This window comes from Streptomyces europaeiscabiei, from assembly GCF_001550375.1.
GTDB lineage: Bacteria > Actinomycetota > Actinomycetes > Streptomycetales > Streptomycetaceae > Streptomyces > Streptomyces europaeiscabiei.
This window is the reverse complement of the sequence record NZ_LRTR01000800.1, coordinates 1-40756: the sequence shown is the minus strand read 5'-3', so window position 1 is coordinate 40756 and position 40756 is coordinate 1. Positions and strand designations below refer to the sequence as shown.

Genomic DNA, 40756 nt, shown 5'->3' with positions numbered 1-40756 from the left:
AGCCAGCCCACCACGGCTCCGGCGCCGGCGCCGACGACGCCCGCCGCGATCAGGACGGGCAGCGCGCAGCACGCCACACAGGCCAGCGCGGCAAGGCCCCCGAGCGCCTTCGGCGCGCGTTGGTGGCGGGGGTCAGCAGCAGGGTCCGGCATGGCGGTTCTCCTCGGCGAGGTCGGTGAAGGGGATGGGAATGGGGCAGCCGGCCATCGACGCGCACGCGGTCAGGTCGTCACACCCGGCGTCGACGGCGGTGACCAGGGCGGCGCGGATCGTGGTCAGGTCGGCGATCTTTGCGTCGACCTCGGCGAGCTTGGCCGCGGCGCGCTCCTGGAGTCCCGGCACGGGGCGGCCGCGGCGGTGGCTGCCGGCCTCCAGCAGCTCGGCGACCTCCTCCAGCGTGAACCCGAGCCGCTGGGCGGCCTTGATCACTCGCAATGCGGTGACCGCGTCCTCGCTGTAGAGCCGGTGGCCGCCGGGGCTGCGGTCGGGTTCGGCGAGCAGGCCGCGCCGCTCGTAGTAGCGCGGGGTCTGGAGGTCCACTCCGGCCGCGTCCGCGACCTGCCCGCTGCGCAGAGGGCTGCCGTTCATGGCACATCCCGGCGGGCGACGTCGGTGGCCCGTTCCTGGAGGGCGTCCAGCACGGCCTCGTGCGTGCCGTCGACCTCGACGTACAGATTGATGTGCTCCGGGCCGGGGCGAACGGTGAAGGTGAAGAACGAGCAGCAGCCGCTCTCGCGGGCCACCAGGTCGCGCACCGACTCCTCCACGCCCTCACCGCCGGTGAGCACCAGCTCCAGCCGCAGCCTCTCGGGCCGGGACGCATCGGCCAGCCGCTTGGCGAACAGCGCATCGAATTCCGCGACCCGCAGCGGCTGCTCGGTGGTGGGCAGCGTGCAGGACTGCGGTACCCAGGTTGTCATGGTGAGCACTCCCGTCGTCGTGTCCTCGCGCCCGGTATGGGCAGGTACGTCTCCGACGGTAAACCTGTACCTGGGTACCGGTTGCAAGTCCGGCTCCCGGTTCGTTCAGCAGCAGTCGCAGCCCGGTCGGCAGCCGCAGGCATCGGCCTCGGCGCTGGTCGTCGGCGCCATCGCGGCTGTGGACGGTGCGCAGCAGCCCTTGCCCTGCCAGGCGTCGCGGCCTTCCTTGACTGCGATGGCGGGGATCACGAGGGCGGCGATCGGGTCGGCCCAGGACCAGCCGAGGGTGGCGTTGAGGGCCAGGCCGACCAGGAGGACGGCGGACAGGTACGTGCACAGCAGGGTCTGTTTTCCGTCGACCCGATCGGGGCGGTGTAGCCGAGGCGGACGCGGGTGTCGACGACGATGCCGCCGGTGGTCGCTGCCTTCTGCCGGGCTTTGGCCCGGATCTACGGCTGCCACCGGGCCTTCACCTCGTCGTTGACCACACGTTGCGACAGCTTCCGCGTGCCATCAGCACCGAGCATCAGGCAGTGGTGCTCGGCCTTGCCTGCATCCATACCAGCCCACAGTTGGGGCACGGCCGCCTCCGAAGTCGTCCCTTATCTTCGCAGCAGACGACCTCGCCAGCGTGTCCTTGCCAAGCGGTCTTTGCCGCGCATCCCAATGAGTGGTCGGGTCGTCGCGGGATGCCGGGCGGCCAATCGTTTGAAGCCACCACTGGGCTGGAGACACGCAGCCACACCCAGCACTCCTGGGCCTGGCCTTCCGATCCTACGAGTGACCGGAATCAACCACAGGAACAACGTAAGAGCCTGATTTCGATCCCAAGATCGCCGCTGGAGGGGGATGGCCCTCAGCGGTCTGTCCGGCGGTGCCAGCCATCTGGTGCGCGTGCTGTAGGTACGCCACGCTGGTTCAGCAGCAGGACCAGGGGAGGGCATGATGAGGTTGTCTACTTGCCTCTATGAACGTGCGGTCGGCTCCGTGATGGCCGATGGGGCCGTCTTGCCGGAGGATCGAGCTTGACCGCGGCTGAGCGAAATTCGAACCTGACGCCGCGCGGTGCCATGCGCTGGCCATTGGGCCTGCATATCGCTGTCGTACTGGTGCTGGCCGTAGCCGCAGTGATCACCGTCTTGGGACTACTGTGGCTGATGCTCGGGGCGCCCCAGGTTCAGGTGTCTGGACCGCTAAGGCCCGGTGATACATATGACGCCATCAAGATCGCACTGGCTGTTGTTGCGGGTGTCGGCGGGGTCGTGGCGCTCGTGGTCGCCTATCGGCGCCAGCATCTGAGTGAAGCGACCGATCTCCGCGAGTATGACAAGGCGCTGATCGAACGGTTCGGCGCCGCCGCCGAACAACTCGGGACAGACCAGCCAGCTGTACGCATGGCAGGCGCCTATGCCATGGCACGGCTCGCCGATGAATGGCCGCAGGAACGCCAGATGTGCATCGACGTACTGTGCGGCTACCTGAGAATGCCGCATGCTCCCGATCCGCCGACCGACGATCAGGCGCTGGCGTCGTGGCAGCGCGAGCGAGAGGTGCGCGTAACTGTCCTGAGGCTTATTGCCGCCCACCTGCGCGACGGTGCGCCCGCATCCTGGCAGGGCCACGATCTCGACTTCACGGGCGCCGTCCTTGTTGAAGCTGACTTCCGTGGCGCCCGCTTCACCGGCGGTGACATCCTGTTCGTCAAGGCCCTCTTCGCTGGCGACGGAACGGAACAGATCATCTTCGATGAGGCCAACTTCGCCGAGGACAGCCACGTCTATTTCCGGCTCGCCGAATTCCGCAGCGGCACCGTCCGCTTCAACCGTGCCACCTTCAGCGGCGGCTGGGTCACCTTCGACCATGCCCGCTTCACCGGTGGTCGCGTGACCTTCCGGGACGCTGCCTTCACAGCGGGCGAAGTCTCTTTCGAGGGAGCTGAGTTCTCCGACGGCATCGTCGACTTCACCGGCGCGACCTTTACCGGCAGCGCCGTAAACTTCGGTGAACGCCACCTCTCTTCCATTTATCGCACGGTACCGCCCGCTCACTTCAGCGGTGGCACCGTCGACTTGTCCCAGGTAGCCGACCTCAGGCACCCCCCGAAATTCGGCCTGCAGGTGACGCCCTCTGGGCTGCGGCTTCCCTCGGGCACCAGCATTTCTGACCTGCCTTGAGCTCGTCCTTGCCCGACGGCGGTCCTGAGAACCATCTCTGAAACTGCTTGTACGCAACAGCGTTTGCTGTGGGTTGCCATGGTCTTGTGCGGCAGGATGCTGCGGGCAGAGGCCGGGACTTGTCGCCGGCGGAGGGAGTGCCGGCGTCCCGTGCTGAGGGGTGGTGGGCTCCATGCCCACGAGCACGAAGGTCGGGAGCGTCTCCCGAGCGCGGTACGAGGAAATCATCGCCGAGGACCGGAAGCTCGTCGAGGTCGATACGAAGATCCAGTTAAAAATCGGTGACCATGCTTTGGAGATCGAGCCGATGCGGCCGCACGGCGGCTCGTTACCGGCTGCCGGTGAGGAACTGCTCGGAGTGCGGGAGACTCTGGAGTCGTACGCCGAGGACATAGGCGTCCCCTACAACCAAGGTCCGCCTCAACCGGCAGACGGCCAGCAAGTGTGCTATCTCCACTACGCCCGGAGGTCCCCCTTGATCAACTACCGACGGCCATGTGTCACCAACGTGGCGGCCGAGTACACCTAGCCAAGAGAAAGCCGGGAAACGGCCCAGGGCCGCCGAGCTGCAGCTCGGCGGCCCTGGGTTTATGGAATGGCTCTGTACGGTCAGGCGCACACCGAGCTGGCCCAGTCGTTGTAGGCACCGAGGTTGGAACTGTAGGCGTCGGTGCTGATGGAAATCTGGCCGCCTCTGCCGCCCTCGTCCCTGGCGAGCCACGCCCACGAATCCGACTGCCTGTTGCGCCAGGACGACGTCTTGTCGCTGAAGTCGTACTCGTTGAGGTTGTGCCAGTAGTAGTCGCTGAAGATCAGTCGGCGTCCCCCACCGTTGATGTGCTCGTACAGGCACGTCCAGTTGTCCGCGCACGCCGGCAGCGCCCTGGCGTTCACCCCGGCGCTACGCAGCAGGGGGTCGGCGGCCCGGTTGTAGCCCAGGGCCTTGTCCGCCTCCGCGTGGGTCTTGAAGCAGCGCACCGAGGTCTTGGAGTACACCACGCAGCTCTGTGCGGCGCCCCAGCCGTCGCGCTTGAGGTTGATCTTCTTCTGTCCCAGGGTGGCGACGGCGCCACCCGTCACCGAACCCGCCTTCGCCTCGGCGGCCGACGCCGGACCGGCGGCCAGTACGCCGGTCGCCGCGCAGGCGACTGCTATGAGAACCGAGCTGATTTTCTTCACTGTTCCCCCTCGATCAAAATGCGGAAGCGGTGATTCCCGCCTCCGGGGATCGATCCGACTCCTGGTTGTGCGGAAAGGAGGCATCGGTCCAATGCCTTGCCCCGGAATCGGGCACACGGGGCCCAAGTTCTTCTGTGGACCCCCTGTGGATAGAGAATCTCCATTGCTGAGGGCGAAGGGGTCAAGGAATTGCGCACCGGAAACTCGCTTTGGCTCAATTTCACCGTGCGTCACTTCGGCTTCTCAATGGTCCCGGCACGCTGTTGGGAGCGGCCCAGGAGCTGTGTCCGGTGGCGGGAGACCCGGACGCGGATGTGCGTACGCCCGGCCTCGGTCGGGGCAGTGGTGTCCGGTGGTTCAGGGGTGAGTTGGCGTCAGCGCCGCCGAGTTCCGCACGACGGCATGCGTGCCCAGCAGCAGGTGCTCGTCCGGGTCGTCCGGGGTGCGGTCGAGGGCGGTGCGGACGGCGCGGCGGCCCAGTTCCTCGTAGGGGACGCGGACCGTGGTGAGCCCCGGGTGCAGGTCGCTGTGTTGCGCGGCGTTGAAAATGCCGACGAAGGCGGCGTTCACGATGCCGACGGACTCTGACGGCGAGGCCCCGCCGATGGGTGTTCCGGCGGGGCCGTCGTCGGTGAGGTGTCGTCTTCTTCCGCAAGGTGCCGGTGGATCAGCAACCAACCTCGCAGCTGCGATAGCTCGGCGACCGAGCGGCGCTGGCGGCGATCAGTTTCGTGTGGACGGTGCTGGCGCCCGATGCGCGCTCAGCAGTCGAACACCGACCAGCAGATGTCGTTGCGCAATCGCTGGTCGTCAAGTACAAGCTCGCGAATCGCCTCCGGGAGCTGGTCGCGCTGCCACTGGCACTCGAGCCGTCCTGCGGGCTCACTCTCGTCTTTTGGTGCGGCAGCGCGTGCGGCCTTGATCGCATAGGCGGCCGCACCGAGTTCGTGCGCGGCGACGTGTGCGACGACTGCGGCCTGGCCGGCGGCGTAGGCGGCATGCCGTGCTGCGCCGCGCAGGTCTCGAGCCGCGCCCATTGCATGGCCGCCCGCCGCGCGTGCCTGCATCATCTTGACCTCGCCACGCACCCAGGCGCGGGCATGCTCGATCGCCTGGCGCGGCCGTGGGTCCTCAGGCTGAGCCGACTCGAAGAGGTCAAGGACGTGCTCCGCGCAAGCTGCCGCCCAAAGGGCGAGGAGATGGTGATCCGAATCAGTGAGGGTCCCACCACGGCGGATCGTCACGAAGCGAGGGTCCCTGACCTTCGGGAGGATCATGGTTGACATTCCTTCCTGCTGGTAGGAAGCGAAGCCTGCAAACCCGGTGGTCGATCCGCAAGCCCGGCTACCATCTCCCGGCCAGACGGGGCGAGTTCTCAGTCGCCGACCACCTCACTCACGGACGCGCGGGCGGCGGCCTCGTCGACCAGGTTTTTGCCGGTGGCGAACGCGGCGACGAGGGCCAGCAAGGAAAGGTTGTTGACCGCTCCGGGGTAGCCGCGCGAGGTCGTGTGGATCAGTGTGAGTGCGTCCTCGGTGAACAGCTGGTCCGGACGCCCGGCGATCTTCAGGTGGTGGGCGACGTAGCTGGTGGTTTCGGTGGAGTCATGCCCGGCATCGTGTAGCGCAGGGCAGCGCGCTGTTCCAGGGCGGCCAGGACAGCGAGTTTCATGGTGCGTCCGAGGGTGGGCCGGCCGACAGCAGGCAGGACAGCGGGGAGTCCTGGTCCATGCCCTGGTTGGTGAGCATGCGGATGGATTTCAGCTGTTCGTAGGACATCAGATGAGCCTCGTCGAACAACGAGGACGGGGCTGCGTCCGCGTTCCTCGCGTTCGGCCAGCAGGACCCTGCCGGTCTGGACGGTCAGCCGGGAGCCCAGGTGGGAGGGGATCTGGCCGAAGGTGTTCACGATCGCTTCCTGGATGCGGACCCCGATCATCGGGTTGGGGATGTCGACGACGCTGTATTTCGAGGGGTCGAGGGCGTCCAGGCAGGTGCGGACGGAGACGGTCTTGCCGGCGCCGACATCGCCGCTGACCACGCCGATGGAGCGTTCGGCGATGTACCAGGAGATGCGGGCGACGTCCTGGTTGTGGGAGTCGTGCCGGTGCAGCATGCCCGGCGCGAGGTTGCGGCCGAACGGCACGCGCTCGAACCCATAGTGGGCCCGCAGTTTCTCAATCACGTTGATTCACCGGTCAGTTCGCAGGTGAGGACTGGAGGTGTTCGGTGGCCAGCTCCAGCCCGGCGGTGATCCGGTCGTTGGCGGTGTCGAAACCGAAGTGGGCGGCCAGCGCCTCGTCCACGTCGTCGCCGCAGGCTTCGAAGAAGCTGTGCAGCTCTTTCAGGGCCACCGCCCAGCCGCCTGTGGCCAGGGGCTCTGCCATCGGCTCAGCCCTCGGCGGCGGTGTCGGTCAGTTCGACGGCATCGGCGGGCGGATCGGCCAGCGCCGCGTAGTTGATCTTCCGTCCGAGGTGGTCGGAGTGCGCGTTGTCGACCAGGCCGAGGTAGAGGTAGTCGATGCCAGTGGTCACGCTGGGTTCCTCGGCAGGCACTTCGGGCCCGGGACAACCGCCACGCCGACCTGGTCGCAGCAGGTCGGCGTGGCGGAAGTCCGGGCTTCAAGGACACAGCCGCCCCCGTGCATCTACACCAGGCCTGGCAGGCCGGTGCCCGTCGCTCGCACCGGTCGGGGGCGTTGACGCTCCGCATTTTTTAGTGCTGGTCAGGGCCTACTTATCAACTCCCCGGCCTTGCAGAGTCGGTGCCGGCTGGTGACACGCCCTCGCCATCGGCCCTTCCACTCGCGTACGCGGCGTCGTACGGACCACGCACCGACCACGGGTAAGGGACTTTCCTTTGCAGCGCAAGCACCAGCGGACGAGAAGCAGACCGCGCGGACACGGCGCAACGGCATTCGGCATCGCCGCCGCGCTCGCCCTGGCCGGCCTCACCGCCACGGCTACGGTCACCTCCGCCGCACCGGTCAGACCGGCAGACGTGCCCACCGTGTCCCCGGGCGGCCTGCCCAAGCCGGCCGCGCGCGTGACACTGCTGACCGGTGACACCGTCGGCCTGGACCGCACCGGCCGGGTGGTCGAGGTGCGGCCGGGCCAGGGCCGTAGCGGCATCGGCTACTCGGTACGGCGCTTCGCCGGGCACACCTACGTCGTTCCGCTGGACGCGACGAGGCTGCTGGGCAGCGGCCGGCTGGACCGCCGGCTGTTCGACGTCACTCAGTTGGTCAAGGACGGCTACGACGACGCGCACCGCAAGCAGGTGCCGCTGATCGTCTCCTACAACGGCTCCAGTCGTGTGCAGAAGGGGGCCAAGGAATCCCTCTTCGCCGCCGAGGCGGATGTCACGCACCGGCTGCCGGCCATCCACGGCGACGCGCTGGCCGCCGACAAGCCGGACGCGGGCAAGGTGTGGCGGGCGCTGACCGACTCCGTCGGCGGCCGCGCCGCCGTGACCACCGCCCCCGGTATCGACCGGGTGTGGCTGGACGGCCGGGTCAGGATCAGCGCCCAGGACACCGTCGCTCCCGACCCGCACGGAGGGGTCGCGCAAATCGGGGCCCCGACGGCCTGGAAGGCGGGCTATAGCGGCAAGGGCGTCAAGGTCGCCGTCCTGGACACCGGCATCGACGCCACCCACCCGGACCTGAAGGGCAGGATCCTCAAGGCCAAGAACTTCACCGGCTCCGACTCCGCCGACGACAGGCAGGGCCATGGCACCCACGTGGCCTCCACCATCGTGGGCTCCGGCGTGAAGAGCGGCGGGAAGTACGAGGGCGTGGCTCCCGGAGCGGAGTTGCTCGTCGGCAAGGTCCTGGACGACACGGGTTTCGGCGACGACTCGACCATCATCGCCGGTATGCAGTGGGCTGTGGCGCAGGGCGCCAAGGTCGTCAACATGAGTCTCGGCTCGCCCGACACCGTGGACGTCGACCCTCTGGAGAAGGCCGTGAACGACCTGTCGGCCTCCTCCCACACCTTGTTCGTGATCGCCGCCGGCAACTCCGGCCCGTCGGACTCCACGATCGGCACTCCTGGGTCAGCCGCGGCGGCTCTGACGGTGGCCGCCGTCGACCGCGACGACAAGATCGCCTCCTGGTCCAGCCGCGGTCCCACCGCCGACGGCCGCCTCAAGCCGGACATCGCCGCGCCCGGCGTCGACATCATCGCCGCGAAGGCCGCCCACGGCATCGAGGGCAATGACGAGGCGCCCGGCTACGTGTCGATGTCCGGCACCTCGATGGCCACCCCGCACGCCGCCGGCGCTGCCGCCATCCTGGCCCAGGAGCACCCCGACTGGACGGGCGAGCAGCTCAAGTCCGCCCTCACCGCCTCGGCGAAGACGCTGGGCGGCGTGACCGCGTACGACGTCGGTGTCGGCCGGGCCGACCTGACCCGGGCGATCGACGCCACCGTCGGCAGCGAGCCGTCCTCCGTCGACTTCGGCACCCCGAACCCCTGGCCGCACAACGACGACACCCCCGTCACCAGGACCGTCACCTACCGCAACGACGGCTCCCGGCCGGTCACCCTTGATCTGGACGCCACCGCGACCGGCCCTGACGGCGAGACGGCGCCCACCGGCATGGTCGGCGTCTCCCCCGCCCGGCTGACCGTCCCGGCCGGCGGCACCGCGCGGGCGACGGTCACGGCCGACACCCGGCTCGGCAGCGCCGACGGCGCCTACTCCGGCGCTGTCACCGCGAGCGGTGACGGGCAGAGCGTGCGCACCGCCCTGGTGGTGGACCGCGAGGTCGAGACACACACGCTGACCCTGGTCACCACCCGCCGGGACGGCAAGCGCGACAACGAGCCGGACGTCACCGTGGCGGGGCTGGAAACCGGCAAACAGTTCACGCCCTACGACGACGGCAAGGCGCAGCGCGGCACGGTCACCCTGCGGCTGCCCCGAGGGCGCTACGTGATCAGCGCGACGACCATCAGCCCGGCAGGGCAGTCCGCCCAGTTGGTCGCTCCCCATCTCGTGCTCGACCACGACACCACCGTCGCCCTCGACGGGCGCAAGGCCAAACCCGTGAAGGTGACTGCTCCGGACCCCCGGGCCACCCTGCGCGCCGGCCAGGTCGTCTTCGCCGCCCGCGGAACCAAACCGGCCTACGACCTCGCCATCGGCACCGACCTCGACGCCAAGGACACCTTCCTCGGCCAGATCGGCCCGAACGCCCCCGTGGGCTCCTTCATCGCCCAGGCCGGCGGCATCTGGCAGCGCACCGCGACCTCCCCCGCGTACAACCTGGTGACCACGCGCACCGGCGGTTTCTTCGACGGCCTCACCCGTACCTTCGCCTCCACCCGGGGCATGGCCAGGGTGAACACCTCCGTCGCCACGGCCCTGGCCCGGGCGAACACCGCACAGAACAACGCGTGGACCACGCCGGGCTGGCCGACGCTCGACCAGGCCACGTCCACCCTCGAAGGGCCGCTGCGTTCGGCGCCGACCGCCAAGATCGTGCAGTACCTGTCGACCGACCACGGTGTGCGCTGGATCCTCGGCGCCCGGACGCAGAACGGTACGGACGGAGAGGGCGTGACCGCCTTCGCCACCTCGCGCCGCTTCGCACAGGACCATACGTACCGGGTCACTCTGGACGGCGGTGTCCACGGCCCGATCGTGACACCGACGACGGTCGTGGGCGGTCTGCGGGTCGGCCGGTACTACGCGCTGTGCGTGCCCATGTTCTCGGACGGGCCCGGCAACTTCTCGTACTCCGTGCAGACCAGCGTCCACACGCGGCTCACCTCCGGCAGCAAGGTCGTAGGCGACTTCACCGAGGACACCTGCCCGAACACCTACTCCAACCTGCCGGCCGGGACAGCGCGCTTCAAGTTGTCCATCACCGCCGACCGCAGCAAGGGCTACAAGATCAGTGACCACGTGGCAGGCGTGTGGACCTTCACCTCGGCGAACACGCCCGAGACCCAGGTGGCCGCCTGGCCGCTGTCCGTGGTCCGTTTCCACCCGAAGCTGAGCCTGACCGGCAGCGCGAAGGCGGGCGCCCGGATCACCGTCCCGCTGTCCCTGCAGGGCCCGGCGGCGGCCAAGGGGCACCTGAAGTCGCTGGCCGTGAAGGTGTCGTACGACGGCGGACGCACGTGGAAGCCGGTCACCGTGCACAGCGTGGCGAGCGGCAGGCCTTACCTGGCCCTTACCAACCCGAAGCGGCCCGGCACCGTCTCCTTCAGGGCGGACCTCGCCGACATCGCCGGCAACACCTACACCGGTACGGTCCGCACCGCCTACCGCACCGTCCGGTAACCGGAAAGCACCCCGGCGGTGGTGGCCCGGTCCGGCCGCCACCGCCGCGCACACCACAGCCCGTCAGTCTCTTGCTCACGAACGGAACCACCATGGCCGCACACGGTCGCCGACGTCTGACCCGCCGCGATGTCCTGCTCAGAACCGCCGCCGGCGGGCTTGTCCTCGGCGGGGGTGCCGCCGTCGCCGGGCCTCTCCTGTCCACCGCCGACGCGGCGCCCAGTGCCTTCGGGTATCGCGACGACGGACGGGCCTACGTCATCACCACCGGTGCCGACCTGGTCTTCAAGGTCGACCACCGCAACGGCGACCTGACCTCCCTGGTCCACAAGGACACCGAGTACCAGGGGTACGGCAACCGCAACTCCCATGTCGAGACAGGGCTCGGCGCCTCGTCCGTGAGCATCCGCAAGACCGGCGACACGATCCTGGTCACCATCGTGCACGGCACGATGCACCACTACTACGCCGCCCGCCGGGGCGAGAACAACGTCTACATGTGGACGAACAAGGCGGACGCCTCCATTACCGCCACCCGCTACATCGTCCGCGTCAGGCCCGGCCTGTTCCCCAACAACAACCCCGACACCTGGGACGCCCGCACCGACACCCTCATCGAGGCCCAGGACATCCGCCGCAAGCCCAACGGCACCACCCGCTCCAAGCACTACTCCGGCCAGCGCGTCATCGACTACGACCACGTCGGCTGGAGCGACGGCAAGACCGGTATGTGGATGGTGCGCAGCAACCACGAGAAGGCCTCCGGCGGCCCTTTCTACCGCTCGCTCATGCGCCACCGCTACGAGGACGGCGCCGGGCTGTACGAGATCCTCTACTACGGCGAGAACCAGACCGAGCCGATGCGCTTCGGCCTCCAAGGCCCCTACGTCCTCGCCTTCACCGACGGCGGCGCACCCGCCCGCTCCCTCTCCCACGACGCCATCGACACCTCCTGGGCCGACGCTCTGGGCCTGGTCGGCTGGGTCGGCCGCGCCGACCGCGGGCGGGCCGCCGGCGTGGGCATCAGCGGCCGGAGCGACGGCCACGCCTACACCGTGGGCTTCGCGAACGCCGCCGCCCAGTACTGGGCCAAGACCGACGCGGCCACCGGGCACTTCCTCTCCCCGTACATGCTCCCGGGCACCTACACGCTCACCGTGTACAAGGACGAACTCGCCGTCCACACCACCGCGGTCACCGCCACGGCCGGGAAGACGACGGCCCTGCACACCCTGAAGATCAGCGCCGATCCGAGCCGGAACCCCGCGATCTGGCGCATCGGCGACTGGACCGGCACCCCCGGCGGCTTCAGGAACGCCTCCCTGATGACCGCCATGCACCCCTCCGACGCAAGGGCCAGGCCCTGGACCACCGGCGTCCACACGGTGGGCTCCTCGTCCCCGGCGGACTTCCCCTGCTACCAGTGGGCGGACATCAACAACAAACTGAAGATCCGCTTCAGGCTGACGCAGCAGCAGTTGGCCTCCGGCCACACGCTCAACATCGGCATCACCACCGCCTTCGCGAACGGCCGCCCCCGGATCAGGGTCAACAACTGGCTCTCGGCCGTCCCCCAGCCCGCCAAGGAACCCACGACCCGCTCGCTGACCGTCGGCTCCTACCGCGGCAACAACCACACGTACAGCTACGCCATCCCGGCCAGCGCCTGGACCAAGTCCGCCGACGCCTACCAGGAGCTGACGATCGACATCGTCAGCGGCTCCGGCGGCACCGCCTACCTCAGCCCCGGGGTGTCGTACGACGCCATCGAGCTGATGCCCTGATCCCGAGGCGGTCCCCGCCTCATCGGCTGGGGCCGGGATTGCCTCCCGACAGGTGAAAACGTAGGTTGAGCACCGTTTCTTGTTCGATGGTTGAAAGGTGCCACCAAGTGGGCCGACGAGAAAAACCAGTCGACCCCAGTGCCGGTCCGGTCCAGCGCCTCGCACACGACCTGCGCCTGCTGAGAGAGAAGGCCGGGAAGCCGCCGTACCGGGAGATGGCCGAGCGGGCGGGCTACTCCACGACCGCGCTGTCGCAGGCCGCGGCCGGTGACCAGTTGCCGACACCGGTGGTGGTCCGCGCGTACGTGGAGGCGCTCGACGGCGACCCGGACGAGTGGGAGGCCCGCTGGCGGGAGGCGGACGCCGAGCTCCGCGCTCCCGCGGCCGACGAGCGGGCTCCGTACCGGGGGCTGGCCCGCTTCGAACCGGCCGACAGCGACCTGTTCTTCGGCAGGGACGCACTGGCTCGCGACCTCCTGCACCTGGCGCGCGCGCACCGGTTCGCGGCGGTGTTCGGGCCCTCCGGCACCGGCAAGTCCTCGCTGCTGCGGGCCGGCCTCGTCCCGCAGCTGCGGGAAAGCGAGGGCACCGGCCGACCGGCGGTGATCCGGGTCCTCACCCCTGGCGAGCGGCCCGCCCACACGCACGGGCCGGCGCTCGTTCCCCAGGACGCTGAGCTGGACACCTGGGTGATCGTCGACCAGTTCGAGGAGCTGTTCACCCTCTGCCACGACCGCGAGGAGCGGGACCGCTTCCTGGACCTGCTGCTCGGCGCGCGGGAGCCGGAGAGCCGCCTGCGGGTGGTGGTCGCGGTGCGCGGCGACTTCTACGGCCACTGTGCCGAACACCGGGAGCTGGCGGAGGCCGTCAGTCACGCGAACCTGCTGGTCGGCCCGATGAACGGGGACGAGCTGCGGGAGGTCGTCACAGGCCCGGCCGCCGCGGCGGGGCTCAACGTGGAGCGGGCCCTGACCGCGCGGATCATCGAGGAGGTCGGCGACCGGCCGGGCGCGCTGCCGATGCTCTCGCACGCCCTGCTGGAGACGTGGCGCCGTCGCCGGGGCCGCACGCTGACGCTGGCCGCGTACGAGGAGACGGGTGGCGTCCGCGGGGCGATCGCGGCCACTGCTGAAGAGGTGTACGGCGGCCTGACCGTGCGTCAGGCCCGGAACGCCCGCTGGATCCTGCTGCGGCTGATCGCACCCGGCGGCTGCGCTTTCGAGCAAGGTCCGGCCCTCCCAGCGGGCGCCCCCGACACGCGCCGCCCGGCATCCCGCGCCGAGCTGACCGGAGCGGACGCGCAGGACGTACTGGAACGTCTTGCCGCCGCCCGTCTGATCACCCTTGACGGCGACACCGTCGAGCTGGCCCACGAGGCGCTGATTACGAGCTGGCCCCGGCTGGCGGGCTGGATCGAGGAGAGCCGGGAGCGGCTGCACGCGCAGCGACTGCTCGGCGAGGCCGCTCGCGCCTGGGACGGGCTGGACCGCGATCCCGGCGCCTTGTACCGGGGTACCCGGCTGGCCCGGGCCGAGGAACTGTTCGCCGGCAAGGGGGCGGGGGCCGGGCGGAGGGGCGAGGACGACGACCTGGCCATGCTGGAGCGGGCGTTTCTCACCGCTTCCCTGGAGGCCCGGGACGCCGAGCGGGACGCCGGGGCACGCACCGCCCGTCGAACGCGCGCGCTCACGGTGGGTCTGTCGGTTTTCCTCGTGTGCGCGCTGGCGGCCGGCCTGCTTGCCTGGCAGCGCGACCGGGCGAGCGCGCAGGAGTCCGCGAAGGCCGCCGCTCGCCGCCTGTCCACGATCGCCGACAGCCTGCGTTCCAGCGACCCGCGCACCGCCGCCCTGCTCGGCGTCGCGGCGTGGAAGCTCGCTCCGCTGACCGAGTCGCGCTCCGCGCTGCTGGCGGCGCTGGCCCAGCCGGAACGGGACGCCTTCACCGACCCGCAGACGGGAAGAGATGTCCGGCGCTTCCTCACCGACCGCGGCCGGAGTCTCGTCAGCGTGGTGGACAGCAGGGTGAGTGTGTGGAGCGTCGCCGACCACCGGATCACCGCGACCTACCACCTGCCCAGCGGTATGGAGGTGACGGCCGCCGGTGCCGATTCCCGTTTCCTCGATCTCACCGGGCCGGACGGTGAGGTGCTGTGGGACCTCGCCGCCGGGAAGCCCGCTGCCGAACTGGGCGACGCCATGCTGGTGGGCACCTCGGACGACGGAAGCACGTACGTCACCGGCCCAGCGGGCGAAGGAGGCACCGTGCGCGTGCAGCGGACCGACGGCGCGAGAACCGCTTTCTCGGCCGGGGCCCCGGAGGGTCTGTCCATGACGGCCGTCAGCCCGGACGGTCGGCTGCTGGCGCTGTGCCCGGCCGGGGCCCCGCCGCAGGTGTGGGACACCGTCCGGCACCGGCGGCTGACGGGAGACTGGGACAAGGCCGACCCCGCCGTCTGCGGCACCGGCACGGGCGCGGACAGCGGATCCCGCCTCCTGCGGTTCAGCGCGAACGGCCGGCGCCTGGCCGGCGTCTACGGTACGGCCAGCGCAGTCTGGGACGTGGGCAGCGGGCGCACCGCCGCCGACTTCCAAAGTGGTGGGATCTCCGGGTTCACGCAGCTCGCCCTCTCCCCAGACGGGCGGTTCCTGGCCACGGCCGACGACCAGGAGATCGCCGTGTGGCGACTGGGCAACGGGGGCACCCTGACCTACCAGCGGCCGTTGTCCGGCGCTGAAGTAAGGGGCCTGACCTGGGATCCGGGCAAGCAACGCGCCCTGCGCTACCTGGACGGCGCCACGGTGCACAGCTACGACCTCACCGACCGCCTCCGCGCTCCATGGCAGGCCACCGAGGCCGATGCGACCGCCCTGAGTCCCGACGGCACATCACTGGCCACCGTCGCCCGGTCCGGCGGCGGCTACCGGTTCGAGTTGCGCTCCACCAGCTCGGACAAGGTGCTCGGCCGGGCCACCCTCGGCCCCCTGCCCTCGCCGGACAGCACAACAAGCCCGTTGCTGTCCTTCAGTCCGGACGGCCGGTCGCTCGTCGTCGCCGACACCACCTCGTCGCAGGGCTCCCTGCGGCTGCGGTTCACCCTGTGGGACGTGCCGGCGCACAGGGTGCGCACGTCCTTCGACACCTCCGGCGCCGCCGACCGTCCCCTGGCCGGTCTCGCTGCGGGTCCCGGGGGGCGGACTCTGCTGGCCCTGCGCGAAGGCGGGGCCGAGGTGTGGGACACCGCACGCGGCCGCAGGTCACGGATCCTGCACGGCGTGTCCGAGACGGCCCTGGCTCTCCGGCCGGACGGGCGGCTGCTGGTCGGCTACGACGACGAGTACGCCAACCCGGCGTCCGGCAAGGTCACCGGGCGCGCCTTGGCCGACGGCCGGGAGGTCACCGCGCTCGCCTTCAGTCCCGACAGCAAGCGGCTGGCCGTCGGCGACAAGACCGGGCGCGTCACCCTCTGGGACGGCGACGTCCGGCGTCGCACGGGCGTGCTGGCCGGCACCGCCGACACGGTCTCCCGGGGCGAGCCCGAGCCCGTCACCGCGCTCGCCTTCTCCGCCGACGGCCACACCCTCGCCGTGGGCGGGAGGGCCGGCACGCTGCGGCTGTGGGACACCGACAGCCGGCAGCGGCTCGGCAGCGATCTGCCGACCTCCGGTGACGGGATCGACTCCCTCTCCTTCGCCCGCGACGGAGGCATGGTCTACGCCTCCGCCCCGGACGTGCCACTCCAGGGTCTGCCCATCGCTCCGGACCAGGCCGTCCGCACCGTCTGCGAGCGAGCGGGCGGCGGGCTCACCCGGGCCCAGTGGCATACGTACGTGCCGGACGCCCCGTACCGGGAGGTGTGTCCCGCTCAGCGCTGAGGGAGCCATGATCGGAAGCGGAGGATTGTTCAGAGCGACACCGAGGGTCGCTGAAAAACGGCCCTGACCTGGAACATCGAGAGCGCAACGGCCGTCCGCGCACTTCCTGCGCAGGGCGGCCGACCGGCGTCCGTTCCGCGACGCCCGGCACGTCCTCTCTCCCAGGTGCTCCGCATGCGCTCTCACGCCCTCGTCCCCAAGGCGCTTCTCCTGCTCGGTTCGCTCGCCCTGACCGCGGCCTGCGCCAAGGGGTCCGGAACCCCGTCCCCCTCCCCCGAGCCGGTGCCGGCCGGACCGTCCGCCTCCAGGACGGTCGACCCGTCGAGGATCAAGGGTCTGGAGATCGTCAACGACAGCAGTGAACAAAGTTCCTGCCCGTTCGCCATCAGCTACCCGGATGTGCCCGGAGCGGAGGCGATGACGGCCGCGATGAAGAAGGACGTCGACCGGCTCCTGGCCTCCTTCCGCTCCAGCAGGTGCGGCAGCGGCTCGCCTGCGGGCGGTGAGCTCAATGTCAGCCACCGGTTCCTGGTCGCCTCGGGTGACGTGCTCGGAGTCCGGCTCACCACCCTGGACGGCAGTGGGGCCGGCAACGGGCAGTCGACCAGCACGTACTGGTACGACGGGGAGGACGGCGCCTACCGCCAGGCACTCGCCCTCATCGCCGACGGTTCACGGGAAGTCTTCACCGCCGCCCTGAAGAAGCAGCTCACAGGACGCGAGGGGGTGGACCCTGCCTACCTCGACGACTCCTTCGCCGACACCACCAACCGCGCCGACCTTCTCGACGATCTGTCTTTCACCGCCGACGGCGGTCTCCGAGTTCAGCTCGACTCAGGCACGGTGGGATCCTCTGCAGCCGGGTCCTACGTCGTGGCCCTCGACAAGGCGACGATCACCCCCTGGCTGTCCCCCTTCGGCCGACACGCCCAGAAGCAGACCGAGCACCCCAGCAGCGACCTCGACCTGGGCGCCCCACACACGCCCAGAATGGCCATGCCCACCCACACCGCCTCCGCCGACGACGACACCGACTGCAAGAAGGTCAAGTGCATCGCCCTGACCTTCGACGACGGCCCCGCCGCCCCGGAGACCGCGACCCTGCTGAACCACCTCGCCCGGCACAAGGCGCGTGTCACCTTCTTCACCGTCGGCCAGAACGTGGCTGCCCATCCCGAACTCGTACGCGCCGAGGCGAAGGCCGGTCACGAGGTCGGCAACCACTCCTGGAACCACCCCGATCTCACCAAGCTCTCCCCGGAGCAGGTCGCCTACCAACTGGGCCGCACCACCGCCGCGATCAAGGCCGCCACCGGCAAGGCCCCCACCCTCTTCCGGCCGCCGTACGGCGCGGTCAACGCCAAGGTGAAGGCCGCCACCACACTGTCGCCGGTGCTGTGGGACGTCGACACGGAGGACTGGAAGTACCGGGACAGCGCCAAGGTCGCTCAGACGGTCATCGCCAAGGCGCGGCGCAACAGCGTCGTCCTGATGCACGACATCCACCCGACGTCCGTCGCCGCCGTCCCCGAGATCCTTCGTTCCCTCACCGCCCAAGGCTTCCACTTCGTCACGGTGAGCCATCTGCGCGCCACGCTGTGATCAGAGGGAGCTGACGGCCGACGCTGATGCGGTCCTGAGAGTGGGGATTTCCGCGAGGACGCCTCCAAGCTCCGCACTTCGACACTATGGGGCGATCTCAGCCGTACCGCTCAACGAGCGCGTTGCCGATCGAGGCCAGGTGGTCTCGCACACCCGGAGGGCCAGTCACCTCGAGCCATTCGACCAGCCCGGCAAGCTCGCCGGCGAGCACGTACTCGTTGTGGCCGCGGATCACGACCTCGATGCGGCCGTCGGTCGTGGAACCTCCCACCTCGAGCCGACCTCCGAGCGCCATCCGGAGCAGGCCTATCCCGTGGGGCGCGCATACCGCCTGAATTTCGAGGGGCGTTCGCTTGCGGTCGACCTCGTCGGCGATCTCGTGCCAGCTCTCGGCAAGGTCGAAGTCCTCGGGTCGGTGCACGGGATCGTCGGTCGGGTCGGCGGACGACACGCGGTCGATCCGGAAGGTCCGCCGGCCTGCGTCGGTGTTGGAGACGAGGTACCACGACGGGCCTTTGGCGACGATGCCCAGGGGGTGGACGGTTCTCTCGGTTTCGGTGCCTTTGCGGTCGATGTAGCCGAGCCGTACCTGGACGCCGCGGATCACCGCGTCCTGGAGTTCGTCGAGGAAGCGGGGCGGTCGGTGCTCGATCCGGCTCGACCCCCATCGTTGTGGGTCCGTGACCAGCGACGACGCTGCTGCCTCGGCCTGGACCCGGAAGGGTTCCGGCAGGGCATGGACGAGCTTGCGCAGTGCTGCTTTCACGGCCGGTGTCGCGGCCGAGGCCGGGCCGGCGACCAGGAACAGGGCGCGGGCCTCGCCGGCGGTCAGCCCGGACAGGTCGGTGCGGGCGCCGCCCACGAGGCGCCAGCCGCCGCTTCGGCCCTGCAGGGAGTACACGGGCACCCCGGCCATGGCCAGGGCGTCGAGGTCGCGGCGGGCGGTGCGCTCGGAGACCTCCAGTTCTCGGGCGACCTCTGCTGCTGTCACCTGCTCGCGCCGTTGCAGCAGGAGGAGGGTGGCCACCAGCCGGTCGGTTCGCATGCCGACGACACTTCCACAAAAACCGGTCATGGGGTGACCGGTTTCGGTCGGCAAGATGGCGACATGGCCTCACCGGCGGGTCCCACTGCCCACGGCCGTATCGGCCCCCGGCCCGTCGGGGGTGCGCCGACGCTGTGTTCGGGGACCTTCGTCGCCTGAGCCTGATCACCCCGAAAAGAAAGAGAGGAAATGCAATGTTCGATGCAGCCGATTTTCCCAAGCCCACCCTTATTTCGGTCAACGGTGTGGAGCTTGAAGTATTTGAAGCAGGCCGACAGAATTCCGGAAAACCCATTGTGCTCTGTCATGGCTGGCCGGAGCACGCCTTTTCTTGGCGCCATCAGATGTCCGCCCTCGCCGCAGCGGGCTACCATGTCATCGTCCCGAACCAGCGGGGTTACGGGAACTCATCCCGTCCAACTGAAGTAACGGACTACGACATTGCACACCTGTCGGGTGACCTCGTCGCACTTCTCGATCACTACGGATACGAAGATGCCACCTTTGTCGGTCATGACTGGGGCGCAATGGTCGTCTGGGGACTGACCCTGCTGCATCCGAACCGTGTAAACAAAGTGATCAACCTGAGCTTGCCTTACCAGGAGCGCGGAGAAAAGCCCTGGATCGAGTTCATGGAGGATGTGCTTGGCGGCGACTTCTATTTCGTCCACTTCAATCGGCAGCCAGGCGTCGCGGACGCCGTGTTCGAAGAGAACACCTTCCAGTTTCTTCGCAACATGTACCGGAAGAACGAGCCCCCCAGGGAGCCTCAGCCGGGTATGGCGCTGATCGATCTCGCCAGAGCGGAATCGCCACTCGGTGATCCCGTCATGAGCGACAGCGAACTGGCCGTTTTCGTCTCCGCCTTCGAATCGACAGGGTTCACGGGCAGTGTGAATTGGTACAGAAACCTTGACCGCAACTGGCACTTGCTGGCGGACGTGGACCCGATCATCCAGCAGCCCACACTCATGATCTACGGGGACCGGGATGCGGTCCAGAGGTCTGAAAAGCTGGCAGAGTTCGTGCCCCATGTGGAAGTGGTCAATCTGGATTGCGGTCATTGGATCCAGCAAGAGAAGCCGGAAGAAACGAACCAGGCGATTACGAAATGGCTGGAACAGCAGGATGCCATGTAGTGGCTCATGATCCGGTTCGTGTCGCCTGAAGCTCTTCGAGCCGTCGGGCAGTGTGTGAATCTCTCTTCGGCCGAGCCCCGAGCAGCAGCAGCCGCCACCGTCCGATCAGCCACGGCCACCGGCCGTACGGCAAGCCGGGGGCAGACTCACGAGGGAACAGCGGCGCAGCGAGGCAGCGGCCGGACCTCACTCCCCCGGTGCCCCGCCGGAGCATCTGACAGCGGTACGGAAAACCCGCACGGGTCGGAGGGAAAACCGGCTCTTTACATTGAGGGTGTAGTCGCTGGTTGGATGGTGGCTGGTGCGTCGGTCCCGGGGCAGGTGTCGAGGTCCTCCGAGGAATGGAGGTTCCTACGCCGCCCATCTGGAAGACCTCGACGTTCCTGGCGCTACCTTCGGCTGCCCTGACCTGACCACGTTCTGCCGCCTGGACAAGCTCGGCCTGGTCGTGGTCGGCCAGCGTCTGGAGCCTGATCGCGCGGTCCTGGCGTGCCGGGTCCTGAAGGCCGATGACAATGACGGCACCGAGGGCTGGTGCCCACGCTGCGGGTGTGCAGGAAGACCCCGGGACACCGTCACGCGGGAGCTGGCGCACGAGCCGCTGGGCTGGCGACCGACCACCCTGCTGGTGACGATCCGCCGGTACCGGTGCACCGGGTGTGGGCATGTGTGGCGCCAGGACACCAGCCGCGCGGCCGGGCCGTGGGCCAGGCTGTCGCGTCATGGACTGGCCTGGGCGCTGGAGGCGATCGTGTGCCAGCCCTTGAGCATCGCTTGCGTCGCCCAAGGGCTTGGCGTCGCGTGGAACGCCGCAAACGACGCGGTCCTGCCCGAGGGCCGACGGGTGCTGATCAACGATCCCGGCCGGTCGAAGGGTGTGAAGGGCATCGGGGTCGATGAGCACGTGTGGCGCCACACCAGCCGCGGGGACAAGTACGTCACCGTGATCATCGATCTCACGCCGGTGCGCGCCGGGACAGGTTCAGCGAGGCTGCTGGACATGGTCCCGGGCCGCTCCAAGGCCGCGTTCAAGGCCTGGCTCACCCAGCGCCCCAGGCGTGGCGCGAGGCCCTGGAGGTCGTCGCGAGGGACGGGTTCAGCGGCTTCAAGACCGCCTCCGCTGAGGAGATCCCCGCTGCGGTCGCGGTGGCCCCCGTCCACGTGGTGCGCCTGGCCGGCGACGCCCTCAACGGCTGCCGCCGCCGCGTTCAGCAGAGCACCCGCGGCCGCCGCGGCCGTAAGAACGACCCGCTCTACCGTGCCCGGCGAACCTTGCACACCGGTGCCGACCTGCTCACCGACAAGCAGGCCGCCCGACTCACGGCCCTGTTCGCCATCGATGAACGCGTCGAGGTCGAGGCCACCTGGGCCATCAACCAGCGGATGATCGCCGCTTACCGGCACCCCCGACCCAGCTGCGGACCACGAGCTGATGGTCAAGCAGATCGAGTCGCTCAGCGCCGGCGTCCCCAAGCCGCTGGTCGAGATCGCCAGGCTCGGCCGCACCCTGAGCAAGCGAGCCGCTGACGTACTGGCCTGCTTCGACCGGCCCGGCACCAGCAACGGTCCAACCGCAACGATCAACGGCCGCCTGGAGCACCTGCACGGCTCCGCCCTCGGCTTCCGCAACCTCACCCGCTACATCGCCCGATCCCTACTCGAGACAGGCGGATTCAGACCCCGACTACACCCTTCATTGGTGAAAAGCCGCTCTTCCCGGTGGTCGGCCAAAGGTACGACGGAAACCGGCAACCAGTGATCTTGAGTTGAACTTGCCGCAGGTGAGGTGCTGGGGCGGATCGACGTCGGCTGCCCGACCAGGGACAGCGATGCGCAAACGCAGCCGGAGCCCCGATCTTGAGTCACCGTTCGCAGTGGACTTCTTCGCGTATTCGCCCAGATCGGTCAACGGCGCACCCGATAGCGCAGGTGAAGCACCCGGTTGCCCTGAATCACCACGTCAGGATCCTCCAACAGGTGCTGCGCGCCGACCGACCCGAAGTAGCGCTTGCCGGACCCGAACACGACGGGTACGACGTCCATGCGCACCTCGTCGACCAGGCCCGCGGCAAGCACCTGGCCACCGACGTCGCCGGCGGCGACCTCGACCATGCGGTCACCCGCAAGCTCCTGCGCTTTGGCCACGGCTGCCTCGACGCCGTCGACGAAGTGAAACGGCGCCTCGGTGTCCCAGCCCTCGGGCTGCGGCCGGTGCGTCACGACGACCACGTGGTCGATCCCGCCCGGAGGCTTCCCGTCCCAGCCGTCCGTCAGGTCGAAGACGTGGCGGCCGCAGATTGTCACCCCGATCTGGTCCCAGTACGGCCGGGTGTAGTCGTAGGACGTCTGCGACACCTTCACCTCGCCGCTCTCGTCCAACGGGACGTCACCGCTGGACAACCAGTCGAACAGTGGTCCGGGCTGGTCATTCTCGTCCGCGACGAAGCCGTCCACCGACACCGAGCTGTACATGACCACCTTGCCCACAGGGCTCTCCTCTGCTTCGGGGTGCCCCCAAATTAGCGTGTCGTGAGCTGTCGCTCTTGTAAGAAATCAATCGGCCTGCAGCGGCCGGCTGTCCAGCACGTGGCCGGGATGTTCGCGCAGGAACCGCCGCCGGACTTCGACGTACCGGGTCGGCCTGAGCCCGGTGAACGCCCGGAACCCGTGGCCGAAGCGAGCCTGGTCGAAGTAGCCTGCGCCACCGGCGAGGTCGCCCCAGTCGTTCGGTCCGGCGGGGTTGATCGCGAACACGGTGGCGGCGAAGCGGTAGGTGCGGGCCAGCCGCTTCGGCGTGACGCCGATGAGCTCCTTGAACCGCTGTGCCAGATGAGTGTTGCTGACACCGGCTGGCCCTCTCAGAGGTGGCCGTACGGACGGCTCAGGTCACGATCATGACGTCATCGTGGAGATGTGCGACGTACTCCGGCAGATGCACGGTGACGGGGCCCTCTGCCTGTGAAGAGGAGTCCGGCTCCAGGTCCTGAGTAGGGGTCACCCGTCACCGTGCACGGCTATGAGGTCTTGAGCATTGCTCACCGAGGCTCTGTAGCTGTCGGTCTGGCGGAGCACCGTCACATCGGGGGGCGGCGCCAGCCAGGCCTGGATGAGATACCACTCGGTGACCTCGTCGGGGGCCAGGTCGGCAGCGGTGTCCCGGCCGCGTGGTCGGATGCGGCTCGCCTGAAGCCCTGACCGACATCGGTGCGGGCGGGGTTATCCGGCCACGGGCCACTGATCACGCCAGAGCCGGATCGCCACACGCGTCCCGTACAACCCTCGCCCCTCCGTTCGAGTCGCACGTCCTGAGCAGCAGCTCTCACGACTGACTCGAAAGGCACCGCCCATGTCCCGAGCGACCCGAGCCACCCGCCGCAGGATCAGCAGCGCCCTCCTGGCCGTACCCCTGGCCGCCTCGGTGGTGCTGACCGGCTCCGGCTCGTCGTCGGCCGCACCCGCGTCCGTCCCTGCCGCGGACGACTTCAACGGGGACGGCTACGCCGACCTGGTCGTCGGCGCGCGGAACGCGACCGTGTCCGACAAGACGAAGGCCGGGTACGTGGCCGTGACGTACGGCTCGGCCACGGGGCTGTCGACGGCGGACAAGAAGATCGTCAGCCGTTCGACCGCCGGGATCCCGGGGGCCGCCACCGCGAACCAGTTCTTCGGCGCCTCGTTCGCCAGGGCCGACCTGGACCGCGACGGCTACGGCGACCTCGTGATCGCGGGCGGCAAGGAGGGCTCGGTGATCCTGTGGGGTTCCGCGTCCGGCCTGACCGGCGGTACGGGCATCGCGTACGGGGCCGTGCCCCAGGCCGGTGACTTCGACGGCGACGGCAAGACCGACCTGGCGCTGTTCTCCGCGCAGCGGGTGAGCGGCGACGACCCGTCGGGTACCCCGGCCGCTCTGTGGAAGGGCCCGATCAAGCGCGACGGCAAGCCCACCGCCGTACTGCCGCTCCTGGACAGGTCCCTGTGGTGGGGCTGGTCCGAGGAGGACGACTCCTGCGAGACGGGAGGCGGCTGCGAGGACGGCCCCGCGTCGATCACCGGCCCGGTGGTCTCCGGCGAGGTCGGCGACTTCAACGGCGACGGCCGCGACGACATCCTCCAGATGGCCTACCGCGGCGACGGCAACTGGGAGGACCGTCTGCTCCTGGGCGGCGGCGCGACAGGCTTCACCCGGGGCGACACGTCCGGCCTCCGCAGGGGCGAGGACAGCGGCACCGGCGCCGGGGACGTGAACGGCGACGGCTACGACGACGTGGTGGCCGGCTCCGGCGGCGGGAAGGCCCACATCACGTACGGCTCGGCGGCCGGTCTCACCGCCGAGAACACCCACGAGTTCGACCAGGACCTGCCGGGCTTCCCCGGCGCCGAGGAGGAGGGCGACCACATCGGCTCCGCCGTGTCCGTCGCCGACGTCACGGGCGACGGTCACGCGGACGTCGCGCTCGGCATCGAGGGCGAGGACGTCGGCAGCGTCGCCGACGCCGGCTCGGTCGCCCTGCTGCACGGCAGCGCCGCCGGCCTCACCGGGGTCGGGGCCCAGGTCTTCCACCAGAACAGGGCGGGTGTCCCCGGAGTGGCCGAGAAGAACGACCAGTTCGGCGCCACGACCGCTCTGCTCGACGTCAACGGCGACGGCCACCGCGACCTGGCCGCCGCGTCCACGGCGGAGAACACCTCCAACGGCGCCGTCTGGCTGCTGCGCGGCACCACATCCGGCCTCACCACCAAGTCGGCCCAGGCCTTCGGCCCGAAGGACCTGTCGGCCCCCTACACGAACGCCCTGTTCGGCAGCTTCCTGCGCTGACCGGCCAACACCACACGGACGGACCGCCCGGAGCGAGAACTCCGGGCGGCCCGGCGCCTACCCCGGTACGTGCTTGGGCGCGAACATGCGCAGGACCACCGGGAGCACCACCACCGACGGGCCCGGAGCGCGAGGGCCCTGGCCAGGTCCTCCGCGAGGATGTCGGGGCTCGTGCGCACCCCCGGTACCCCGAAGGACTCCGCCAGCGCCACGTAGTCCGGTCGGCTCAGTTCCGTACCGGTCGCCTCGCAGACGTCCGTCATGGTCCAGGGTCAGTCCTTGGCCGTCGATGCGTGCGCGGTCCTTCGCCAACCGGGCCCAGTCCTTCCCCGGCAACGCGGATGGTCAGCCGAGGGCTCTCGCCCCCTCATGCTCCACGACCTGCGGCACCCCGAGCTGACTGGCATGTCCCGCAAGCACCTCAGCGACCTGACCCACTCCTTGATGACCAGGCTGGAAGAGCGCCGCGAGCAGGTCCGCCACGCAGCCCGCGGCGACGACGCCGCATCGCCCCGGGCACCGATCCTGCCGGCTTATTCCGTGCCCGGTGTGGTCTTGTCGGTGGAACCTGACACCCCTTGTCGCTCAGCCCCCACGACCGACCCGAAGTTCTTCTCCAGGAGGGTGAACGACTTGGGTGCACTGCCCGGCTGCGGCTTGCCTGCCTTGTGGCCGACGACCCGGTAGCCGGCGTTCAGGTAGTAGTCGTTCAAGCGTGTGTTGCCGGCCAGGCAGTCCAGACGCACGAACGCCCGCCCCTCCGCGGCAACGCGGCGCTCCGCAGCACGCAGCAGAAACCGCCCTGTCCCCGGCTGGGCGCTGCTGCGGTCCACCATCAGCCGATGCACATAGCCGGCCACCGGCGGCTGCGGTCCCCAGGCGTCCTCGTCCTCCCACCACAGCTCCCATGCCCCGGCCACGCGGCCATCGGCCTCGGCGAGCCAGACCTCACCACTCACCATGGTCTTGCGGAAATGGTCCTCGTCCAGCTGGCCGGGCTGCCACTGACCGGTGATGCCCTGAGCGAGCATCCAGCGGGCAGCGTCGTCACGCAGACGAACGAGAGTGGCGAGGTCGGTGTCTTCGGCGAGGCGGTAGTGCAGATCTTTCACGTCGCGATCCTCGCACCGCTCGCACGAGCGCTCGATGCTGTCCCTCCAGCCACAGCCGTCTACGGCGTGGCCCACGAAGACGGTGAAACCCAGCAACCGTTTCGCACCCTCGATGGTCAAACGATCGGATGTACACAACCCGCATCCCCTGATCCAACTACTGGAGAATCCGTGCCTCTTCGCACCAGCCGTCGTACGAGCCCCGGCATCGCCCGTCGTACGAGCAGCCGCACGGTCGCGGGCCGCGCGGCCGTCGCCGCCGCGCTGCTGGCCGCTCCGCTCGTCGCCGCCGCCCCGGCCGCCGCGGTCCCGAAGGCACCGATCGCCGACTTCAACGGCGATGGTTTCGCCGACCTCGCGGCCGCCGCGCCCGAGGCCACCGTCTCCGGTGTCCAGTTCGCCGGCTATGTCGCCGTCGTCTACGGCTCCTCGGCCGGCGCCGACACCGCGCACCCCCTGATCGTCTCGCAGGCCCTGCCGTGGGTGCCCGGCGAGCCCTCGCCCTACCGCTTCGGCATGTCCACGGCCGCACGCGACCTCGACGGGGACGGCTACACCGACCTCGTGGTCGGCGCCTACGAGGGCGCCGCCGTGCTGTGGGGCTCCGCGAGCGGCCTGACCTCCGCCACAGCGCTCAGCGGCACCGTCAGCAAACTGGCCGGCGGCGACTTCAACGGCGACGGCAAGGACGACCTCGCCCTCGGCAATGACGGCATCCTCCAGGTCCGCCTGGGTCCGTTCACCCGTGACGGGGCCCCGGCGGGCACCAACGTCTTCCCGGTGAACGAGAAGAAGGAGACCTGGGACGTCATCGCCGGTGACATGAACGGTGACGGCAAGGACGACCTCGTCACCACCCACGGCTTCGAGGAGCGGTCGTACGGGACGCTCTGGTGGCCGGGCACCGCGACCGGCATCGACACCGAGCACTCCAGGTCCACCGGGTCCGCCTCCGTCGGCGGTGTTGTCGCCGACGTGAACATGGACGGCTACGGCGACTATGTCGGACGGCAGGTCGACGCCGTCTCCGAGATGCGGATGTACGACGCGGGCAACGTCCGGGTCGTCTACGGCGGCCCGGACGGACCGAGTGCCCGGATCGCGCGGATCACGCAGAACACTGCGGGTGTGCCCGGCGTCTCCGAGGCCGGATACCGCAACAGTGACGACAGCGACTACGGTGACCAGTTCGGCGCCTCGCTGGCCGCCGGTGACGTGACGGGCGACGGTTACCCGGACATCGCGGTCGGCGTCCCCGGCGAGGACATCGGCTCCATCCGCGACGCCGGTTCGGTCGTCCTGCTGAAGGGCGGTGCCTCCGGGCTCACCGGCACCGGCGCCCAGGCCTTCGACCAGTCCGACTCCGGGGTGCCCGGGGCCTCCGAGGCCGGTGACGAGTTCGGCGGGAACGTCGCTCTGCTCGACGTCAACGCCAACGACCGCGCCGACCTCGCCGTCGCCGCGCCCAAGGAGGACGGCCCGTACAAGAACTCCGGCGCGGTGTGGCTGTTGCGCGGCTCCAAGGCCGGGCTGACCACGACCAACATCACCTCGTTCGGGCCCTCGGTCCTGGGGGCGCCGGAGAAGGGCGCGCTCTTCGGCAGCGAGTTCGCCAAGTAGATCCACCCCGTGCCGTCCTGCCGGGTCACCGTCTCGGTGGCCCGGTCGTGCGGTTCCTCGGGGCGGGCGTCCTGCCGGGGCGCTGTCACCCGTACGGTTTCCGCCACTTCGCAGCCTCCGGTTCCGGCCCAACGCGCCGGAAACCACCTGGGGTCGATGCCCGACCCATCGAGGACCGGCCCCAGGCGGCGGAGGGCCGCAGCGAGTTCGGGCATCCGGCAGGCGATCTGGTGATCGGCTCGACAACAGTCAGGTCGCCACGTCGGTCGATCGGAAGCCATGGTTCCGCACGGTCGTGAAACTCGCCAGCCGCCATACCACCGTGGTCGTTCGCGCTCTGGCCGAGACCTACGAACGCATGGCCCTCCGACTACGCGCCACGCTGAGCTGGGATCGCAGCATGGAACTGGCAGCCCACGAGCGGTTCACCACCGATACCGGCGTCGGAGAGTTCTTCGCAGCCCACGAAGCCGCTGGCAACGTGGCACCACCGAGAACACCAACAAGCTGCTCCGGCAGTACCTGCCCAAAGGCACGAACCTGTCGACGCCCAGCCAAGACGATCTTGATGCCATCGCGACGAAGCTCAACAACCGTCCACGTAAGTGCCTGGGATTCCGCACACCAGTCGAGAGCGTTGCCTTGACCGGTCGAATCCCAGGTGGCCCGCTTGAGGATGTCGACGTCCTCAAGCAGACGGCGGTTCTCCCGCCGCAGTGCGGCCAGTTCCTCGCGTTCGCTGCTGGTCAGGCCGTCCCGCTGGCCCGCATCGACCTCGGCCTGCTTCGCCCGGTCACGCACCGCGGTCTCGGTCGGATCGAAGTCCTTGGCGATCTGACCGACCGAGCGGTCACCGCGTCGGCACAGCTCGACGATCTCCGTCTTGAACTCGGGCGTGAACGAGCGACGAGGGCAAGGCTTCTTCTTCCCCATGCTCTCCATGACGGACATCCTCCCGAGGCTGAACCCCTGATCTCGGATGTCCGCCAAAGCGGATCGAGCCCAACCCCAACTTCTGCCCAACCCCAACTTCCCCTGCCGTCACGGTCTTCGCGCTACGAGGGGAGGTAGAGCCGAGTCGGACGCAGGGGCGGCGAGCATCGGTTCCGGCAGTGCCCACGTCACAGCCCCACGCCTTCGACCCAGCCCGCTCGCCGGCAGACCGAGTGCGCGTAGGCACCCGACCACCGGCCCGACCATGGCAGGTCAGCGCACTGCGACACCTCGCCGGGTGCGCTTGCCGGGGGCTGTGAGCTGAGCTCCCGGCGCACGTCCGGGTAGCAGCGCAGTCGTACGCCGGGCTGCCCCGGATCCCGTGTCGTATGGCCTGCCGTCGAGGTCGCCCGCCGCCCGCCGCCCGCAACGGATCTCACCGAAACCTGCGGTGCCGCCGGTACGGCCGAAATCTGAACCGATACCGGGATCAGGCCGCGACGAGCTCCTGCTCGCGGTCCGGTGTCTTGACCTTGGGCTTCTTGTTCGGCAGTGAGAGCCGGAAGACCTTGTGCCACGCGGAGAACACCTGCTTGGGCAGCGGCCCGGTGACGTATTCCAGCTCGTACTTCTCGAACAACGCGCGCACCTTCACCGCGACCTCGGCGTACCGGTTGCTCGGCAGGTCCGGGAACAGGTGGTGCTCGATCTGGTGCGACAGGTTGCCGGTCATGAAGTGCATGGCCTTGCTGCCGCTGATGTTCGCCGAGCCCATCATCTGGCGCAGGTACCACTGGCCGCGCGTCTCGCCCTTGATCGACCGGCGCTCGAAGACCTGCACGCCCTCGGGGAAGTGCCCGCACATGATCACCGAGTGGGTCCAGATGTTGCGGACCAGGTTCGCGGTGAACGTGGCGCCGAGCGTGGTGAGGAACGACGGGCCCGACAGCAGCGGGTGGATCACGTAGTCCTTGAGCACCTGCTTGCGGATCTTGCGGCCCACGGCCTTGGCCCGCGCGCGGAACTCCGGGTTCTTGCGACGGCGCTTGTGCAGGTTCTTGCCGAGCTCCAGGTCGTACGCTGCGATGCCGTACTCGAAGAAGCAGGCGTTGAGGAAGTTCCACAGCGGCTGGCCGAGGTGGAAGGGGTGCCACTTCTGGTCCTCGTCGACGCGCATGATGCCGTAGCCGAGGTCGTTGTCCTTGCCGATCACGTTCGTGTACGTGTGGTGCAACTCGTTGTGCGAGTGCTTCCACTGCTCGGCCGGCGAGACGTGATCCCAGTCCCAGGTGGTGGAGTGGATCTTCGGGTCGCGCATCCAGTCCCACTGGCCGTGCAGGACGTTGTGGCCGATCTCCATGTTGTCCATGATCTTCGCCACGGACAGACCGGCGGTGCCGATCAGCCACGCAGGCGGGAAGATCGAGAACAGCAGCACGCCCCGGCTGACCAGCTCGAGCTTGCGCTGCGCCGAGATGACCTTGCGGATGTAGGCGGCGTCCTTCTCGCCGCGGTCGGCGATCACCTCGTCGCGGATCGCGTCCAGCTCGCGGCCGAGCTCCTCGATCTGCTCCGCGGTCAGGTGGGCGGTGGGGTCGATGGCGGTCAAGGTGCTCCTACCGTTCGATGTCGCAGGGGCCCGCCGCGGCGGACACGCAGGTCTGGATGAGGACGCCCGGCTCGGCCTCGGTGATCTCGCCGGTGCGCAGGTCGCGGACGGCGCCCGCCTTGAGCGGCGTGACGCAGCCGAAGCAGATGCCCATGCGGCACCCGGACGGCATGAGCACGCCGGCCTCCTCGCCGACGTCCAGCAACGGCGTGGCGCCGCCCGCGTCGACGGTCTTGCCGGTGGTGCTGAACGTGACCTCGCCACCGTCGCCGGCGACGACGATGCTGGGGCGGAAGCGTTCGGTGTGCAGGCGCTCTCGGACGCCGTGCTCGGTCCAGTGCTCTTCGGCGGCGTCGAGCAGGCCCGCGGGCCCGCAGGCCCAGGTCTCGCGCTCGGCCCAGTCGGGCACGAGTTCGTCGAGACGGGCGATGTCGAGCATGCCGTCCGTGTCGGTGTGCAGCTCGGTGAGACGCAGCTTCTTGTCCGCGACCAGGTCGTGCAGATCGTTGCGGAAGATCACGTCGTGCGGCTGTGGCGCGGAGTGGACCATGACGACGTCGTCGAACTCGATGTCGCGCAGCATGCCCATCACCGGCGTGATGCCGCTGCCGGCCGTCAGGTAGAGCACCTTGGCGGGCCTGGCCTCCGGCAGCACGAAGTCACCGGTCGCCTGGTCGAGCTGGATCAGCGTGCCGGGTTTCGCCCTGCGGACCAGGTAGTTGCTGACCTTGCCGTCCGGGATCGCCTTCACGGTGATCGTGACGCGGCCGTCCTGGCGGTTTGTCGGCGAGGTGACCGAGTAGGCCCGCCACAGGCGCACCCCGTCGACATCGACCCCGATCCGCACATATTGACCGGCCGTGTGGCCGCGCCAGCCCCGTCCCGGCCTGATCACGATGGTCGCGGCGTCATCCGTCTCGGGGTGCACGGCCTCGATGCGCCCACGCAGGTCAGCGCCCGCACGCAGCGGGCTGACCAGGTCGAGGTAGTCCGACGGCAGCAGCGGCGTCGTGACCATCTCCAGCAGTTTCCACGCCCTACTGCGGAGGGCTGCACTCGTCATGGCTCCAGCTTGATGCGCCTCAGGGCGTAAAGTCCTGTCCGTAGGACGTGAATCTGGTCGGCTGAATTGTTCGCAAGGAACAAAACATGGGGCATGCAATCCGGAGGGCCACCGAGCTGGCCCTGGATGAGACAACGGTCACCGCACTTCGGGCCGCGCTGAAGAGCACCGCCGACGAGGTCGTCCAGGCGATCATCGACGAGGTCCCTCCCTACGCCAACGCACTCTCGGGCCGCATGGGCGGCACCATCCGCCGAGCCGTCCGCACCGCCCTGGGTCACTACCTGGACCTCGCGAGCGGGAACGCCACGGGCGGCGACGGCGGTGACGCAGCTTACGAGCTGGGCCGCGGCGAGGTACGCGACGGCCGTTCGATGGACGCCCTACTCAGCGCCTACCGCGTCGGCGCCCGCGTGGCGTGGCGATGCCTGGCCGCGGGTGCCGTACCCGCAGGTCTGCCCGCCGCCGAGGTCGCCAAGTTCGCCGAGCTGACCTTCGCCTACATCGACGAGCTCTCCGCCGCGAGCGCCGCGGGCCACGCCGATGAACTGGCCGCCCGGGGCCGGGCTCATGAGCGCCACCTGGAACAACTGGTCCGCGACCTCCTCACCGGCGCGAGCCCGGACGTGCTGCTGACCTCTGTTCAACGGGCAGGGTGGCAGCCTCCGGTGTCGCTGACCGCGGTCCTGCTGCCCGCCGCCCAGGCCCGGCCTGCCTACCGCGCGCTCGACCCGAGCACCCTCGTCCTCGACGATCTGCCGGACGCCTTGGGCGTGCTGCTTGTTCCCGATGCCGACCGATCACATCTCTTGAGGCAGATGACCGACCGCGCCGCCGTGGTCGGCCCGGCCCGGCCATGGACTCGTGCGTCCGCCTCGTACGCACGAGCCGTACGCGCGCGCTCCCTCTCCTCTGATATTCGCGACACCGAGGATCACCTGCCCGAGCTGGTGCTGAGCGCCGACGTGGACGCGTTCGCAGACCTGCGTGCCCGAGCCCTCGCACCGTTGCGGACCTTGCCTGTCGCCACCGCGCGGCGGCTGGAGGAGACGTTGCGGGCGTGGCTGCTGCACCATGGCAGGCGGGACGAGGTGGCGGCGGCGTTGTTCGTCCATCCCCAGACCGTCCGGTACCGGATGTCGCAGCTGCGGGAGCTGTTTCCGGATCTCGGGTCGCCGCACCGGGTTCTTGAACTGACGCTGGCGGTCGGTCTTCGGGGCAGCTGACGCGTTCTTCGACCGTCCACGACCACGTCCGCGAGCGATCCAGGAATCATGCCTCGTCCTCGGTGCGGAGCTGCCTCTTGCCACGGTGACCGGGCGCTTCGCCCAGGACCCGGCGCGGCTGGGCGTGCCGGCGCAGGGCGCTGCGCGGAGGAGAGCGGGGCCGGCGGGGACGGCAGCCTCATCGCTGTCATCGCCCGCTCCAACCGGAGCAAGGCCGACCAGGATCTCGCCCAGCAATTGCCCCCGGCCGCAGACGCGGTGTGCCGGTACGCCTTCGAATGAACCGCGACGCGACTGCGCTGGAACCTCACCGCCGACCAGATAGAACGCGACCGGCTTACCAACCTCGTTCGACGGCTGCGGCGACACCGCCGTCGTCTACACCCCCGCAGTGCAGACGACGGCTCGTGCATTGGTCCGGCCGCCAGGACGACGGTTGACCCGGACTGGCTCAGGACGGCAAGCGCGTCAGCCAGATCGTGTCGGTTCATCCGTGCGTGAGCCTGTCGGCTCATTGCCCGGGCGGCACGAAGGCGTCGTAGCCGCCGGCGTCGTCCAGTGCGGTGAGCGTGCCGTGGAACACGACGTTGCGGCGGTGCAGGATGGTCGCGTCCGTGCAGACGCCGCGGACGTCCTCCGCCATGAGGTGAGTGGAGAGTGGTTTTGAACGAGTGATGATGTGGCCCCATGTGAACGACCGTCGTGGCCCCACTTGTCGATCTCTGCGGCTGTCACTTGAACGACTGAACTGGCCCTACCGGTGCCTCAGTTCGCGGCGTCGAAGGCGGTTGCCTTGGTAGCAGCTCCGGTCGCCGGTGGTGAGGCTGTGGAAGGACCCTTGGTGGTTGCCAGCTGAGATGTGTGCCGCTCCAGAACCGCAAGTGCGGACTCCGGCGTGTGGTGCCCCACCAGGACGTGGGCGGTGAGGCCGTCGGCGAGGGCGAGCAGGGTATGTGCTTCGCGTCCGGGGTCGAGCTCTTTGCGCATCTCGTTGGTGTCCTGCCCGAAGCGGATCAGCCAGGTGAGCAGATCGTGGAGCTTGGCGTAGGTGTCGTGCAGGACTTTGGCCAGCTGCTCGCTTGTTGCGGCTTGCGCGACAAAGGCGAGCCAGACATGCGCTTCGGCTCTGGACTCCTCTTCCACGAGAGCGATCTCCGACAGCGTGCGCGTCAGCAGCGTTGAAGCCGACTGAGGCGTGGATGATGCAGCGATCTTTGTATTGGCGCGTTCGCTGACGCGTCGGGAGATGTGCTCCAGTGCGAAGAGCAGCATCTCGTCCTTGGTGCGGAAGCAGCGTTGAACCGCGCCCATGGACACATCCGCCTGGGCGGCAACGTCGCGGAGGCTGACGGCTTCCATGCCGGAACGGGAGATGAGCAGAGAGACTGCCTCGGCGATCTGGCGGCGGCGGTCTTCGTAGTCCACCTGCTTGGGCATGTTCCGCGTCCCTCCATTTTCCGATGCAGTTGCATCATATCTCGCCCCTGGGCATGATGTGATGCGAACGCATCGGAACGATGGCGGCGAACACGGGGAGAGGCGAACATGCTGAGGCAACCGAAGAAGGCCACCGAAGCCTCGGGGGAGGGAACGCTGTGGCTCTTCGGCGTCATCCTGCTCGTGCAGGGGTTCGGCTCCGCAGTCACGGAAGTCGGCTGGAATACCAGCTTCGGTGTCGCTGGCCTCCTGCGGGCAGCTCACGTGCCCTGGTGGGGGGCTCTTATGGTCGGTGCCCTCGGCTGTGCATTACTGGTACTCGCCGGGCGCCGCCGCCTGGCGAGGAAGCGGGGAGGCCGCCACTCTTCCTGATGGCGAGGCAGGGTGGCCAAGGGCTTGCAGAGCAGGTGTCAGTTGCTGCTGGTGCCATACTGCCGAGCCCGGGTCTGGGCCAGTCGGTAGGAGTCGCTGCCGGTCTCGATAATGTTGCCGCCGAAAGTGAGGCGGTCCACGGTGGCCGCGCAGAGCCGGGGGTCGGTGAACGTCTTGGTCAGCAGCTTCTCGTCGGCGGCCTCGACCAGCTCGTTGACCAGCTTGGTCGCCAGGACGTACTTGACCCGGAAGCCGGCCATCGCAGCTTCGGTACCCAGCGCGATCAGCAGGTGCGACTTGCCGGCCCCCGAGTCGCCGATCAGACACAGCGGCAGCCCTTTGCGGACCCAGTCGCACGAGGCCAGGGTATGGATGGCCGCCGGGTCAATGGCGGAGTTCGCCCTGCAGCAGTTCGGCCGCCCGCGCGTGTCCGGCGGCCAGCCGCACCGGTCCGACGACAGTCTCGGCGATCGCGGCGCGGACCAGGGGGTGGTCGAATCGCGCCGCCTCGCCAGAGGCCGGCGCACCGAGAGTAGGCCGTGGACCTGGTGCCGGCGTTCCAGGGTCGTCCACGCGCGCGGGCCCGTCGTACGGTGGCGCGTCCAGCACGGCGGCCCGCCAGGTGCTGTGTGCCTTCACCTCGCTCGGGGCGTTCGCTCACTCCGCGACGTATGCCGAGGCCAGAGCCACCAGCAGCGTCACCACGTCACATCCTCATGTCAGTAGGCGACGGGCCATCCGCTGCTCCAGTCCAGAAGGTTGATGCCGAGCTTCGGAGTGCCGTTGGCCTGGCCGTCGTAGTAGTGGTAGACGATCAGGTCGCCGCTCGTGTCGCTCATGATCGACTGCCCGCCAGGACCGATGTACCGGCCGTGCGACTCCAGCACGGGTGTACCGCCGTTGTTCATCATGGCGACGCCGTTCCTGTCGTAGTACGGGCCGGTGATGCCGGTGGCCCGGCCGACCTTGACCTTGTACGTGGAGCTGGTACCTGCGCAGCAGGTGTCGTACGAGGCGAACAGGTAGTAGTAGCCGTTCCGTTTGACGATGTACGGGGCCTCGACGGCCTTACTGCCGGTGGGGCGGGAGGCGAGCGAGTAGCGGGTGGTGTTGGACGAGAGCGGCTTCCCGGTCGACGGGTTGATCTGGATCATCTTGATCCCGCTCCACCAACTGCCGAAGGACAGCCACCACTTGCCGTCGTCGTTCACGAAGAGGTTCGGATCGATGGCGTTGTAGTCGTTCGACGAGCTCGACGTGTAGACGATGCCTTGGTCGGTCCAGCTGCCCGGCCGGCCGGTCGTCGACGTCGCCAGCCCGACGGCCGAGTTCTGCGAGCCGAAGGACGAGACGGAGTAGTACATCAGGTACTTGCCGCCGTGGTACGAGATGTCCGGTGCCCAGGCCTCCGGCACGGAGGAGTAGCTGCGCCACCAGCTCGGCCTGCCGGAGAAGGCGTCCGCGCCGCCGCTGAACGCGGTGCGGTTGGTGGAGGTGCGGTTGCTGATGCCGCCGCCGGTGGCGTAGAGCAGGTACTGGCCCGCCGATGTACGGATCATCGTCGGATCATGGACCACCACCGAGCCGGTGACGGTGCCCGGGTTCGGATACGCGGACGCCGAGCTCGGGACGAGTGCGAGCAAAATCGCCACGGGGACGGCGAGGAGAGCGGTTCTGCGGGTGGTTCTGCACGCGACTTTGCGGGAGGTGCGGCTCACACGGATCCTCCTTGGGTGGCGGACCTGTTGGGACGTGTTCGGCTGCCGGAGCGTTCAACCCGGGCGGCTTCAGAGGGTTCGGTCTCGCGAACGGAGATCACGACTTCGAACGGAACGTAGAATCGAACCCCTTGCGCGTCAACGGTTCGCGCAGCAACTCCCATCACGACGGTCGTCGAATCACGTTCGCCAACTCACCTGGCGCACACCCCCCGACGGCGCCCACCACACGTCGGCTCATGGACGTTGCCGGGATACAGAGGCGGGCCCCCTCAGCAACGCGGTCTCCTCGGGCCGCCGTCGCACCGGAACCATGACACCCGCTGCGGCCCCGTGCACGACCTCACCGTTTGGGCGCTGGTCCCCAGCTCTCGGCACTCCAGCACGGCTGCTGCGCATTTCGGCAGGCTGCGCCGGTCAGGTTCTCCCGTCGCGCTCAACCGTGCTCCGCGCCAACGCCCTCTGGCATGCGGGTCCCCTGGCACATGGCGCCCCAGCAGCCCGCACCTCATTGCCCCGCCAAACCCGTATGCGCCACCCCCGCACGATCTGCGGAACAGCGCAAAGACGATCACACGTGGCAGGCTCGCGATGACGACCGACGCCATCATCTGCTCGTAGCGCAGGCCGTAGGACGTCTGGACGTTGACCAAGCCCACTGGGAGCGTCATGCCACCCGGATCCGTGGTCACCAGGAACGGGCAAAGGGAGTTGTTCCAGGTCGAGATGAACGTGAAGATGCCATAGTGGTGAACCCACCACCTGTCGCAGGATCTCCACCCGGGGAAGAACCCGCAGCCGGGCCGGGCGTGCCGAGAGACCACAGCACGGCCAGCGCCTTCTCCCACTCCGTCCGAACGTTGCCGCCCGCGCGCTCTCGGCCAGTTCCTCCAGGGCGGCCCGCGCAGTCTCTCCGGCCGACTCCGGACGACTCAGCCGCCGCACCGCGGCCAGCACATACGTCGCGTCGGTGGGCCATCACGCGTGCATCCGGTCCGCCTCGTCGCCTTCGATCAGGCGGGCACGGAAGGTCGCGCAGGAGCCAGTGGTCGTACCCGGTGTCCTCCAACTCCAGGCCCAGGGCGCACCTCCAGTCGATCCGACTGCGCACCCCCTGCGCGGCTGCCCGGTCCGACAGGTCCTCGGCGAACTACAGCACCGAGACCAGCTCCGACTGCGGCGCCGACGAGAACCCGGGCCGCCCATCAGCGGGACAAAGGTCGGCGAACTCTTCATGCCCGAACGGCACACCGGGCTGGAGGCCAGCGGCCCTCCGGGAGGACCGCGGAAGACATGACGAGGGCGTGCGACCGTCGGTACGGCCTCAGTCCGCCGTCTGCGCCGGGCCCGCCGTCACCTTCCGCAGCAGCGGCCTGCTGCCGGCGATCGCGGCGAACATGGCGAGCGCGCCGGCGGCCAAGCAGAGCACCAGTTGCACGACACCGGAGGTGTCGATCGTGGTGCCTGCCGCCTTGTTGAGCTGCATGGCGCCGAAGACGCCCATCGCGGTGGTGCCACCGGCCAGGACGGCCAACGGGATGACGGTCTCGCGGACTCGGGCCCGGTCCAGCACCTTCAGCGGGGTGCCGGCCAGCCGCAGCAGGCCGTACACCCGGCGCCGGTCGAGGACGTTCGCGGCCGCCGTGAGGCCGGCGGAGGCGGCTGCGACGAGGAAGCCCAGCACCAGGGTGGTGGTGCTGACGGTGGCAATGCGGGCGATGACCGTGTCGTCCGGCGCCGACACGTACTCCTGTGTGAACGGATACCTGCCCGACCCCACTGGCGTCAGGGCGGTGACAGCAGTGTCGATGTCCTCCTGCCCGCCGGAGACGTGGGTGATCACGCCGATGGCACCGCCCAGCAGGCTGTCGTAGTCGTCCTCGCTCGTGACGCCGACGGTCGCCGTGACACCCGCCCGGTGCAGCGCCGTTCGGGCCTCGGTGGCGGCGTGTCGGGCGTCGGCGGCGTTCGCGGTGATCACCGCCACTTGGCCCTCGTGGCCCGGGCCCTCGAAATGCAGCGAGCTGACGGAGAAGAACCCGGCCACGAACCCCGCGAGCACCAGGCCGCTGACGGTCCGCCAGGCCCCGCGCGGATCGTCGCTGAGCCGGCGCGCGGCCAGCAGCGTGGCCGGGCGGTTGGCGCGGCGGCCCACGATCCGGCCCAGCCGGTCCACGACCCAGGGACCCAGCAGCCAGAACGCGCCGTAGAAGAGCACCAGCATGGCGATCAGCTGCCGGGGCTTGAGCTGGCCGCCGTCGCCCGTGCTGGCCCAGATGTAGCCCAGGACCGCGACGAACAGCACCAGGCGGATCGCGCGGGTGCGGCGCGGGTTGGACTGCTGGGCCACGCCCAGAGGCGAGGTGGCCACCTCGCGCAGCGTGGTCACCGCGCTGACGGTGATCAGCGCGGTGATGCCCAGCGCCACCGCCGCGAGCCACGGCAGTCCCACCCACAGCTGACCGGTGTACCAGGTGCCGACGCCGTACGGCAGCTCGGCGAGTGCGGGCAACAGTGCTGTGTAGGCGAGCACGCCCGCCAGGGCACCGGCCGCACCGACTCCCGCCGCCTCGACGGCGGTCATGGCGAGGATCTGTCGTGGAGTCGCCCCGGCCAGCCGCAGTGCGGCGAGCCGCTGCTCGCGCCGGGCCGCGCCCAGCCTTCCCGCGGCCGAGGCCAGCACGACGACCGGCACGACGAGAAGGACCACACCCAGCAGCACGGTCCCCCGGTCGAAGCCGGTGAACACGCTCTCCTTGGTGCCGGCGAACCCGGAGACCGGTGCCCGCTCGCTCATCCCCTCGTCGTAGTAGCTCTGCTCCCCGGCAGTCCTGGAGACGGCCGGGTCGCCGGGCGCTCGTCCGACCACCGCAACCAGCTCGTCGGGGGAGGCGAGACCGGCGGCGCCGATCGTGCCGTAGGACTTCGTCTTCGGGAAGCGGTCGGCGAGTTGGCCGGAGGGGAGCTTGTGCAACAGCGCGGCCAGGGCGGGCGAGACATATACCTCGTCCTGCTTCGGGAAGCCGGTCAGGCCGGGCGGCGCGGGAGTCGTCCCGCGGCCGGGCAGGTGGGCCAGGTTCACGACGGTGACCGGTTCATGGCGTACGTACGTCGTGGTCGTGGCCTGGACAGCCGTCGCCCGCTTCGCCGGTACGGCGTCGGGGGTGCGCCACGTGGTGTGGTCGGCGCGGGCGCCGGCGCCGAGAGCGGCGGCGATCATCAGCAGCAGGAGGAACGAGCCGACAGCGGCGGCCCCGGCCGCGAGCAGCTGGGACTGCAGGCCGCGGCGGCCGGAGGACCTGGCAAGGTGCCAGGTCAGGGACAGGACGGGGGAACGCATGAGGTACTCCGGAGATCTTCGGGCGCGGGCGACGCGAGGCGTCTCAGGCGACGATGGACTGGCTGTGGCCGCTGATCCGGCCGTCCCGGACCTGAAGGATCCGGTCGCAGTGGGCGGCGACGTCGGCGTCGTGGGTGACCATCACCAGGGAGGCGCCCGTATTCCGGGTCGCGAACGTCAGGAGCTGGACGACCTCCGTGCTGGTGCGCTGGTCCAGGGCACCGGTGGGCTCGTCGGCGAAGACGACGTCCGGTTCGACGACCAGCGCGCGTGCGATGGCGACCCGTTGGGCCTGCCCGCCGGAGAGCTGTCCGGGGCGACGGTGCTCCAACCCCTCCAGGCCCAGCGGCGCGAACCAGCGACGGGCGCGCTCGACGGCTGCCTTGCGCGGGACGCCCTCCAGCATCAGCGACAGCGCCACGTTCTCCTCCGCCGGCAACTCCGGCAGCAACTGGCCGAACTGGAACACGAACCCGAACCGCTTGCGGCGCAGTGCGCTGAGCCTGTTCTCGCCCAGGTTGTCGATGCGCTCGCCGCGCAACAGCACCTGGCCGCCGTCGGGCCGGATGATCCCGGCGAGGGCGTGCAGCAGGGTCGACTTGCCCGACCCCGACGGCCCCATGATCGCCAGCGAGTCGCGCTCGCGGACCTCGACATCCACGCCGGCCAGGGCGGTGGTGGAGCCGTACTTCTTGACGAGGCCGTGTCCGGCCAGAACGGTGCTCATGGTGTGTTGTGGGTCCTTCTCAGCGCTCGAACTTCCAGGTGACGCTCTTGGCGTCGGCCTTGGTCACACGGACGGGGATCTTGACGGTCGCGCCGTCGCTGTTCTTGCCGGTGCAGGTGAGGGTGGCTCCGGTCACGGCCTTGAGACCGGCCGGGCAGGTGACGTCGGAGAGCTTGTCGCCGACCCAGGGCAGCGGGTGGTACTTGCTCTCGGTGCGGCCCGCGACGATGTTCGCCGAGAGCGCCTTGTGACCGTCCACCGATGCCGTGCTGTACTCGTCCAGACGGCTGGTCGACTCCGTACCGGCCAGCAGGTACGTGCCGAGTCCGCCCAACGCGACCACTGCGGTCACACCGCCGCCGACGCCGACGAGAAACTTGTTGCGCTGCATCGCGTACTCCTTGTGTCCGTGGTGAGGATGCAGCTCCACCCTCGCCCGCAGGCCAGGGCGCGCGCCTCGGCCGAACGGTCAGGATCGCGGGCCGGACCCGCCGGGTCCCTCGGCCGTTCGGCCGATCCCGCTGCCGGGTCCGGCCCCCAGTGATCGGCAGGACGACCGTTTCAGCTCCGGGTTGCGCCCGCGGCCTCACCGTCGGTCTTTTGGTCGCCGCAGCCGTCATCGACGTTCTGTCCCCGCGGGCTTCGACGGGACGAGCGTCCTGGCGACGGCGGGCCGCGTCTGGCAGAGCCTGGGCGTGGTGCTCGTCGGGCTGGGTGGCGTGCTGCGACCGGCCGGGCGGGCGGGCGGGCGGAGGCCCGAGTGGCTCACGGCCG

The 40756-nt window shown here is 69.3% G+C and carries 33 protein-coding genes and 6 pseudogenes; 12 read left to right on the top strand and 27 right to left on the bottom strand.

What is annotated here, in order from left to right; translation table 11 throughout:
- Positions 1 to 132: 132 nt before the first annotated feature.
- The 3 genes and pseudogenes from AWZ10_RS39420 to AWZ10_RS49110 all read right to left on the bottom strand — a co-directional run.
- Positions 133 to 588, bottom strand: coding sequence for a MerR family DNA-binding protein (locus AWZ10_RS39420; RefSeq protein WP_060893452.1), 456 nt, complete (start codon positions 586 to 588; stop codon positions 133 to 135).
- Positions 585 to 920, bottom strand: a complete 336-nt coding sequence (locus AWZ10_RS39415; protein WP_060893456.1) for a hypothetical protein — start codon at positions 918 to 920, stop codon at positions 585 to 587. The genes AWZ10_RS39420 and AWZ10_RS39415 overlap by 4 nt, the downstream gene beginning before the upstream one ends.
- 310 nt (positions 921 to 1230) lie before the next feature.
- Positions 1231 to 1396: pseudogene (locus tag AWZ10_RS49110) on the bottom strand (telomere-protecting terminal protein Tpg); the annotation flags it as partial.
- A 549-nt stretch (positions 1397 to 1945) separates the two neighbouring features.
- Between AWZ10_RS49110 and AWZ10_RS39405 the strand changes: the two are divergent.
- Both AWZ10_RS39405 and AWZ10_RS39400 read left to right on the top strand, forming a co-directional pair.
- Positions 1946 to 3094, top strand: a complete 1149-nt coding sequence (locus AWZ10_RS39405; RefSeq protein WP_159058528.1) for a pentapeptide repeat-containing protein — start codon at positions 1946 to 1948, stop codon at positions 3092 to 3094.
- Positions 3095 to 3266: 172 nt separating this feature from the next.
- Positions 3267 to 3623 carry a hypothetical protein gene (locus AWZ10_RS39400; RefSeq protein WP_159058527.1) on the top strand — a complete coding sequence of 119 codons (357 nt, stop codon included), beginning with the start codon at positions 3267 to 3269 and terminating at the stop codon, positions 3621 to 3623.
- 80 nt (positions 3624 to 3703) lie between these two features.
- On the opposite strand, the gene AWZ10_RS39395 is transcribed toward AWZ10_RS39400, so the two are convergent.
- The 6 genes from AWZ10_RS39395 to AWZ10_RS51950 all read right to left on the bottom strand — a co-directional run bounded on the left by AWZ10_RS39395 (position 3704) and on the right by AWZ10_RS51950 (position 6807).
- Entirely contained in the window at positions 3704 to 4273 is a 570-nt protein-coding gene (locus AWZ10_RS39395; protein ID WP_060893449.1) for a peptidase inhibitor family I36 protein, read from the bottom strand.
- 357 nt (positions 4274 to 4630) lie between these two features.
- Positions 4631 to 4843 (bottom strand): substrate-binding domain-containing protein, encoded by a 213-nt coding sequence (locus AWZ10_RS39390; RefSeq protein WP_060893448.1) that lies wholly within the window; start codon positions 4841 to 4843, stop codon positions 4631 to 4633.
- Positions 4844 to 5034: 191 nt separating this feature from the next.
- On the bottom strand, positions 5035 to 5550 hold the full coding sequence (locus AWZ10_RS39385) for a putative immunity protein (protein WP_060893447.1): 516 nt from the start codon (positions 5548 to 5550) through the stop codon (positions 5035 to 5037).
- A gap of 289 nt (positions 5551 to 5839) precedes the next feature.
- Positions 5840 to 6457: an AAA family ATPase gene (locus tag AWZ10_RS39380; protein WP_244172704.1), complete on the bottom strand. Its 618-nt coding sequence runs from the start codon at positions 6455 to 6457 to the stop codon at positions 5840 to 5842.
- Between the two features lie 13 nt (positions 6458 to 6470).
- A complete protein-coding gene (locus AWZ10_RS39375; RefSeq protein ID WP_060893446.1) occupies positions 6471 to 6659 on the bottom strand; it encodes a hypothetical protein in 189 nt (62 codons plus the stop codon).
- A 4-nt stretch (positions 6660 to 6663) separates the two neighbouring features.
- Positions 6664 to 6807, bottom strand: coding sequence for a hypothetical protein (locus tag AWZ10_RS51950; protein WP_159058526.1), 144 nt, complete (start codon positions 6805 to 6807; stop codon positions 6664 to 6666).
- Positions 6808 to 7132: 325 nt separating this feature from the next.
- Between AWZ10_RS51950 and AWZ10_RS39370 the strand changes: the two genes are divergently transcribed.
- The 4 genes from AWZ10_RS39370 (at position 7133) to AWZ10_RS47000 (ending at position 17825) form a co-directional block, all read left to right on the top strand.
- The gene (locus AWZ10_RS39370) at positions 7133 to 10567 is read left to right on the top strand and encodes a S8 family serine peptidase (RefSeq protein ID WP_060893445.1); all 3435 of its coding nucleotides are present in this window, start codon (positions 7133 to 7135) and stop codon (positions 10565 to 10567) included.
- Between the two features lie 92 nt (positions 10568 to 10659).
- A complete protein-coding gene (locus tag AWZ10_RS39365; RefSeq protein ID WP_060893444.1) occupies positions 10660 to 12351 on the top strand; it encodes a rhamnogalacturonan lyase B N-terminal domain-containing protein in 1692 nt (563 codons plus the stop codon).
- Between the two features lie 107 nt (positions 12352 to 12458).
- The gene (locus tag AWZ10_RS39360) at positions 12459 to 16223 is read left to right on the top strand and encodes an nSTAND1 domain-containing NTPase (RefSeq protein WP_060893443.1); all 3765 of its coding nucleotides are present in this window, start codon (positions 12459 to 12461) and stop codon (positions 16221 to 16223) included.
- 174 nt (positions 16224 to 16397) lie between these two features.
- Complete coding sequence (locus tag AWZ10_RS47000) at positions 16398 to 17825, top strand: polysaccharide deacetylase family protein (RefSeq protein ID WP_063809838.1); 1428 nt, start codon at positions 16398 to 16400, stop codon at positions 17823 to 17825.
- 97 nt (positions 17826 to 17922) lie between these two features.
- Here the strand turns inward: AWZ10_RS47000 and AWZ10_RS39350 are convergent, their stop codons facing one another.
- Positions 17923 to 18870: a helix-turn-helix transcriptional regulator gene (locus tag AWZ10_RS39350; protein ID WP_060893442.1), complete on the bottom strand. Its 948-nt coding sequence runs from the start codon at positions 18868 to 18870 to the stop codon at positions 17923 to 17925.
- A 194-nt stretch (positions 18871 to 19064) separates the two neighbouring features.
- Between AWZ10_RS39350 and AWZ10_RS39345 the strand changes: the two genes are divergently transcribed.
- Both AWZ10_RS39345 and AWZ10_RS39340 read left to right on the top strand, forming a co-directional pair.
- On the top strand, positions 19065 to 20009 hold the full coding sequence (locus tag AWZ10_RS39345) for an alpha/beta fold hydrolase (RefSeq protein ID WP_060893441.1): 945 nt from the start codon (positions 19065 to 19067) through the stop codon (positions 20007 to 20009).
- 364 nt (positions 20010 to 20373) lie between these two features.
- A pseudogene (locus AWZ10_RS39340) lies at positions 20374 to 21768 on the top strand (ISL3 family transposase).
- 146 nt (positions 21769 to 21914) lie between these two features.
- On the opposite strand, the gene AWZ10_RS39335 reads toward AWZ10_RS39340, so the two are convergent.
- Both AWZ10_RS39335 and AWZ10_RS39330 read right to left on the bottom strand, forming a co-directional pair.
- A complete protein-coding gene (locus AWZ10_RS39335) occupies positions 21915 to 22496 on the bottom strand; it encodes a dihydrofolate reductase family protein (RefSeq protein WP_060893440.1) in 582 nt (193 codons plus the stop codon).
- Positions 22497 to 22562: 66 nt separating this feature from the next.
- On the bottom strand, positions 22563 to 22871 hold the full coding sequence (locus AWZ10_RS39330) for a helix-turn-helix domain-containing protein (protein ID WP_267893550.1): 309 nt from the start codon (positions 22869 to 22871) through the stop codon (positions 22563 to 22565).
- Between the two features lie 484 nt (positions 22872 to 23355).
- Here AWZ10_RS39330 and AWZ10_RS39325 point away from each other — a divergent pair, with 484 nt between their 5' ends.
- Positions 23356 to 24825 carry an FG-GAP repeat domain-containing protein gene (locus AWZ10_RS39325; RefSeq protein WP_060893439.1) on the top strand — a complete coding sequence of 490 codons (1470 nt, stop codon included), beginning with the start codon at positions 23356 to 23358 and terminating at the stop codon, positions 24823 to 24825.
- 57 nt (positions 24826 to 24882) lie between these two features.
- Here AWZ10_RS39325 and AWZ10_RS49100 read toward each other — a convergent pair.
- A pseudogene (locus tag AWZ10_RS49100) lies at positions 24883 to 25088 on the bottom strand (thiamine pyrophosphate-dependent enzyme); the annotation flags it as partial.
- Between the two features lie 46 nt (positions 25089 to 25134).
- Here AWZ10_RS49100 and AWZ10_RS56055 point away from each other — a divergent pair.
- Positions 25135 to 25346, top strand: a pseudogene (locus tag AWZ10_RS56055) (ISAzo13 family transposase); the annotation flags it as partial.
- 12 nt (positions 25347 to 25358) lie between these two features.
- Here AWZ10_RS56055 and AWZ10_RS39320 read toward each other — a convergent pair.
- A complete protein-coding gene (locus AWZ10_RS39320) occupies positions 25359 to 25937 on the bottom strand; it encodes a GNAT family N-acetyltransferase (protein WP_060893454.1) in 579 nt (192 codons plus the stop codon).
- Between the two features lie 171 nt (positions 25938 to 26108).
- Between AWZ10_RS39320 and AWZ10_RS39315 the strand changes: the two genes are divergently transcribed.
- Positions 26109 to 27557 (top strand): FG-GAP and VCBS repeat-containing protein, encoded by a 1449-nt coding sequence (locus tag AWZ10_RS39315; RefSeq protein ID WP_079104628.1) that lies wholly within the window; start codon positions 26109 to 26111, stop codon positions 27555 to 27557.
- A 348-nt stretch (positions 27558 to 27905) separates the two neighbouring features.
- Here AWZ10_RS39315 and AWZ10_RS56050 read toward each other — a convergent pair whose 3' ends face one another.
- The 4 genes from AWZ10_RS56050 to AWZ10_RS39300 form a co-directional block, all read right to left on the bottom strand.
- On the bottom strand, positions 27906 to 28508 hold the full coding sequence (locus AWZ10_RS56050; protein WP_159058525.1) for a transposase: 603 nt from the start codon (positions 28506 to 28508) through the stop codon (positions 27906 to 27908).
- Positions 28509 to 28678: 170 nt separating this feature from the next.
- Positions 28679 to 28930: a DUF6207 family protein gene (locus AWZ10_RS56045; RefSeq protein ID WP_409000745.1), complete on the bottom strand. Its 252-nt coding sequence runs from the start codon at positions 28928 to 28930 to the stop codon at positions 28679 to 28681.
- A gap of 50 nt (positions 28931 to 28980) precedes the next feature.
- Complete coding sequence (locus tag AWZ10_RS39305; protein WP_060893438.1) at positions 28981 to 30099, bottom strand: fatty acid desaturase family protein; 1119 nt, start codon at positions 30097 to 30099, stop codon at positions 28981 to 28983.
- A 7-nt stretch (positions 30100 to 30106) separates the two neighbouring features.
- A complete protein-coding gene (locus tag AWZ10_RS39300; RefSeq protein ID WP_060893437.1) occupies positions 30107 to 31162 on the bottom strand; it encodes a ferredoxin reductase in 1056 nt (351 codons plus the stop codon).
- An 86-nt stretch (positions 31163 to 31248) separates the two neighbouring features.
- Between AWZ10_RS39300 and AWZ10_RS39295 the strand changes: the two genes are divergently transcribed.
- Positions 31249 to 32388: a PucR family transcriptional regulator gene (locus tag AWZ10_RS39295; protein ID WP_060893436.1), complete on the top strand. Its 1140-nt coding sequence runs from the start codon at positions 31249 to 31251 to the stop codon at positions 32386 to 32388.
- 511 nt (positions 32389 to 32899) lie between these two features.
- Here AWZ10_RS39295 and AWZ10_RS55365 read toward each other — a convergent pair.
- From AWZ10_RS55365 to AWZ10_RS39255, 9 genes and pseudogenes are all read right to left on the bottom strand, one after another.
- Positions 32900 to 33031: a hypothetical protein gene (locus tag AWZ10_RS55365; protein WP_267893521.1), complete on the bottom strand. Its 132-nt coding sequence runs from the start codon at positions 33029 to 33031 to the stop codon at positions 32900 to 32902.
- Between the two features lie 122 nt (positions 33032 to 33153).
- A complete protein-coding gene (locus AWZ10_RS39290; protein ID WP_079076602.1) occupies positions 33154 to 33825 on the bottom strand; it encodes a TetR/AcrR family transcriptional regulator in 672 nt (223 codons plus the stop codon).
- Positions 33826 to 34235: 410 nt separating this feature from the next.
- Positions 34236 to 34640, bottom strand: a pseudogene (locus tag AWZ10_RS49085) (ATP-binding protein); the annotation flags it as partial.
- On the bottom strand, positions 34582 to 34836 hold the full coding sequence (locus AWZ10_RS52645; protein WP_060893433.1) for a hypothetical protein: 255 nt from the start codon (positions 34834 to 34836) through the stop codon (positions 34582 to 34584). The pseudogene AWZ10_RS49085 and the gene AWZ10_RS52645, both read right to left, overlap by 59 nt.
- 80 nt (positions 34837 to 34916) lie before the next feature.
- Positions 34917 to 35915 carry an arabinan endo-1,5-alpha-L-arabinosidase gene (locus tag AWZ10_RS39270; protein ID WP_060893432.1) on the bottom strand — a complete coding sequence of 333 codons (999 nt, stop codon included), beginning with the start codon at positions 35913 to 35915 and terminating at the stop codon, positions 34917 to 34919.
- 508 nt (positions 35916 to 36423) lie between these two features.
- A pseudogene (locus AWZ10_RS54535) lies at positions 36424 to 36655 on the bottom strand (carbohydrate ABC transporter permease); the annotation flags it as partial.
- Between the two features lie 584 nt (positions 36656 to 37239).
- The gene (locus AWZ10_RS39265) at positions 37240 to 39255 is read right to left on the bottom strand and encodes an FtsX-like permease family protein (protein ID WP_060893431.1); all 2016 of its coding nucleotides are present in this window, start codon (positions 39253 to 39255) and stop codon (positions 37240 to 37242) included.
- A 43-nt stretch (positions 39256 to 39298) separates the two neighbouring features.
- On the bottom strand, positions 39299 to 39982 hold the full coding sequence (locus tag AWZ10_RS39260; RefSeq protein ID WP_060893430.1) for an ABC transporter ATP-binding protein: 684 nt from the start codon (positions 39980 to 39982) through the stop codon (positions 39299 to 39301).
- Between the two features lie 19 nt (positions 39983 to 40001).
- Positions 40002 to 40373 (bottom strand): DUF4333 domain-containing protein, encoded by a 372-nt coding sequence (locus AWZ10_RS39255; RefSeq protein WP_060893429.1) that lies wholly within the window; start codon positions 40371 to 40373, stop codon positions 40002 to 40004.
- Between the last annotated feature and the right edge of the window lie 383 nt (positions 40374 to 40756).

Bases quoted from the DNA above. Each gene is read 5' to 3' on its own strand.
- AWZ10_RS55365 (WP_267893521.1), bottom strand. From the start codon at position 33,031: ATGGCGGAGGACGTCCGCGGCGTCTGCACGGACGCGACCATCCTGCAC.
- AWZ10_RS39350 (WP_060893442.1), bottom strand. From the start codon at position 18,870: ATGCGAACCGACCGGCTGGTGGCCACCCTCCTCCTGCTGCAACGGCGC.
- AWZ10_RS39375 (WP_060893446.1), bottom strand. From the start codon at position 6,659: ATGGCAGAGCCCCTGGCCACAGGCGGCTGGGCGGTGGCCCTGAAAGAG.
- AWZ10_RS39290 (WP_079076602.1), bottom strand. From the start codon at position 33,825: ATGCCCAAGCAGGTGGACTACGAAGACCGCCGCCGCCAGATCGCCGAG.
- AWZ10_RS39345 (WP_060893441.1), top strand. From the start codon at position 19,065: ATGTTCGATGCAGCCGATTTTCCCAAGCCCACCCTTATTTCGGTCAAC.
- AWZ10_RS56050 (WP_159058525.1), bottom strand. From the start codon at position 28,508: ATGTCCGTCATGGAGAGCATGGGGAAGAAGAAGCCTTGCCCTCGTCGC.
- AWZ10_RS39420 (WP_060893452.1), bottom strand. From the start codon at position 588: ATGAACGGCAGCCCTCTGCGCAGCGGGCAGGTCGCGGACGCGGCCGGA.
- AWZ10_RS39415 (WP_060893456.1), bottom strand. From the start codon at position 920: ATGACAACCTGGGTACCGCAGTCCTGCACGCTGCCCACCACCGAGCAG.
- AWZ10_RS39365 (WP_060893444.1), top strand. From the start codon at position 10,660: ATGGCCGCACACGGTCGCCGACGTCTGACCCGCCGCGATGTCCTGCTC.
- AWZ10_RS39385 (WP_060893447.1), bottom strand. From the start codon at position 5,550: ATGATCCTCCCGAAGGTCAGGGACCCTCGCTTCGTGACGATCCGCCGT.
- AWZ10_RS39300 (WP_060893437.1), bottom strand. From the start codon at position 31,162: ATGACGAGTGCAGCCCTCCGCAGTAGGGCGTGGAAACTGCTGGAGATG.
- AWZ10_RS39265 (WP_060893431.1), bottom strand. From the start codon at position 39,255: ATGCGTTCCCCCGTCCTGTCCCTGACCTGGCACCTTGCCAGGTCCTCC.
- AWZ10_RS47000 (WP_063809838.1), top strand. From the start codon at position 16,398: ATGCGCTCTCACGCCCTCGTCCCCAAGGCGCTTCTCCTGCTCGGTTCG.
- AWZ10_RS39325 (WP_060893439.1), top strand. From the start codon at position 23,356: ATGTCCCGAGCGACCCGAGCCACCCGCCGCAGGATCAGCAGCGCCCTC.
- AWZ10_RS39400 (WP_159058527.1), top strand. From the start codon at position 3,267: ATGCCCACGAGCACGAAGGTCGGGAGCGTCTCCCGAGCGCGGTACGAG.
- AWZ10_RS39260 (WP_060893430.1), bottom strand. From the start codon at position 39,982: ATGAGCACCGTTCTGGCCGGACACGGCCTCGTCAAGAAGTACGGCTCC.
- AWZ10_RS39255 (WP_060893429.1), bottom strand. From the start codon at position 40,373: ATGCAGCGCAACAAGTTTCTCGTCGGCGTCGGCGGCGGTGTGACCGCA.
- AWZ10_RS39295 (WP_060893436.1), top strand. From the start codon at position 31,249: ATGGGGCATGCAATCCGGAGGGCCACCGAGCTGGCCCTGGATGAGACA.